Source organism: Providencia sp. PROV182 (genome assembly GCF_028480325.1).
Taxonomy (GTDB): Bacteria; Pseudomonadota; Gammaproteobacteria; order Enterobacterales; family Enterobacteriaceae; genus Providencia; species Providencia hangzhouensis.
In genome coordinates, this window is record NZ_JAMPOL010000029.1 from 1 (window position 1) to 57671 (window position 57671).

The 57671-nt window shown below is 39.2% G+C and carries 46 protein-coding genes and 1 tRNA gene (1 of these 47 running past the window's edge); 29 read left to right on the top strand and 18 right to left on the bottom strand.

The window, feature by feature from the left end:
* Nucleotides 1-1149 precede the first annotated feature (1149 nt).
* The gene (locus PR834_RS18850) at nt 1150-1443 is read left to right on the top strand and encodes a helix-turn-helix domain-containing protein (protein WP_036959042.1); all 294 of its coding nucleotides are present in this window, start codon (nt 1150-1152) and stop codon (nt 1441-1443) included.
* A gap of 247 nt (nt 1444-1690) precedes the next feature.
* Here the strand turns inward: PR834_RS18850 and PR834_RS18855 are convergent, their stop codons facing one another.
* From PR834_RS18855 to PR834_RS18875, 5 genes are all read right to left on the bottom strand, one after another.
* Nucleotides 1691-3457 (bottom strand): potassium/proton antiporter, encoded by a 1767-nt coding sequence (locus tag PR834_RS18855; RefSeq protein WP_272536859.1) that lies wholly within the window; start codon nt 3455-3457, stop codon nt 1691-1693.
* A gap of 361 nt (nt 3458-3818) precedes the next feature.
* Entirely contained in the window at nt 3819-4487 is a 669-nt protein-coding gene (locus tag PR834_RS18860; RefSeq protein ID WP_004264861.1) for a methionine ABC transporter permease, read from the bottom strand.
* Complete coding sequence (locus PR834_RS18865) at nt 4484-5497, bottom strand: methionine ABC transporter ATP-binding protein (RefSeq protein ID WP_004264860.1); 1014 nt, start codon at nt 5495-5497, stop codon at nt 4484-4486. Before PR834_RS18865 ends, PR834_RS18860 begins: the two co-directional genes overlap by 4 nt.
* 3 nt (nt 5498-5500) lie before the next feature.
* Complete coding sequence (locus PR834_RS18870; RefSeq protein WP_196732332.1) at nt 5501-6961, bottom strand: NAD(P)-binding domain-containing protein; 1461 nt, start codon at nt 6959-6961, stop codon at nt 5501-5503.
* A 4-nt stretch (nt 6962-6965) separates the two neighbouring features.
* Nucleotides 6966-8090, bottom strand: a complete 1125-nt coding sequence (locus PR834_RS18875) for a CMD domain-containing protein (protein ID WP_272525591.1) — start codon at nt 8088-8090, stop codon at nt 6966-6968.
* Between the two features lie 212 nt (nt 8091-8302).
* Here PR834_RS18875 and PR834_RS18880 point away from each other — a divergent pair, with 212 nt between their 5' ends.
* Together PR834_RS18880 and PR834_RS18885 are read left to right on the top strand one after the other, a co-directional pair.
* Nucleotides 8303-9145: a MetQ/NlpA family ABC transporter substrate-binding protein gene (locus tag PR834_RS18880; RefSeq protein ID WP_094963177.1), complete on the top strand. Its 843-nt coding sequence runs from the start codon at nt 8303-8305 to the stop codon at nt 9143-9145.
* Between the two features lie 228 nt (nt 9146-9373).
* A complete protein-coding gene (locus tag PR834_RS18885) occupies nt 9374-10111 on the top strand; it encodes a cyclase family protein (protein WP_110591943.1) in 738 nt (245 codons plus the stop codon).
* Nucleotides 10112-10163: 52 nt separating this feature from the next.
* Here PR834_RS18885 and PR834_RS18890 read toward each other — a convergent pair whose 3' ends face one another.
* Nucleotides 10164-11399, bottom strand: coding sequence for an SLC13 family permease (locus tag PR834_RS18890; RefSeq protein WP_110591942.1), 1236 nt, complete (start codon nt 11397-11399; stop codon nt 10164-10166).
* 546 nt (nt 11400-11945) lie between these two features.
* On the opposite strand from PR834_RS18890, the gene PR834_RS18895 reads away from it, so the two are divergent.
* From PR834_RS18895 to PR834_RS18920, 6 genes are all read left to right on the top strand, one after another.
* Nucleotides 11946-13895 (top strand): PTS mannitol transporter subunit IICBA, encoded by a 1950-nt coding sequence (locus tag PR834_RS18895; protein ID WP_110591941.1) that lies wholly within the window; start codon nt 11946-11948, stop codon nt 13893-13895.
* Between the two features lie 11 nt (nt 13896-13906).
* Complete coding sequence (locus tag PR834_RS18900; protein ID WP_036958981.1) at nt 13907-15067, top strand: mannitol-1-phosphate 5-dehydrogenase; 1161 nt, start codon at nt 13907-13909, stop codon at nt 15065-15067.
* Nucleotides 15068-15168: 101 nt separating this feature from the next.
* Nucleotides 15169-15699: an MltR family transcriptional regulator gene (locus PR834_RS18905; RefSeq protein WP_036958979.1), complete on the top strand. Its 531-nt coding sequence runs from the start codon at nt 15169-15171 to the stop codon at nt 15697-15699.
* 97 nt (nt 15700-15796) lie between these two features.
* Complete coding sequence (locus PR834_RS18910; protein ID WP_094963173.1) at nt 15797-16219, top strand: GNAT family N-acetyltransferase; 423 nt, start codon at nt 15797-15799, stop codon at nt 16217-16219.
* Nucleotides 16220-16314: 95 nt separating this feature from the next.
* On the top strand, nt 16315-16821 hold the full coding sequence (locus PR834_RS18915; protein ID WP_272536860.1) for an AAA family ATPase: 507 nt from the start codon (nt 16315-16317) through the stop codon (nt 16819-16821).
* A 229-nt stretch (nt 16822-17050) separates the two neighbouring features.
* Entirely contained in the window at nt 17051-17221 is a 171-nt protein-coding gene (locus PR834_RS18920) for a hypothetical protein (RefSeq protein ID WP_153673958.1), read from the top strand.
* Nucleotides 17222-17551: 330 nt separating this feature from the next.
* On the opposite strand, the gene PR834_RS18925 is transcribed toward PR834_RS18920, so the two are convergent.
* Nucleotides 17552-17626: transfer RNA gene (locus tag PR834_RS18925), tRNA-Arg, on the bottom strand.
* Nucleotides 17627-17981: 355 nt separating this feature from the next.
* Here PR834_RS18925 and mlaA point away from each other — a divergent pair.
* Complete coding sequence (mlaA, locus tag PR834_RS18930; protein WP_004912414.1) at nt 17982-18734, top strand: phospholipid-binding lipoprotein MlaA; 753 nt, start codon at nt 17982-17984, stop codon at nt 18732-18734.
* 570 nt (nt 18735-19304) lie between these two features.
* On the opposite strand, the gene fadL is transcribed toward mlaA, so the two are convergent.
* Nucleotides 19305-20609 (bottom strand): long-chain fatty acid transporter FadL, encoded by a 1305-nt coding sequence (gene fadL / locus PR834_RS18935; protein WP_004257170.1) that lies wholly within the window; start codon nt 20607-20609, stop codon nt 19305-19307.
* Between the two features lie 353 nt (nt 20610-20962).
* Here fadL and PR834_RS18940 point away from each other — a divergent pair, with 353 nt between their 5' ends.
* The 4 genes from PR834_RS18940 (at nt 20963) to sixA (ending at nt 25901) form a co-directional block, all read left to right on the top strand.
* Complete coding sequence (locus PR834_RS18940; RefSeq protein ID WP_112307553.1) at nt 20963-21259, top strand: YfcZ/YiiS family protein; 297 nt, start codon at nt 20963-20965, stop codon at nt 21257-21259.
* 272 nt (nt 21260-21531) lie between these two features.
* Nucleotides 21532-22851: an acetyl-CoA C-acyltransferase FadI gene (fadI, locus tag PR834_RS18945; RefSeq protein ID WP_272536861.1), complete on the top strand. Its 1320-nt coding sequence runs from the start codon at nt 21532-21534 to the stop codon at nt 22849-22851.
* A complete protein-coding gene (gene fadJ / locus PR834_RS18950) occupies nt 22851-25073 on the top strand; it encodes a fatty acid oxidation complex subunit alpha FadJ (protein WP_272536862.1) in 2223 nt (740 codons plus the stop codon). The genes fadI and fadJ overlap by 1 nt, the downstream gene beginning before the upstream one ends.
* A 345-nt stretch (nt 25074-25418) precedes the next feature.
* Nucleotides 25419-25901, top strand: a complete 483-nt coding sequence (sixA, locus tag PR834_RS18955; RefSeq protein WP_110591937.1) for a phosphohistidine phosphatase SixA — start codon at nt 25419-25421, stop codon at nt 25899-25901.
* A 19-nt stretch (nt 25902-25920) separates the two neighbouring features.
* Here the strand turns inward: sixA and smrB are convergent, their stop codons facing one another.
* Nucleotides 25921-26463 (bottom strand): endonuclease SmrB, encoded by a 543-nt coding sequence (gene smrB / locus PR834_RS18960; RefSeq protein ID WP_004257192.1) that lies wholly within the window; start codon nt 26461-26463, stop codon nt 25921-25923.
* A gap of 224 nt (nt 26464-26687) precedes the next feature.
* Between smrB and hutI the strand changes: the two genes are divergently transcribed.
* The 11 genes from hutI to PR834_RS19015 all read left to right on the top strand — a co-directional run bounded on the left by hutI (nt 26688) and on the right by PR834_RS19015 (nt 38746).
* The gene (gene hutI / locus PR834_RS18965) at nt 26688-27926 is read left to right on the top strand and encodes an imidazolonepropionase (protein WP_262961048.1); all 1239 of its coding nucleotides are present in this window, start codon (nt 26688-26690) and stop codon (nt 27924-27926) included.
* 270 nt (nt 27927-28196) lie between these two features.
* On the top strand, nt 28197-28934 hold the full coding sequence (gene hutC, locus PR834_RS18970; RefSeq protein ID WP_036957971.1) for a histidine utilization repressor: 738 nt from the start codon (nt 28197-28199) through the stop codon (nt 28932-28934).
* Between the two features lie 322 nt (nt 28935-29256).
* The gene (gene hutU / locus PR834_RS18975) at nt 29257-30936 is read left to right on the top strand and encodes a urocanate hydratase (protein ID WP_004257198.1); all 1680 of its coding nucleotides are present in this window, start codon (nt 29257-29259) and stop codon (nt 30934-30936) included.
* Between the two features lie 11 nt (nt 30937-30947).
* Nucleotides 30948-32480, top strand: coding sequence for a histidine ammonia-lyase (hutH, locus tag PR834_RS18980; protein ID WP_112307555.1), 1533 nt, complete (start codon nt 30948-30950; stop codon nt 32478-32480).
* Between the two features lie 89 nt (nt 32481-32569).
* A complete protein-coding gene (locus tag PR834_RS18985) occupies nt 32570-33961 on the top strand; it encodes an amino acid permease (protein ID WP_036957973.1) in 1392 nt (463 codons plus the stop codon).
* A gap of 212 nt (nt 33962-34173) precedes the next feature.
* Nucleotides 34174-35106 carry a 50S ribosomal protein L3 N(5)-glutamine methyltransferase gene (gene prmB, locus PR834_RS18990; protein ID WP_004257202.1) on the top strand — a complete coding sequence of 311 codons (933 nt, stop codon included), beginning with the start codon at nt 34174-34176 and terminating at the stop codon, nt 35104-35106.
* Nucleotides 35107-35221: 115 nt separating this feature from the next.
* Nucleotides 35222-36310 carry a chorismate synthase gene (aroC, locus tag PR834_RS18995; protein WP_004257206.1) on the top strand — a complete coding sequence of 363 codons (1089 nt, stop codon included), beginning with the start codon at nt 35222-35224 and terminating at the stop codon, nt 36308-36310.
* 177 nt (nt 36311-36487) lie between these two features.
* The gene (locus PR834_RS19000) at nt 36488-37291 is read left to right on the top strand and encodes a TSUP family transporter (RefSeq protein WP_004257209.1); all 804 of its coding nucleotides are present in this window, start codon (nt 36488-36490) and stop codon (nt 37289-37291) included.
* A gap of 17 nt (nt 37292-37308) precedes the next feature.
* Nucleotides 37309-37857, top strand: a complete 549-nt coding sequence (locus tag PR834_RS19005) for an elongation factor P hydroxylase (protein ID WP_004257212.1) — start codon at nt 37309-37311, stop codon at nt 37855-37857.
* Nucleotides 37858-37885: 28 nt separating this feature from the next.
* Entirely contained in the window at nt 37886-38158 is a 273-nt protein-coding gene (locus PR834_RS19010; RefSeq protein ID WP_004257217.1) for a YfcL family protein, read from the top strand.
* A gap of 72 nt (nt 38159-38230) precedes the next feature.
* Nucleotides 38231-38746 (top strand): GNAT family N-acetyltransferase, encoded by a 516-nt coding sequence (locus PR834_RS19015; RefSeq protein ID WP_144140981.1) that lies wholly within the window; start codon nt 38231-38233, stop codon nt 38744-38746.
* Between the two features lie 4 nt (nt 38747-38750).
* On the opposite strand, the gene mnmC is transcribed toward PR834_RS19015, so the two are convergent.
* A complete protein-coding gene (mnmC, locus tag PR834_RS19020; RefSeq protein WP_262961049.1) occupies nt 38751-40790 on the bottom strand; it encodes a bifunctional tRNA (5-methylaminomethyl-2-thiouridine)(34)-methyltransferase MnmD/FAD-dependent 5-carboxymethylaminomethyl-2-thiouridine(34) oxidoreductase MnmC in 2040 nt (679 codons plus the stop codon).
* 201 nt (nt 40791-40991) lie between these two features.
* Here mnmC and fabB point away from each other — a divergent pair, with 201 nt between their 5' ends.
* Entirely contained in the window at nt 40992-42206 is a 1215-nt protein-coding gene (gene fabB / locus PR834_RS19025) for a beta-ketoacyl-ACP synthase I (protein WP_112307558.1), read from the top strand.
* 52 nt (nt 42207-42258) lie between these two features.
* Here fabB and PR834_RS19030 read toward each other — a convergent pair whose 3' ends face one another.
* Nucleotides 42259-42720 (bottom strand): hypothetical protein, encoded by a 462-nt coding sequence (locus PR834_RS19030; protein ID WP_112307559.1) that lies wholly within the window; start codon nt 42718-42720, stop codon nt 42259-42261.
* Between the two features lie 183 nt (nt 42721-42903).
* Between PR834_RS19030 and PR834_RS19035 the strand changes: the two genes are divergently transcribed.
* Entirely contained in the window at nt 42904-43167 is a 264-nt protein-coding gene (locus tag PR834_RS19035; RefSeq protein WP_272536863.1) for a hypothetical protein, read from the top strand.
* 59 nt (nt 43168-43226) lie between these two features.
* On the opposite strand, the gene PR834_RS19040 is transcribed toward PR834_RS19035, so the two are convergent.
* From PR834_RS19040 to PR834_RS19050, 3 genes are read right to left on the bottom strand one after another with little or no spacing between them, the layout of a single operon-like run.
* Entirely contained in the window at nt 43227-44735 is a 1509-nt protein-coding gene (locus PR834_RS19040) for a tripartite tricarboxylate transporter permease (protein WP_272536864.1), read from the bottom strand.
* Between the two features lie 11 nt (nt 44736-44746).
* Nucleotides 44747-45178, bottom strand: coding sequence for a tripartite tricarboxylate transporter TctB family protein (locus tag PR834_RS19045; protein WP_094962691.1), 432 nt, complete (start codon nt 45176-45178; stop codon nt 44747-44749).
* An 11-nt stretch (nt 45179-45189) separates the two neighbouring features.
* Nucleotides 45190-46164, bottom strand: a complete 975-nt coding sequence (locus tag PR834_RS19050) for a Bug family tripartite tricarboxylate transporter substrate binding protein (protein ID WP_004257243.1) — start codon at nt 46162-46164, stop codon at nt 45190-45192.
* Between the two features lie 309 nt (nt 46165-46473).
* On the opposite strand from PR834_RS19050, the gene tctD reads away from it, so the two are divergent.
* Together tctD and PR834_RS19060 are read left to right on the top strand one after the other, a co-directional pair.
* The gene (gene tctD, locus PR834_RS19055) at nt 46474-47142 is read left to right on the top strand and encodes a transcriptional regulator TctD (RefSeq protein WP_004257247.1); all 669 of its coding nucleotides are present in this window, start codon (nt 46474-46476) and stop codon (nt 47140-47142) included.
* A complete protein-coding gene (locus PR834_RS19060; RefSeq protein ID WP_262961052.1) occupies nt 47139-48566 on the top strand; it encodes a sensor histidine kinase in 1428 nt (475 codons plus the stop codon). Before tctD ends, PR834_RS19060 begins: the two co-directional genes overlap by 4 nt.
* Nucleotides 48567-48638: 72 nt before the next feature.
* Here PR834_RS19060 and PR834_RS19065 read toward each other — a convergent pair whose 3' ends face one another.
* From PR834_RS19065 to PR834_RS19080, 4 genes are all read right to left on the bottom strand, one after another.
* On the bottom strand, nt 48639-49265 hold the full coding sequence (locus tag PR834_RS19065) for a hypothetical protein (protein ID WP_094962687.1): 627 nt from the start codon (nt 49263-49265) through the stop codon (nt 48639-48641).
* A gap of 303 nt (nt 49266-49568) precedes the next feature.
* Nucleotides 49569-51617, bottom strand: a complete 2049-nt coding sequence (locus PR834_RS19070) for a hypothetical protein (protein WP_262961053.1) — start codon at nt 51615-51617, stop codon at nt 49569-49571.
* Nucleotides 51618-51867: 250 nt separating this feature from the next.
* Nucleotides 51868-56532 carry a tetratricopeptide repeat protein gene (locus PR834_RS19075; protein WP_272536865.1) on the bottom strand — a complete coding sequence of 1555 codons (4665 nt, stop codon included), beginning with the start codon at nt 56530-56532 and terminating at the stop codon, nt 51868-51870.
* Nucleotides 56533-56887: 355 nt separating this feature from the next.
* Nucleotides 56888-57671, bottom strand: partial view of a DMT family transporter gene (locus tag PR834_RS19080; RefSeq protein WP_110591925.1) — the 3' portion only. 137 nt of this gene lie beyond the right edge of the window; the window shows 784 of its 921 coding nt (coding positions 138-921); its start codon lies beyond the right edge, outside the window; its stop codon occupies nt 56888-56890.

Here is a 57671-nt window from a genome sequence, read left to right on the forward strand (position 1 = left end):
AGCTCAAGCCATTATCAAGCAAATAATCCAAACTAATACTTAGCTCAGTAAACACTTACTCACTAAATAATACACCTATTTTGTAAGTTGCATTTTCTAAGTAATATGATAAGAACTTAGAGAATTATCGGCTACACAGCCCGCCTAATATGTAAAATAATTCAAGATGTACTTTGAAAGCCACTTAGTTTTTATGTCTATATTCCAATATGGCATTAGCAGGATATATTTTAAAATATAATGACGTCATTTAAGCATAAATGAATGGCTAATTACTCTTCCATAGAATGGACGAGTAATTATCATTTTTTATAAATAGCTTTCATTATATCGTAAATATAAAAATCTGTAATTTAGCTATAAATGCTTAAATTGTGTTTATTTTTAAAATTTTGTATTATCCTTCATCCTAAAAAAACAGAAACAAGTGGAATCAAAAACAGACTGTCGATGAAAGTTATTTTTCATAATTTTGTGATATTCATCTAGTAAAATGAATAATAAGCTTTCTTAACGTTATGGTTTTGTTATGTTTGGTACTTGTAGATAATAAATCCATTTCTTGCTACTTTAAAAATTTAGTAATTTACTAATTGTAACAGTTTAACTGGCTTTTTAACGTACTGATATTTTGTCGAATTAGAGAGTTTTAGAGATAAAATTGACTGTTTTTACCATTTTTTACATAAAAGTATCATTTATACTGGGTTTATCACTTTTCATCGAGTTTAATTGTATCAATAACATTAATATTGTTACAGTGTTAAATAATTCTATTTATTTCCTTTATTTTTAGGTTATACATCTGCTGTATGCGTCTTTTTTAGATGAATATTCCAAGGGTTTAGGCATATCCTCTGGAATATTACTATGCAGTGATACACACGTTGCGTGTAACTTTGTGATATTAAAGTATTATTTTGATTTTAATACGGAAATGTATAGCGTGAAATACTTTGTTACATAGTTGCAATGTCAATTTAGGACTAGTTGAAACTAATTATAAGGGTAGTATATCATTCTGTTAGATATATGCTGAATCGTCTGTAGCATTATCAATGTTATACACATAAATATAAAAAATAAAATATGTAGATAATTATCTGCTAATTTTTATTTCCTTAAATATAAATTGAAGCGAGAATGTTTATGAACACGAAATATCCTGTCGCTTGTGCAGTTGGACAAAAAATAAAAGCCCTTAGAAGAGCTCAAGGCTTTACTGTTTTTCAGTTAGCTAAAGAGATAGATATAAGTGAACAACAACTATTTCGTTACGAGCGTGGTGTGAATCGTATCGATATAGATTGTCTAGTTCGAGTATTAAAAGTTTTAGACGTTAACATGGGTGAGTTTTTTAGTGAAGTCCTGCAAGAGGATACTCAAGTAGATGAGAGCACGGGTAATAAGGGGTTTGAAAGCTCTGCATATACTCTGGTGTAACTAAATATCTATATTGTTTTAGAATGAAACGTAATTCGCTTTAATTCTTAATTGTTTCAATTAGGAACATAAATTAAATATACCTGCTATTTATAGCTTAAAATGACAATAGCTGTTTTTATCTTATGTTTCATTAAAGAACAAATAAAAGCCCGAAAGGGCTTTTATTTTTGTATCTTAAAATAATTATTACTTAAGATTTTACTCAATATCTAAGAAAAATATTGGGTAAGATATTTATGCTCCGTTAACCTTCCTGCTCTTTGATTGGCTCTAATATTACGGTTACGATACGTGTGCCTATCATCTCTCCAATTCTTAATTGCAGTTGATCTAATTTTATGATGGTATCTTGCAAAGGTTCCGATATAGAAGCGTGAATAAATTGGTTAAGAGTCCTTTCATCACTATTATCAATTTGGATACCATAAGATGAGTAGATCTCATTTAATCGAGTCGTTCCTTTTAGACTTAGCCCTGTATCGGGAAGTTCAATAGGAGTGTGTTCAGAGATGTTTTTTTCTGAAAAAAGGCGTTCAAGAAAAATACGATTTTCAGGTTTAAGAACAACGAATAAATGGTCTTCAGCATGAAAGGTAGTTGAACCCCTTGGAGGTAAAACACTTTTTTCACGCGTGATCATTGCAATGACAGTTTGGTCAGGTAATGCAAGTTGCGATAATCGGCGACCCACTGCAGAGCAATCCTCTCCTAATGTATATTCCACTAAATCTGCGTCTATTTGTTCTACTGCGGTAATATCTAAAGTGGCCGCAGGGATCAATGGAGGTGGCTGCATTAAATTTAATTTACGAGCAACGTAAGGCAAGGTTGAGCCTTGTAAGGTTGCTGAAATTAATACCACAAAGAAAACCACGTCAAAAATTAAATGGGCATTAGGTAGCCCGTAGATAAACGGGAAAATAGCAAGAATAATAGGAACAGAGCCACGTAACCCTACCCAAGAAATTAATGTTATTTCAGGTTTAGGGAAACCAAATAATTTTAGAACAGGTATTACAGCCAATGGCCTCGCGATAAACGTTAAGACCAGAGCAATAATTAAGCCTTCAAGCCAGACTTCAATAAGAGAACTTGGGTTGACAAGTAACCCTAGCATAACGAACATGATAATTTGGCTTAGCCATGCTAATCCATCATGGAACAAAAATGTATTGCGTTGAAAAACAAGCCGATGATTACCAATCACAACACCAGTGACAAAAATAGATAAAAACCCACTGCCTTCTAAATTACTGGCGAGACCGAAAGATAGTAGTCCACATGCAGCGACAAGCACAGGATACAAACCAGTAGCTAATAGCTTAATCTTATTGATAATTTTGACTGAAACCCAGCCAACGCTCAAGCCAACAACAGTACCTATTCCCATTTGGCTAAAAAACAGCAGAATTAATTCACTACCTGAAGCTTGTGGGTTCATTAAAAGTTGTAATAAACCAACAGTTAAAAATATGGCCGTAGGGTCATTTGTTGCACTTTCTATTTCTAAAGTGGATTGCAATCGTTCATTTAAATAGATCCCCGCGTTGCGTAGTAAGGAAAAAACGGCTGCGGCATCGGTAGAACCTACGATAGCGCCTAGTAATAGCCCTTCAAGCAGAGGAACGCCGAGAATATAGGCAGCAGCAAGACCTGTCACACCTGCGGTGATAAGAACGCCTAATGTTGCTAGTGTAAAAGATGGTTTCCAAACTAGACGAATTGATTTTACTGATGTTTGTAGACCCCCATCAAATAAAATTAAAGCAAGGGCGAGAGAACCAACGGCATAGGAAACATTCACGTTATCAAATGTAATCTTACCTATCCCGTCTTCGCCTGCTAACATGCCAATAAACAAAAACATGACTAGCATAGGTAAACCGAGCCTAGCAGACAATTTGCTAGAGAAAATTCCCAAAAGAATGAGTATAGAAATCAATAAAATGAGTTGTTCAATAGTTGGCATAATCAGTTTAATCTGTAAGTGAATAAAACGCTGACGATGCATCGTAAAGCGCGCGTAGAAAGCAAAAAATGAAAAAACAGCAAGACGACTAAATATACATAGAGAATAGATTATTTTAGCGAAAAGCTGATAATATCCATTAAAAAGTATATCTACATGATTATAATATAAATAAATTTAAATAATTTGATTATTTATCGCATTTTTTATTATTAAAGTGAGTTAAATCACGTAAAAAAACGATAAATTTGAATAAGTAGGCACCGTAGTCCACTTTATTTTTAATTTTTTAATTAAAGGTAATTTTGAAATGGGGGACATAAGCATTGAGGGGAAAAATAGGCACTTATAAAGTAAGGTAAAAGAGAGAAGGCCGAATATTCTTTCGACCTTCACCATCTAATTAATGGTAGCGCGCTTTTTTAGCTAAATAGTCACCAATAAATTGCATGCCTTGTACTATAATTACCAATGTAACAACGGTAATAGCCATTGCGACATTATCAAAACGTTGGTAGCCGTAGTTTAGAGCTAAGTCACCAACGCCACCACCACCAACGGCTCCTGCCATCGCGGTTGCACCGACTAAAGTAATACTTGCAGCGGTTAAACTTAAAATTAATGATGACTTTGCTTCTGGTAAAATAAAATGCCAAACAATTTGCCAATTAGTCGCTCCCATAGAATCAGCCGCTTCAATAATACCCGAATGTACACTGAGTAATGAATTTTCAACTAAGCGTGCGGTATAGGGCGCAATAAAAATGACTAATGGCACTATTGCTGCAGTTGTTCCTATTGAAGTTCCCACCATAAAGCGTGTGAGAGGGATCATCGCAACTAATAAGATGATAAAAGGCAGTGAGCGAATAATATTAATAATCGGGTTCACTATACGATAAATACATTTATTTTCCCAAATACCGTCTGGTCTCGTTACAACAAGTACGATACCTAATAAGATCCCAAATATAGAACCTAATACGAGCGCAACGCTAACCATCGTAAAAGTTTCTGACATCGCTAATAAAAACTGTTTAGTTGTTAAAGCGGTTTCGAATAATTGTGTCATAGTGCCCCCTTATTAACTGCAACTCCACGTTGGCGAAGAAAAGAAACTGCATCTTCAATTTTTTCTTTATCACCAATAAATTGGACAAACATGCTGCCTAGCACGACACCACTGATCTCTTTCATATTGGCAAACAAAATATTTATTTTGACAATTTCTTTCAGTATTAACTCATTAACAACAGGTTGTTGCGCAGAGGACCCTAAAAATTCAAGACGATAAACATCTTGTTGGTGTTCTAAGTTATGTAGAACGCGTTCTGGAATTTCTTCATTTAACACTGTCCCTACAAATTTTCTGGTTGTGTCTTGATGAGGATTTGCAAAAATATCAAGTACAGTTCCTTCTTCGACAATTTTTCCTGATTCCATAACGGCTACACGGTTACAGATTTCTTCAATGACTTCCATTTCATGAGTTACGAGCAAGATAGTAATATTTTGCTCTTGATTGATTTTTTTTAATAATTGCAAAATTGAGCGAGTTGTTTGCGGGTCAAGGGCTGAAGTGGCTTCATCACATAACAAAATTTGTGGGTTATTGATCAAAGCACGAGCAATACCAACACGCTGCTTTTGCCCACCGGATAGCTGCCCAGGGTATTGGTGTTTTTTATCGCTAAGTTCGACATATTCAAGAATGCTATCAACTCGCCGAGTGATTTCTTGTTTATCGACACCTGAAAGTAATAAGGGCATCGCAATATTTTGAGCAACAGTTTTAGTTTCTAGCAAATTGAAATGCTGGAAAATCATACCAATGCTTTTTTTATGTGAACGAGTTTCTGCAGGGGTATGTTCAGCAATATTCTGGCCATTAATAATAACTGCCCCACTGGTTGGTTTTTCTAATTGATTCACCAAGCGGATAAGTGAACTTTTACCCGCTCCGCTATAACCAATAAATCCAAAGATATCACCTTTATTGATATGCAAATTAATGTCTTGCAATGCAACTAAAGACTGCCCATCTTTTTCATAGACTTTTTGAATATTTTGAAAGGTAATCATGATTTACTCTACATTATCAGTTAATTGCACGCGTTCTGAAGGTGGTGCAGCGGGTTGCCACTCATCACCTAATAATTCAGCTTCTTGGCTATTCTTGACTTGCTCAAGGTGTTGTTCTTGATGACTCAAGTACAATTGAGCTGCAATATGGTCAGCCAATCGTTCTGCCCCAACATTAGTTCCGGGGATTAACCCTATAACAGGCCCCATACTGAGCGATGCACTTAAGTTAAAACAATATAACTGATTGATTTTTAGTGTGTCTTGCTTGTGTTTCGCTTGAAATTCAAAGTGATTACCTAAATAAGGATGTGAAGCTAACTCTGTATTTTCTTCATGAATGGATGGCGTGTATGCATCTCCCCACGTTTTAACTAGCGGTGATAACCGATGAAAGGCGCTGTGCTTGGCCCAATTAATCCGATAACCAGTTGCCAAGATCAAATAATCTAATATAAATTTACCTGTCGTTGTCGTGACATGTAACTTTTTGTTTTTTAATTCAATAAATTTAACTTGAGTATTGAAATTGAAATAAGCATTCTCATGACGAGATACTCTTAATGTGCTTCCGTGCGGCGCTGGTGTTTTGGCTTTGGCAACATAGTCCGTGTAATGCCATTTTTGAGCATCGGTAAAATAGGTATATGCATTGGTAAAACCTGCGCTTCCAGCAACTTTCCCTCGGTTTACACGAGGCATATCGCTAGCACGAATTAAAATTTCAACCGAATTAGCACCATTTTCTAATGCCGTTGCTGAACTATCCATAGCACCTGCACTATAGCCAACAACACCAATGTCTAAACCCTTAAAGCGACGATAGTCAGTACCTGCATATGAATGTTCCCAATAGGTCGTTGGGATGTCATTCATAAAGCTAGGGATATTAGCTTCACTAAAAGACTCCATTCCAGTCGCTAAAATTACATGTTGCGCTTGATAACTGACCGTTCCTTCTGGGGTATCAAAAATTAATTCACGGTAGTTATCGTTTAATTGCACATCCACTAACCGATATTGATTAAGCACATAGGGTTCTGTCATGGTTTTATACCATTGCAAGTATTCTCCCCACTGCACACGTGGGATTTTATCGAGTTCATCCCATTTTTGAATGCCAAACTGAGCTTTAAACCAAGCCTGAAAAGTTAAAGAGGGGGATGCAAGCGCAGGGCCAACCACATGTTTTGGGGAACGTAGTGTTTCCATTAGTGCAGGGGCTTGCCATGGGCCTTCTTTGCCAGCAGAGGCTTGATCGAAAACAATCGCGTTGATACCGCGTAATTTCAGGGCGAATGCTGCTGTAATACCTGACATACCCGCACCAATGATAGCGACATCAACAACTTGGTTTTCAGGGTTATTTTTTGATAATGACCAAGACGTTATTGGTAAATTTAGATACTGCAAATCTTGTTTTATTTGCGCTTCTAATGCCTCTAAACCCATAATCAGTTCCATTGAATTACTCCTTACCTTCTACTATTTCAAAGGGTTCACCCAGAGATAACATCAAGCGGTTTGCCCATGAGAAGAAGGCCGTCGATTGAACTAAATCGAGTAATTCAAGTTCAGATAAACCCAAAGCTTGTAGTGTTTTTATTTGTGGTGCTGTGGCTTGGATAGGGGTTGCAGACAAGGATGCGACTAAGTCTGTGATGGCTAACAATCTGTCATCAAAGCCTTCAGCAAGAATTGAACCGGTCGCAGTGGCTAATAGCTTATCGACATCAGTGCGTCGTTCTTTTGCATACTGACTGGCTTTTCTTGCATGAACAGAAGCGCAATAAATGCAGCCATTAACTTTACTCGTTACCGCCGCAGCGAATTCCCGCTCCCAACGAGGTAGCCCTTCAGTGGTGTAAAATACCCCACGGTCAACTAAGGTTCGTAATTCTAAAATTTTGCTTTGATGTGCGAGTAGTAAAAAATATTCAGAGTTTAATTGGCCAAATTTTTTCATAACCTGAGCTTCTTCAACAGACAATGTCTTCGCATCCCTTGCTGAAATCCAAGCTTCCCATCCTAAGTTATCTTGTGTAAAAGCGGTTGGAGAAGAGTTCCCTTTTCGGGTTAATAGTTGATGGTTCCATTTACCAGCCACAACTTTGGACGAATTACTTGTAAGGCTGCTATTATCTGTCAGTAAAAGGATCCCTTCGATTAGCCGAGCTTGATAGGTGACATAAGTTATTAATTGGGCAAGTAAAATGATGTCACTCTCTTGCCAACCTTGTTCAGTTAATGCAGCAATTAATTGGTAATGGGAGTTTTTAGGTGATTGCGTTAAAATTTGCAGATATTCTTTTGCTGTGGAAAGTGGTTGGGTAAGAGGTTCATCAGGAATTGAGTCTATTAATTGCAAATAAAATTCAGCGAGACGGGGACTTCCCGTTATTTTCGCGACTTCATGAGCAAAATAATATTTCACATCATTTGTGAGAAGTGTCGATGGCGTAGAAAAAATAGCTTCAAATACGGCTTGAGTATTTTCAGTCGCGACTGAGCGTTCATGGCGAATTTTAGCTAGATTGGAATCTGGTGTTAAATTAGTTAAATAATTAATTACATCATTATAGGAAATAGTCATAAAGCAACTCACTTTTTTTAAACGTTTTTATCTCCTTCATTACATATCAATCACATCACTAATCGAACGATCTATTTGTTATATATTTATAACCAAAAAGAATTACAAGTGACTCTTATATTACTTTTGTATTAAGTTATAACGATATAGTCTAAGTTGTGCTCTTTAATTATGATTATACTGCCCAAAATATCTTTACAGGGTTGTTACATATGTTAAAACAAAAAATAATAGGTTTATCTTTAATTACTACTGCTTTAGTTGTGTTGGCTGGGTGTGGCGATAATAGTGAAAAAGATAATCCTAATAAAAAACAAATTACAATAGGCTTTGGTGTTGGCAATTATATTGACCAAGTGGATAAAGGTATTGTACCGATTTTAGAAAAAAAAGGTTATACCGTTAATTTACGCCAATTTTCACAGAATAGGCAAATAAACCCTGCTTTTGAAGAAGGCTCTATTGATGCTTCTGTAAATCAAAGCCGTGCCTATATGGAGGCTTATAACAAAAAAAATAATATTAACATGGTGGCATTGACAGACTCACCGAGTGCGCCTCAAAGCCTGCGGTCAAATAAACATAAAACGCTGGATGATGTGAAAGATGGTATGATTGTTGCGTTATCTAATGACCCCGTTAATGCAGAGCGTGGCGCTAGGATCCTGGAAAAGTTAGGTTGGATTACAATTAAGCCTGATGTGAGTACATTAAGTTTTAGTGTTAATGATATCTCCCCAAATGAATATAACTTAGATATTCGAGAAACCGATGCGGCTCAAGGGTTGCGATTATTAGATGATGTTGATTTTGTTGTTGTGAATGGTAACTATGTGGCAAGTGCTGGCCAACGTATTGCTGATGGTTTAGTTGTAGAAAACTCACCGCTAGAGCATCGCGTTATTGTGACTGTCATGCAAAAAGACCTAGATGCTCAGTGGGCAAAAGATTTGAAAGAAGCTTTTGAATCTAAAGAGTATGCAGATTATATTCGTTCTCAGCGTATTTATGATGGTTTTATTGAACCTGACAGCTGGAACAAATACCCTAAATAAAATCCTAGTCTATTTTTTTATTATTAATATTATGTTAACCACTAATTTTTATTAATTAGTGGTTTTTTGCTATAAAAGATAAATATCTTACTGATTTAATATGAAAAAGATTCGTGTTGAATTTGTAGACAACAGGATGTTTTTTCGTTATTTAATAGGTTAGGAAAGGCATTATAAAAATAGTCTGTAGATAATTTTATTTAGAAAATAGAACTGACAGGGGAAAATATGAGCAATGAATTAATTGATGCATTTAATGTAATAAAATCTAAAAAATGGGTTGATTTGACACATAGCTTCGATAAAGACTCACCGCATTTTTTTATGTTTGACTCTGCTGAGTTTAAAACATTATTTGGCTATCCAGAAGGTTTCTTTGCACAGCAATTTACATTTCCAGGACAATATGGCACCCATATTGATGCTCCCTGTCATTTCGTTGAAGGGAAACGTTATTTACATGAGCTTGAATTAAAAGAACTTGTTCTGCCATTGATTGTTATTGACCAGTCTGAAAGGGCAAAAGAAGATCCTAATTTTGCATTTTCTCTTGATGATGTCCTTAATTTTGAAGCGAAATATGGCCGAATTGAATCAGGGAGTTTTGTTGCATTACGTACTGACTGGAGTAAACGTTGGCCATCACAAGAGCTGATGGATAATAAAGATGACGAGGGCAATAACCAAATACCGGGTTGGGGAATGGATGCACTTAAATTTTTATTTGAAGAACGCGGAATAAAAGCGATTGGCCATGAAACATTTGATACTGATGCAGCAAAAGATTTTCGAAAAAATAATGCGTTACTTGGTGAGTATTATGTATTAGAACAGGATACATACCAAGTTGAATTACTGGCTAATTTGGACCAAGTCCCCACTCGTGGTGCTGTAATTTTTAATATTGTTGCTAAACCAAACAATGCTAGTGGTTTTCCTGTTCGTTCTTTTGCAATACTGCCATAGAATTTATAATTATAACCAATCTGCTAATGTAATAGCAGATTGGCTAAAACGACTATAAAGCAAATAAAATCCATGCAGCAGCTAATAACATACACAAGAGTGCTACAACTCCCCCTGATTTAGAAAACTCACCAAAAGAAATTTTTACGCCATATGCCGCTGATTGTTCGACCACGATAATGCCAGCAAGACTACCGAAAACCAGTAAGTTGCTTGAAAAACCAGAACCCAAAACGAGAGCTGCGCCTAACGAATCGGCATTACCTTCAGGTGTTAAGAAGGGAACGAGTAACATGACTGAGGGGTTGTTTCCAACGATAGTACTTAGAACACCAGTAACTAAAAATAGAGCTAATGGATTGTTGAGATCCACACCATAGCTTCGCAAATCAGTTAATAATTGCTGAGGAAGACCTGTGGCGGCAAAAGCGGCATTGACGACAAATAATCCCATGATGAGTAATAAAAGATTGCCATCGACGAGTTTAAGCATATCACTCGAGGCAATGGATCTATTTAATAATAAAAATCCAGCAGCCGTTAATGCTATAAGTTCTTTAGGAATATCAGTCACAATAAAGGTAATGATAACTGCGAAAGTAATAACGCCAGCTTTTGCTGTTTCCCATACATTTAATGTTTCTTGGGTGGTTTGAGGGGGAGTTGATAGCGCATTTTCTTTAGTCAAATACCAACGATTACGATATAACCAAACAAGTACCAACCATGTTAATGGTAAGGAAAGCAGGGCTGGTATTGCAGACGCCTGTAATAAGCCAACAAACGAGATATCGAGTCCTTGCGCTGCGATCATATTCTGTGGGCTACCAATTAATGAGCCCGCCGCTCCGTTATTAGCCGCGAAACAAAAGCCAAGTAAAAAAGGAATTGGGTTTAAACCGCGAGATAAACTAATTGATACTAATAATGGTGTCATAGCGACAACAACAACATCATTCGTGAGCAATGCAGAAAGAAAGCCGCCGACAAGAATTAAAACAGCCAGTAATATTGGTGGTGAAACTTTTAGCATCGCCACCCGGTTTGCGGTCCAGCTATAAAAACCAGAAACAACAAAAGAAGCAGAAACGACCATAAGCCCAAATAACATACCAATAGTTCGGTAATCAATAGCATTCCATGCATGGGGAGGGGTAATACTATCGATAGCCATCATAGCTAAGGCACCAATAACCGCAGCGCCAGTTCTATCAACTTTGAAGCCAGGTAGCTTACCAAAGCCCATCGCAATATAAACCAAAAGAAAAACAATAACGGTTAACGTCATGATATTCACATTTTAATTAAGAAAATTAGAGGTAATTTATCGGTGAACACCTGATGAAGCAAGGCTAAATAATGTATTGATAATAATGCGTTGCTGTTGGTTCTATTTAAGACTATCTCAAAAAGACGGTGGCTATAATGAAATAGATAATACGTTTAGTAATTTTATTACAAAATTGAGAAATGATCTGTGCGGGTGAGAAAATGTTGGCAGTTCACTGGGTAGAAAAAGATAAATAGAAAATAAATTGTGATGATTGTCACCAATTGAAGATAAATTGTGATTTTTTCTTTGTGATTAAAATCACGAAAAATGTTTTTTTAGTGCAAAAAAAGAGCAATGTAATTTAGTAACACGATTTTTTTGTGATCTTTGTCAATATAAAGATGGGGTAAGTAGGGGGTGGATGGTGATGATGGTCACAAAAAGGCCCGCGTGGTGCGAATCTGATCAAGCTCATGCTAGAGTGAAAGTGTTGAAAAAATCACAGACGTTATTTGGCGATAACGTTACAACTTTATCATTTTCGTACCACGGGGTTCTGTCATGGTAACATCAAATATCAAATTAAAGGTACAGAATTTTGGGCGTTTCCTCAGTAATATGGTTATGCCTAATATCGGTGCCTTTATCGCTTGGGGATTAATAACGGCGTTATTCATCCCAACTGGCTGGTGGCCTAATGAGACATTAGCTCAACTTGTTGGCCCTATGATCACTTATTTATTACCACTATTAATCGGTTATACTGGTGGCCGTTTAGTTGGTGGAGAGCGGGGCGGAATAGTCGGCGCAATAACAACAATGGGGGTAATTGTTGGTGCTGACATGCCAATGTTTATGGGGGCAATGATTGCTGGCCCATTAGGCGGATATGCAATAAAACGTTTTGATTTGTGGATAGAAGGCAAAGTTAAAACAGGTTTTGAAATGTTGGTGAATAATTTTTCCTCCGGCATTATCGGCATGTTATTAGCCATTTTGGCTTATTTAGCTATTGGGCCTCTTGTTGCAGGGCTATCCAAAATATTGGCAGCAGGCGTGAATGTGATGGTGGAGAATAATTTACTTCCACTCACGTCTATTTTTGTTGAGCCCGCCAAGATATTATTTCTAAATAACGCGATTAACCACGGTATTTTCTCACCCTTAGGTATTCAACAAGCGACTGAAACTGGCGCATCTATTTTCTTTCTTATTGAAGCCAACCCTGGACCGGGTTTAGGTGTTTTACTTGCTTACATGTTTTTTGGTAAAGGAAATGCGAAGCAATCTGCACCAGGAGCCGCAATTATTCACTTTTTTGGTGGGATACATGAGATTTATTTCCCCTATGTCTTAATGAACCCTCGGTTAATTCTTGCAGTTATTCTGGGTGGGATGACAGGAGTGTTTGTTATGAACCTTTTTCATGCAGGGTTAGTCTCTCCTGCATCACCGGGTTCAATATTTGCAGTTCTGTTGATGACGCCTAAGTCATCATTGGTCGGTGTGATTTTATCAGTCACCAGTGCGACGTTAGTTTCCTTTATTGTTTCCGCGATTTTATTAAAGAAAACTCGCATAGGTGATGATGATGAGCTCGAAAATGCTACGAAAAAAATGCGTAATATGAAATCGCAATCAAAATCATCGGCAGCAGTAGAAATCAATCAAAATACCTCTGTTAATTTAGCAGAAGTACGCAACATTATTGTAGCTTGTGATGCAGGAATGGGTTCTAGTGCCATGGGAGCAGGGGTATTAGCTAAAAAGGTGCGTGATGCGGGCTTATTAGGAATTTCTGTTACGAACATGGCAATTAACGACCTGCCGGATAACGTTGATATTGTGATAACGCATAAAGATTTAACACAAAGAGCGAAAACATTTGCACCAAATGCAATGCATATATCGTTGACTAATTTCCTAGATAGCCAAACGTATAATGATCTTGTAACAAACTTAATAGCTAAAAAAAATCCTAAAGCAGCAAATGATGGACGACTGATTAAACAAACGATTATTGCAGCAAATGATGAATCCTATGAAATGGAAGATCATGATGATGCGATATTTACATTGAGTGCAAAGCATATTCATTTAAACCTATCTGCACAGAATAAAATGCAAGCCATTCAATTTGCGGGGCAAAAATTAGTTGAGGGTGGCTATGTTGAGCCTGACTATATTGAGGCGATGTTAGCTCGCGAAAAACTGACTTCAACCTATCTAGGTGAATCTATTGCTGTTCCTCATGGCACCATAGAAGCAAAAGATCGAGTATTAAAAACTGGCATTGTTATTTGCCAATACCCTGAAGGCGTACAATTTGGTGAAGAACCTGATGAAATTGCCCGCCTAGTTATTGGTATTGCAGCACAAAATAATGAGCACATTGAAGTTATCACACGAATTACTTCCGCTTTAGATGAAGATGGGGTTATTGAGCGTTTATGTGAAACCCAAGATGTTCAGGAAGTACTCGAAATTTTAGCGTCTCAAAGTGCAGCATGAGGAGAATAATAATGAAAGTCATTCATTTTGGTGCAGGAAATATAGGCCGCGGTTTTATTGGTAAATTATTAGCAGACGCAAATTCACAAGTAACTTTTACTGATGTCAATCAGCCATTAATTGACCAATTAGCACATCAACAATCTTATAATGTTCATGTTGTTGGTCAGGAAAATCGTATTGAGAAAGTCCAACACATTCACGCTGTTAATAGTAATGACCCTAAAACGATAGAGTTTATTGCAACAGCAGATATGCTTACAACAGCAGTCGGGCCACAGGTGCTGGAAAAAATTGCCTCAACGATAGCTAAAGGCATTATTCATAGAAAATCGTTGGGAAATAACCAGCCGCTCAATATTATTGCATGTGAAAATATGGTAAGAGGAACTAGCCAACTAAAGCAACATGTATTGGCTCAATTGCCTGAAGAGTTGCATCAATGGGTTGAGCAGCATATTGGCTTTGTAGACTCCGCAGTTGACCGTATTGTTCCTCCGATGGATGCAGCGAATGATGACCCGCTTGACGTTACTGTCGAATCCTTTAGTGAGTGGATTGTTGACCAGACACAATTTGTTGGTGATATTCCTATTATCAATGGAATGGAATTAACGGATAACCTAATGGCATTTGTTGAACGCAAACTATTTACGTTAAATACAGGCCATGCGATGACAGCGTATTTGGGACAATTATATGGATACCAAACAATTAGTGAGTCAATTGGGGATTTGAGGATCCATACTGTTGTTAAATCGGCTATGCAAGAAAGTGGACAAGTTTTAATTCAACGTTATGGCTTTGATTCACAAATACATAATCAATACATAGATAAAATACTAAGTCGCTTTGCAAACCCATATTTAAAAGATGATGTTAGTCGAGTAGGGCGACAGCCTATGAGAAAGTTAAGTTCTAATGATCGCTTAATTAAGCCGTTGTTAGGCACATTTGAATACCAATTACCAAATGAAAATCTGATCATAGGAATTGCTGCCGCATTGCATTTCAGATGTGAAGCTGATCCTCAAGCAAATGAAATGGCAAAGTTAATTGCTGACAAAGGTATATATCAAGCGGTTGTTGAGCTTTGTGGGTTAGAGCAATATCCCGAGGTTGTTGATAGAATCTGTTCCCAATACCAGTTATTGATATTGAGTAACAAGTGATATTACGGATAATAGATTGATTAATTGAGGTTCAGTCACTTTATGGCTATCTACAGTATGATAGTAAGTAGTATAGCTATAAAGTGATAAAAGAAGCTAATATGGAAAATAAACAAAACATTGAAAATCAGATTCTTGAGCGGTTAAATCAACGGCCGGAAGTAAATTTATTTGTTCAAGAGGTCGTTCTTTTAATTTCACAAGCTATTGATAAATTAATGTTAAAAGTTTTTAGAAAGGATGATTATGCGGTAAAATATGCAGTTGAACCACTTTTAACTGGAAATGGGCCATTAGGAGAGTTATCGGTTCGTTTGAAACTTCTATTTGCATTAGGGGCGATTTCTCGTGAAACCTATGAAGATATAGAATTATTTCTTGCTTTGAATGAATCGTTATCAGCAGAAAATTTAAATATAAATTTTACAGATGATGAAATTTTAGGCAGTATTAAAATGCTTCATTGTATGGAACCTTTACCAGAAATGATGAGATTCAATCAACCAGAGGATCTTGTCGATAACCAATTAATTGAATTGCAAAAACACCGTTTTCAACAAATGATAAAATCATCGTTAGTATTATCTGTAACTGCTTTAATTACCCAAATTATAGAAACCGATGTATTTTAAAATTGTAAACTCAATTCTCTGATATTTTATTGTTTACTTATCAAAGTAAATATGTATGAAATAATGCTTTATTATCCGACTATCAATAGAATATAGAATGAATATTATTGTTGCACATGAAATCACCACTGAAGATAAAGAAGAACTACTTGCAGGGTTACGTAGTTTTAATATCCAATATTTGAATGCAGAACGTTTTAGTGAGTTAGGCGTTTATTTTAAAAATGACTCTGGTGTTATGCTTGGTGGATTACTGGCTTCTGTAAAGGCAAATTGGCTTTGTATCGATTTTTTATGGGTAAGTGAGGACGCCAGAAAAACGGGATTAGGCAGTAAATTGATGTATACCGCTGAACGAGAAGCAATAAAATTAGGGTGTATTCATAGTTTAGTAGATACATTCAGTTTTCAAGCCTTACCCTTTTATGAAAAATTAGGATATGTAAAACAAATGTCCTTGCCTGATTTCCCAGAGACAGGCATGGAAAGGCATTATCTCACTAAAACTGAATTATCATAATCATATTTACTGCATTTAATCTGCTGTAAGTTGACATTGTTGTTATCATTTAAATTTATTTTGTGCGGCTAGCATTTGATACACGAAGAGAAGATATGAAAGTTTGTATTATAGGAACATCTGGAGCAGGGAAGACGACGTTATCTGCCAAGTTATCTGATGAATTTAACACGCCCGTGTATGGTTATGATGAGATTTATTGGGATAAAACTCAGCAGGAATATATCAAAAATCCTCAACCTATTATTAACGCCTTAGTTTCAGTGATAACGTCTAAAACGGAATGGATAGTTGAAGGTGCTTACGATAGGCGTTTAATACCATTTTTTAACGATTGTACGCTGATTATTCGCTTAATTATACCTTATCGTATTTGTGTCTTTAGAATTGTAAAACGATACCTTTCATCGAAATTTACAACAATGGGGCCTAAAGAAACGCTTTTTAATATGATTGAACTGCTACGCTTTGCAAAGCAATTTGATAAGAGACTTGATGATTTCTTTGCTAAAAATCCTTTATTTGCATCTAAAGTCATCATCATAGATAACTCCGAACAATGTATTGATACGATAAAAAAACATTTAGAGCAAATAAAATAAATAGAGTTGGTTTACTACCAAGCACCTGCCTTTATAACTAATCTTTGCGATAATTTTATTTAAGATGATTAAGTTTGGGTTACTACCAACCGAGGCTTATGCGAACACAGCGTTTGTGTCTATGGTACTTCTTATTTTCTTAATGTTTAGATATTGTTTGATTGCTGATCTGAACTTACAAACTTATATAGGTCTAAAACTTAATATAAGTGTAAATATGAGGTATGACATGAGGCTGTTTATAATAGTTTTTGCAGTAATGCTTTCCGCTTGTGCATCTTCTGGGCGTGAGTTAAGTAAAGAAAATCCTAAAGATGACCCTTACGTTGATAGCACATTAAACAGTATTAAAGCTGGTCAGAATATTCAAATAGAGCGGAAAATGCGACGAGGATATTAATCTAGCAATAGAATAATTAATAATAAACTAAGAAGTCTGCCTATGAAGTGCCTTCTACTAATCGTTGGGCAACTAATTACTGGGGGGCATTTCATCGTTATAAATTTTTCTTTTTGGCGATTTAGTATTTTAAAAGCCAAGACATAGGGCCGTTGTTGACATATGAAGATACAAACCTTAGGTATCGGTTAATTCGTATGCTTTTTTTGTGTCTTGCTGTTTCGATTTGGCTTGTATTTCGCTTTATAGGGGGGATTGAGTATGAGTAGTAGACATGACTAGCTTGATGAGGTTTTTGTTTAGGTGGGAATAGCTGGGTTTAGCTTGCTGTGGTGTCCCCTGCAGGAATCGAACCTGCAACTAGCCCTTAGGAGGGGCTCGTTATATCCATTTAACTAAGGGGACTTTTGGAGTCATAATTATGACAGCGAAGGCATTTTACTGTTCAGGTCTAATTGAATCAAGTTGTTACGGGCAAATAATCTAATTTATCTTCCATAAATGTTTTTTTGACTATTTTTTACTCTAAAATAGGGTGATTATCATTTCCATAATTAAGGGAAGCGAGCATTTCTGCTTTGTACTAATTGTTCAATTTTCTTATAATAAGAATATGATTAAATGGCGTATAATTAATCCTTAAGGTAATTAAATAACTCAAAAGGATTAACATAATTCTTTTTTTAGCCTTACTATAAGCAAAACAGTTATTACAGTGGAAAGTACCGTAGTGGAACGGTGCAGGGAATGGAGAAATGTTATGAAGTTTCGCATGACGGGCGTTTTTCTGGCAGGGGTGCTAATTGCAGGTTGTGCAAGTAGCATTGATCCAGAAACACATGAGCGTTCAGACCCCTTAGAAGGGTTCAACCGAGCAATGTTTAATTTCAACTATAACGTCCTCGACCCTTATGTGTTAAGGCCAGTCGCTGTTGCTTGGAATGATTATGTCCCGATGCCTGCCCGTAATGGATTAACCAATTTTTTTGTTAACCTTGAAGAACCTGCAAGTATGTTGAATAGCTTTTTGCGGGGTGAAGTCACTCAAGGTTTCAAACATTTTAACCGCTTTTTCCTTAATACCGTCTTTGGTATGGGGGGACTCATTGATGTTGCATCAATGGCTAATCCTCAGCTAGTTAAAGAAGAACCTAAACGCTTTGGTAATACATTGGGTTATTACGATGTGGGCTATGGCCCCTATGTGGTACTGCCAGGATATGGTAGCGCAACACCGAGGGAACAAGGGGGGGACTTAGTTGATGATTTATATCCAATGCTAAGCTATCTCACATTCTGGATGTCAGCGGGTAAATGGGCACTGGAAGGAATTGAAACTCGAGCAAGGTTATTAGATTCAGATGGATTACTGAAAAACTCTTCAGACCCGTACTTAATGATGCGAGAAGCCTATTTCCAACGTAATGACTTTTTATCAAGTGGTGGTGCGTTAAAAGCAACAGAAAACCCAAATGCAGCAGCGATTGAAGACCAACTTGATTCGATAGATTAGTATATTGAATTGTTTTGGAAGGTTTATCACTCTCTTGTATACGAATGATACTAGAGAGTGATAAATAAAAAGCTAATCATTGTCTCGCTTTCCTCGTTGAGAGACGGTGTCAATTAAGGCTATTACCCCTAATACACCAATAAAACCGACAGTAAACAGTGTTCCCATAAAGCCTCCTAAGTTTTAGTCATTGTAGCCTCTTTTACATGCCTTTCGGCTTTAGCCAATAATAGAATATAGCGTGATTAATACAGTTTGATGAAAAAGCCATACATATTAGTGGATATCATCAGTATAAAATATGCTATTAAGTTGTACTTGCAAATAAGAACATTCAGAGAATGAATGGTAATCTAATGAAATATAAAGCGATTTATCTTAAAAATGCGATAGTGTGTATTTTATAAAGAAATGATGAGGTGAACTCATGTGCTTAACATTTAATTTACATATGATGCGGATTAGGGTCAAGAAAATTTATGTTAAGTTTTGAAAATTAGTGAGATGAGATAGTTGAAGTTGAAAATAGTATCAGGGAGTGAACTCCCTGATACTTAAAAATTCAATTAATTAGAATGTATAGTTGAAGTTTACGCCGTATAACCAAGCAGAACCTTCAGATTTGAAACTCGTCATAGTTCTAGGGTCTTTTTCTACAAGCCTTTCATTTATATTGACTTTTTTGCCATGCATATAAGAAATACCCACATCAACAGAAGCGTTTTCATTAAATGCATAAGTGGTTCCTGCGCTTAACCAGTAACGGTCTTGGTCAGGAATAGAAATTGAACGATATTTAGCTGGTACAGGGCTTTCATCATAGGCAATACCTGTACGGAAAGTCCAATTATCATCATAGAAATAAGTGGTACCGATAGCGAGACGCCATGCATCATCAAAGTTTTCTGGTTTATGGAATAGTTCTTGGCCATCGCTCTTACGATAAGCGGTTAATTCTTTAAACTCACTCCAGCCCGTGTAAGCAACGCTATAATGCAGTGCCCACTTAGGTGCGACTTTATGGTAACCAGAGAATTCCCAGATATCAGGTAAGTTAAGGTCTAAAGTTCCCTTGATTTTTTCGCCACCAGTCCCTACAAGACCATTTGGAAGGGGCATATTTGGTAGGTCATTTGAGTATTTACCATTTTCAAATTTAACTTTAACTTTAGAACGGTAAGTTAAGCTTAAACGGTTGTCTTCATTGATCTCATACAACAGACCCGCATTCCAACCATAGCCCCAGTCATCACCTTTTAGCTTTGCCATGGTTGAGCTTGGGCCAATACCGGGTAGGCTTGAGACAGGTGGTTGTAGAGATAGCACTCCCGCATGACGAGTTATTTCAGCATCCGCATAAACTGCGTTAGCACCTACACCAAAACTAAAATGGTTATTTAAACGATAGGCACCACTTAAATTTAGGTTAACGGTTTTTAAGTCGGTTTTACCACCAACTGAACCTGCGGCATAATCTTTAGGGAAATCGGTAGCTAAACCAAAGTTGGTAGTCATTGATGTACCAACCGCCCATTTATCATTGACAGGAAAGATAAAGTGAGCGTTAGGAACAAGAGCATTTGGTGCGATATTGTTCGAAGTAAACATATCGTTATCACGCCCTTTAATATCAACACTTGGGTCAATATAAACAGCCCCAATAGAAAGAGAAGGGCGATCAAACAACATCATGGCAGCAGGGTTTCGGCTTCCCTCACTTGCGTTGTCGCCCATCGCACCAGCCCCTGAAAACGCGCGTCCCAGTGCGGATGTAGAATATTCATTAAGCAAAAAACCAGCCGCGCCTGCGTTGGATGATACAATTGCCACTGCTATTGCTAAAGCTGATCTAGAGAACAGGTTTTTCTGGTTCATGACCAAAACCCTCTTATGTTTTATTTTGAATAAAGCGACTTCTATCGCAAGAAGCGCAGAATTGTAGGGTCCCTTGCCGCTATGACAAATCAGACCAGTTACTAGAGTATAGGTCTGACCACCTGATATGTTGCAAGCTTGTTTTGCAGTTATTGTGACTTTGTTTTCAAAAATGCGACATATTTAACAAAATGGCAACATAAACTGACGGATTGGGAGCAATAAGTATACGAATACGGGGTAAGATCAAACTTATGTTTAATTATTAGCGATATATTTTGATACACACTAGTTTTTAGCACTTTTTCAGCGTTATGATAGCAGCTTAACAGTTTGTTTATTTGGAGAGTAAGATGACTGATGCGATTAACCGTTGTAGCGCGGATGAAACCGCAGCCTGCTGCTGTGTAGATGTGGGAACAGTATTGGATAATAAAGACTGTACTGCTTCGTATCAGCATGTTTTTGCTACACAAGGTGAAGCAGAAAACATGTTGAAAACACTCACAGAGAAAGCAAAATCTGTTGAGTCAGACCCTTGTGTAATAACCCATTCTATCAAGTCTGTAGAGGGTGGAGTTGAGCTGACGGCTGAGTTTAGTTTTAGCTGTGAAGCTGAAAGCCTGATTTTTCAATTAGGCCTTCGTTAATCAAACGATTGAATTTACTCTAATTTGCCTTTTATCACTAAAACGATGGTGTGATTAACGTTCAGTGGTAAAAGGCTTCCTTTATCTTTTCACTTTCTTCTATTGCAAATCGCTGTGTTTTTACTCTAAGTTGCGTACCTGCTCGCATTTTTTATTAATACCCATTGATAATTGTGAATTTTATGTTAACAATCATTACAGGTCAGACCTCTTTGTCCGCTTAGTGAGTTAGTTAACTATAATTTTCATTTTTGCTTTTAGCAGGAGCGACCATGAATCAATATCTCCACCATGGTGAAAATACAGATAAAACAAAAGAAAGGATCGCCATTGTCAGTGGTCTACGCTTGCCTTTTGCAAAACAATCTACGGCATATGCAGGAATTCCAGCCGTCGATTTAGGTAAAGCAGTCGTTGCTGAATTATTAGCCCGCAGTGATTTAGACAAAAACCTTATTGAGCAACTGGTATTTGGGCAAGTAGTACAAATGCCTGAAGCGCCGAATATTGCGCGGGAAATTGTTCTTGGAACAGGTATGAGTGTCTCAACAGATGCCTATAGTGTATCAAGAGCCTGTGCGACAAGTTTTCAAGCAATTGTTAACGTTGCTCAAAGTATGATGGTAGGTGATATTTCTATCGGTATTGCTGGCGGGGCCGATTCATCTTCTGTGCTTCCTATTGGCGTATCAAAAAAATTGGCCGAGACATTATTAGCATTAAGTAAAGCGAAGTCTGTTGGGCAAAAATTATCCCTGTTAACGAAATTACGCCTGAAGGATTTAGCGCCAGTCGCACCAGGCGTTGCGGAATATTCTACAGGGCTGCGTATGGGCGATACCGCAGAGCAAATGGCGAAAAGTTATCAAATTAGCCGAGCCCAGCAAGATGAACTCGCCCATCGTTCGCATATATTAGCGACAAAAGCGTGGGAAAATGGCGCTTTAAATGATGAAGTTATGACCGCATATATGCCGCCCTTTAAGCAAGCTTTTTCCCAAGATAACAATGTGCGTACAAACTCAGTATTATCATCCTATGCGAAATTAAAACCCGCCTTTGACCGTAAGCACGGTAGTGTTACCGCTGCGAACAGCACGCCGTTGACCGATGGTGCTGCTGCAGTATTGATGATGACCGAGTCCCGAGCAAAATCGCTGGGTTATACGCCGCTAGGCTATATTCGAAGTTATGCGTTTTCAGCGATAGACGTATGGGAAGATATGCTATTAGGGCCTTCTTATGCCACACCACTCGCATTAAAACGTGCAGGGTTATCGTTGCAAGACTTATCCTTGATTGATATGCATGAGGCCTTTGCTGCGCAAACGCTCGCTAATTTACACATGTTTGGTAGCCGTAAATTCGCTCAGGAGAAACTGGGAATGGATAACGCAATTGGCGAAGTGGATATGGCTAAATTTAACGTCTTAGGTGGTTCTATCGCGTATGGGCACCCGTTTGCGGCTACAGGCGCACGTATGGTGACTCAAACCCTAAATGAATTGCGCAGACGGGGTGGTGGTTTTTGTTTAACAACAGCTTGTGCTGCGGGTGGTTTAGGTGCAGCAATGATCTTAGAGGTGGAATAATGGCTCAAAATTCTGCTACAGAAGTTGCGAGAGAAACAACACAACAAGCTTTTAGCTTAGAAATTTATGGTGAAAACGTGGGGGTGATCTTCATTGATGTTCCCAATGAAAAAGTCAATACATTAAAAGCTGAGTTTGCGGAGCAATTCCTTGCGATTTTACAGCAAGCGCAGTCTACCTCTGGCCTGAAAGGGTTAGTTATTACCTCAGGGAAAAAAGATAATTTTATTGCTGGTGCGGACATTAGCATGATCGCTGGCTGTGAAAATAAAGCCCAAGCCAGTGAGTTGTCAAAAGCAGGCCATGTATTATTTGATAAAATCTATAATTACCCCTTGCCTATTATTGCTGCGATACATGGTGCGTGTTTAGGGGGCGGGCTAGAGCTTGCTTTAGCATGTCATGCACGAGTTTGTTCAAATGATAATAAAACGAAATTAGGCTTACCCGAAGTACAATTGGGGTTGTTACCCGGTTCCGGAGGAACGCAGCGTTTACCTAGGTTGATCGGCATTCCACATGCATTGGATTTAATGCTGACAGGTCGTCAGTTAAAAGCCAAACAGGCGCTGAAATTAGGGTTGGTTGATGATGTGGTTCCTGAGTCTATTTTACTCGACGTTGCAGTTAAAATGGTGAAAAAAGGGGGCGTTCAGCGTCCTGCTATTCATTGGCAACAGCGCTTATTAAGCAGCAAATTACTTCGCAATAAAGTGTTCGATAGCGCCAAACAAAAAGCACTCAGCAAAACCAAAGGCCATTACCCAGCCCCTGAAAAAATTATTCATGTTGTGAAAACAGGAATGAATAAAGGGTTGCAAGCCGGTTATGCAGAAGAAGCGAAAGCCTTTGGTGAGCTTGTGATGACACCAGAGTCTGCTGCATTACGTAATTTATTTTTTGCGGTTACTGCGTTAAAAAATGAAACGGGTGCACAAGCAACACCCTTGAAGATTAATCAAGTTGGTGTGCTTGGTGGCGGGTTGATGGGGGGCGGAATTGCTTATGTCACGGCTTTTCAAGGTAAATTACCCGTTCGTATTAAAGATATTTCAGACAAAGGTGTTACCCAAGCCTTGCGCTATAGCTGGGATCTGCTGACTCAGCGAGTTATCAAGCGGCGGTTATTAGCTCGAGAGCGTGCAGCCGTTATGGCTAGAGTATCAGGCACATTAAGTTATCAAGGTCTTGAAAACGCTAATGTTATTATTGAGGCGGTATTTGAAGATTTAGCACTAAAACAAAAAATGGTTGCTGAAGTTGAAAAGATGTCGAAACAACAAGCCATTTTTGCCTCTAATACATCATCTTTACCTATTCACCAAATTGCACAGAATGCGACCCATCCTGAAAAAGTTATAGGCTTACACTATTTTAGTCCAGTGGATAAAATGCCGTTGGTTGAAGTCATCCCTCATCAACACACCGATGAAACAACGATTGCAACTGTTGTTGCTTTGGCAAAACGCCAAGGCAAAACAGCGATTGTTGTAGGGGATGATGCAGGTTTCTATGTAAATCGTATTTTAGCGCCATTCTTATGTGAAGCCGCCCAATGCCTTGTTGAAGGTGAATCAATAGAGCATATTGACCGTGCTTTAGTTGAATTTGGCTTCCCTGTCGGGCCTTTTAATCTATTAGACGAAGTCGGTATTGATGTAGGGACTAAAATTTTACCGATTTTAGTTGAGCGTTTTGGTGAGCGTTTTAAAGCCCCTGATTTACTCGATAAAGTCGTTAAAGATGACCGAAAAGGGAAGAAAAACGGCAAAGGTTTTTATGAATATGGTCATCACACAAATAAGTTGTGGTTTTGGAAAAAAGCCAATAAACGTCAAGTTGATAAAACCATTTATTCACTGATTGGCGTAGTTCCCAACAATACACTAACTAAAGCGGATATTGCACAGCGGTGCGTTATGATGATGCTTAACGAAGCTGCCCGTTGTCTTGATGAAAATATCATTAAAAGTGCGCGTGATGGGGATGTGGGGGCGGTATTTGGTATCGGTTTCCCGCCTTTCTTTGGTGGCCCATTCAGGTATATGGATAGCTTGGGGATTGCAAAAACCGTGGAAACCCTGAATAACCTCGCTGTGAAATATGGTGATAAATTCGAGCCTTGTGAATTGCTATGTAACATGGCAGAAAATAATCAAACCTTTTTTTCTGCAAATGCAGAAGATGAGGTTAACGCAACAAAACTAAGTAACGAACAATAATGGCATAGCAGGGTAGACTATTAGCCGATGGTTGTTTGATTCAATAAAACTAGTCAAGGCCTGATGCCAAATATATTCTTGGTTATCAGGCTTTTTTAAGTAAAGTTCGCATGATTAGAATAAATAATTATATTATCTTTAACTGATTGATAATAAATAGCAAACTTTAGCCCACAACATAGCCAGCTAAAGAAACATACATAAAAATCTACCCAAATCATTTTCTTTGTTGGTCATTTCATGCAGAATCACATTTCACCCCAACTGATGGTTACTTTTACAACAATTATCTTAACAACAAAAGAATAACCACCTTAATAAGGTAGGTTACTCAGATGGTGGATTATGCAAGTTTACATTATGCGTCACGGTGATGCAGCGATACAAGCGCCTAGCGATGCTGAGCGCCCATTGACTCAAAAGGGAAAAGACGACTCAGTATTAATGGCTCAATGGTTACAGAACCAAGGTATTAAGATTGATTCGGTGTTAGTAAGCCCTTATTTAAGAGCCGAACAAACTAGGCAGATTGTGAGTCAATACCTTGATTTGCCAGCAAAGTCGGAAATTTTAGGGCAATTAACACCTGGAGGGAATGCTGAATTTGTGGCTGATCATATTCGAGACCTTGCTGTGCTAGGTGCAAATGCGATATTAGTTGTATCTCATTTACCGCTGGTTGGTTATTTAGTATCGGAGCTGTGCCCACATAAAGAACCACCTATGTTCACCACATCAACAGTTGCATGCGTAGATATTGATGTGGCTCATCAGAAAAGTCATTTCGAATGGATGTTGAGCCCATCACAATTGCTGTTTGCTAAATAATACAGAACAGTATGAGCGCTTAACGGCGAGCGCTCTCTGCAGTTTCAATAAGTAGTAATAAGGCAGCATTACCACCCCATTCTTTAGGTGCTTGGTGAAAAGCAATAATATCAGGATGTTGGGCAAGCCATAGTGGTGTTTGCTGCTTTAAAACATGCTTGCCATGGCCGTGCATAATGCAGGCACAATAGACATTTTCACGCTTACAGGCCGCAATAAGCGCGCCAATTTCTTGTTTTGCTTCCATTTGTGTTAAGCCATGTAAATCTAAAAATAGCTCGGGAACGTAGTCACCCCGACGAAGTTTCTTTAATTCATAAGGGTTGGCTTCTGGCCTTAAATAACGTGTAGGCCCTTCATTTTCAAGTTGAGGCTGGAATTCATCTGAAAAATAAAAAGAGGCGTCAACCTGTTCTTGCATGACTTTTTTATTTGATGCTTGTGTCACTTTGGCACGTACAGGTGCGTGCAGGACTTGGTCCTGACGGATTTTTTTTGCTCCATTAATGGCTTCTTTGAAAAGACGAATATCTTCATCTTCTAGACCAAATTTTTTTTTCATAATTTTAGTAATGTATTTTTGTGATTAATTTTTCTGGTTGCTAGTGTAACTCATTTTTAATGAATGGTGATAATCGTAGATTGTTCGCGTGAAGTAACATATTTATAACCTTTTTGCAGGTAAGCATTGACAAAAGGGGACTTGCTAGTCTAATTGTATATACATATCTATACTATTTATTAATACAATGATTAAAACTGAATTCAATAACAATAGGAAAAACGATGGTATTCAAAACACACTCACAAGATATCGTTTGGCGTAATGGCCGTATTGCCACTATGGACCCAGAACTATCGGTCCCTTATGGACTTGTTGAACACCATGATTTAGTTGTCCGTGATAATAAAATAGTTGCAATAGTTCCTACTCAGGAAGTCGAACTAAATGACTGCCAGGTTATTGATGTCAAAGGTAAATTAATAACGCCCGGATTAATCGATTGCCATACTCATTTAGTTTTTGGCGGTGACCGAGCGTCTGAATGGGAACAGAGAATGAATGGGGTTTCTTATGAAACCATTAGTTCTCAAGGTGGTGGAATTAATTCTACTGTGCGTGAAACTCGTAAGATGAGCGAGAACGAATTGTTTGAACGAGCTAAACCAAGGCTCGAAGCATTAATTCGAGAAGGCGTGACAAGTATTGAAATGAAATCAGGTTATGGGCTTGACTATGAAAATGAAGAAAAACAATTACAAGTCGCGAAACAGTTATCTGCACAATATCCTATTTCAGTCAGTTCAACCCTGCTTTCCGCTCACACTGTCCCCGTTGAATATAAAGATAGACCTGATGAATACATTGATTTGATTTGCCAAAAAATCATGCCTGAATTATGGGAAAAAGGCCTGTTTGAGGCGGTAGATGTTTTCTGTGAAAGTGTAGGGTTTTCCCTTTCTCAAAGTGAAAAATTATTTTCAGCGGCTCAGAAATTAGGGATCCCAGTGAAAGGGCATGTGGAGCAGTTATCAAACTTAGGTGGGAGCGAGTTGGTTGCTCGTTACAAAGGTTTGTCAGTTGACCATATTGAATATCTAGACCTAGAAGGGATTAAAGCACTTAAAGCGAGTGGAACGGTTGCAGTTTTATTACCGGGGGCATTTTATTTTTTACGGGAAACCAAGTTACCGCCAATTGAGCTGTTGCGGGAACACAATGTTCCTATGGCAGTTTCAACGGATTTTAACCCAGGCACCAGTCCTTTTGCCTCATTACGTATTATTATGAATATGGCGGCCGTCCTATTTAAGCTGACACCGGAGGAGATATGGGCAGGCGTGACACGTAACGCTGCAAAGGCGTTAGGCCGTGAAAATAGCCATGGGCAATTGAAAACGGGCTTTGTTGCTGATTTTGTTGTGTGGAATGCGCAAGAGCCTGTCGAAATGATTTATGAACAAGGGAGTAACCCATTGTTCATTAGAGTGCATGAAGGCAAAATTACCCATCGAAACGGGTGATATATGTGACCCGCAGTTCTAGCTACGAAAATAACAATAATTAATAGTGGTAAATGATGTTGTTTGCCGCAATTTACCCTAAATATTTTCTGTTTTTTGTTTGTTTTTATTAAAATTACATCGTTTAATTATGTGAATGCTTAATAATTAAGCATGATGTTTTTATTCGCGACTGTCAGGATAAAAAATGTCCGATAGCACTAAGGTCGTGTTGTATGCTATCCAATGAATAGCATATTAATACTTAAGATTTTAATCATTAAATTGGAAATGACTGTGACAGCCGATAAAAAGGATAAACAGGGGGCACCGCTCCCACTCTATTTGCAAGTAAAACAATCGATAATTGAAAAGATCCATACGGCAGAGTGGAAGGCAAATGACCGTATTCCATCTGAGTCTGAGCTCGTGACACAGTTTCAATGTAGCCGGATGACCGCTAACCGAGCACTACGTGAATTAACGGCTGAAGGGTTATTGGTTCGCTTGCAAGGTGTGGGAACGTTTGTGGCTGAGCCAAAGGGGCAATCCGCACTATTTGAAATACACAGTATTGAAGCCGAAATACTGGCAAGAAACCATAAATACAGTTGCAGGATCATTAAGCTCGAAGAAATACAAGCGTCTCCAGCGCTCGCAAATGAATTAAATATCAGCCCAGATAGCGCCGTGTTTCATTCTATTATTGTACATTTAGAAAATGATGTCCCTGTACAAATTGAAGACAGATATGTCAATGCCTTAGCAGCACCTGACTATTTAAAGCAAAATTTTTCATCGATTACACCGCATGATTATTTGTCTCAAGTCGCTCCTTTAACACAAGGGGAGCATATTGTTGAGGCCGTAGAGGCAGATGAGCGCTCAGCGAGGTTATTGCAAATTACCACAGGCGCATCTTGTTTGTTAATTACAAGGCGTACTTGGTCCCAGTCTTTCACGGTGACAAGTACCAAACTATTGTTTCCTGGTCACCGCTATAAGCTTAAAGGTAGTTTCACGTCATAAGTTATTTCTCCACGTAAAAGTATGGGCGGAATGATATACAATATATTTTCCGCTTATCGTATCGAGTGATTTCCTTTCATACCCATTTCGTGTGAATTTATTGTGAATTAAATGTGATCCAACAAGCATATTTAGAATAAAAAACACACACAAAAATATCAGGTTCATTTTATATCCAATTGTTTTATTTGAATAAAAATATTTTTATATCATATTTTTTTAATCTTTATGTTAAAAGATTGATTGATCGTACATGTATATACAACTATATCTATAAGAACAATAAAAGGTAGCTAATGGACAGATAAAAGAGGGTATATAAGTGACAGCACTGAATAATAAATATCGAAATATCGAAATTAGGGCGCCGCGGGGAAACACATTAAATGCCAAAAGTTGGCTGACAGAAGCCCCATTACGCATGTTAATGAATAACCTTGATCCTGATGTTGCAGAAAATCCTCATGAATTAGTGGTCTATGGCGGTATCGGGCGTGCAGCACGTAATTGGCAATGCTATGACCAAATTGTTGAGTCCTTAAAACAACTCGAGAGTGATGAAACACTGCTGGTTCAGTCAGGTAAGCCCGTCGGTGTTTTCAAAACCCATGCAAATGCTCCACGTGTTTTAATTGCTAACTCAAATATAGTGCCACATTGGGCAAACTGGGAGCATTTCAATGAGTTGGATGCGAAAGGCCTCGCCATGTACGGGCAAATGACGGCAGGTAGCTGGATTTATATCGGTAGCCAAGGCATTGTTCAAGGAACGTATGAAACCTTTGTGGAAGCCGCTCGTCAGCACTTTAATGGTGATTTAACCGGGCGTTGGGTATTGACTGCAGGTTTGGGTGGAATGGGGGGAGCGCAACCTCTTGCTGCAACATTGGCTGGTGCATGCTCATTGAATATTGAGTGCCAGCAAAGCCGTATTGATTTCCGTTTAAGAACTCACTATGTGGATGAACAAGCGGTCGACCTTGATGATGCATTAGCGCGTCTTAAAAAATATACATCGGAAGGAAAAGCCATTTCTATTGCACTGTGTGCCAATGCCGCTGAAATTCTTCCTGAGCTTGTCAAACGTGGTGTAAAACCGGATATGGTGACCGATCAGACAAGTGCTCATGACCCGCTAAATGGTTATTTGCCAATTGGGATGAGCTGGGAAGAGTACCGTGAGCGCAGTGTCCAAGAGCCCCAAGCCACCGCGTTGGCAGCGAAAAAATCCATGGCTGAACATGTTAAAGCCATGTTAGCGTTCAAACAACAAGGCATTCCTACGTTTGATTATGGGAACAATATTCGCCAAATGGCGTTGGAAATGGGCGTAGAGAATGCGTTTGATTTCCCAGGTTTTGTGCCTGCTTATATTCGCCCGCTATTTTGCCGCGGTGTTGGCCCATTCCGCTGGGTCGCGTTATCAGGGGATCCTGAAGATATCTATAAAACCGATGCGAAAGTGAAAGAGCTGCTACCGGATGATAAGCATTTACATCGCTGGTTGGATATGGCTCGTGAACGTATTAGCTTCCAAGGCTTGCCAGCACGTATTTGTTGGGTAGGGCTTGGGGATCGCGCTAAATTAGGTTTAGCATTCAATGAGATGGTAAGAAGCGGTGAGGTTTCGGCCCCGATTGTTATTGGTCGTGACCACCTAGATTCAGGTTCAGTGGCCAGCCCAAACCGTGAAACAGAATCCATGAAAGATGGCTCTGATGCCGTTTCAGACTGGCCATTACTCAATGCGTTATTAAATACAGCCAGCGGTGCGACGTGGGTGTCTTTACATCACGGTGGTGGCGTAGGCATGGGCTTTTCTCAGCACTCGGGGGTAGTGATCGTGTGTGATGGAACGGATGAAGCAGCAGAACGCATTGCCCGAGTGTTGCACAATGACCCGGCAACTGGTGTCATGCGCCATGCTGATGCTGGTTATGACATTGCTATCGCATGTGCGCAGGAAAAAAATCTTAATTTACCAATGATTAAAACACGTTAAGGAGTGCCATGATGACTAAGTTAACCATTCACCCAGGAAAAATGACACTCGAAGACCTCCGCATTGTTTTCCAACAAGCAGTAACAGTGGTACTGGATAAACGCGCTCACGCGGCTATTGAAAAAAGCGTTGCAACGGTCAATAAAATTATTGAAGAAGATAGAACCGCTTATGGTATCAATACAGGTTTTGGTTTGCTTGCCAATACCCGCATTGCGACTAAAGATTTGCAATCATTACAACGCTCTATCGTGATGTCTCACGCTGCGGGTGTTGGCGAGCCGTTAGATGACGACCTCGTACGTTTAATCATGGTGCTTAAAATTAATAGTTTAGCTCGTGGTTTCTCGGGTATTCGTCTTGAAGTCATTAATGCCTTGATTGCATTAGTGAATGCGCAAGTTTATCCATTTATTCCTGCGAAGGGCTCTGTGGGGGCTTCTGGCGACTTAGCGCCATTAGCACATATGAGTCTAATTCTGTTAGGGGAAGGGAAAGCACGCTATGAAGGCAAATGGATTTCAGCGAAAAAAGCGTTAGAAAAAGCAGGGTTAGCGCCACTAAAATTGGAAGCTAAAGAAGGTTTAGCCCTATTAAACGGCACGCAAACCTCCACGGCTTTTGCGTTGAAAGGGTTATTTGAAGCAGAAAAATTGCTGTTATCTGGCATTGTTTGTGGTGCGCTTAGTGTTGAAGCTACACTGGGCTCTCGTAAACCGTTCGATGCACGCGTGCAAGAGGTTCGAGGGCAAAAAGGGCAAATTGATGTTGCGGCGATGTTCCGTGATGTTTTATCACCGACCAGTGAGTTGGCGAAGTCCCATGAGAACTGCGTGAAAGTGCAAGACCCTTATTCACTACGTTGTCAGCCACAAGTGATGGGGGCTTGTTTAACCCAAATTCGCCAAGCCGCTGAAGTGATTTTAATTGAATCAAATGCCGTGTCGGATAACCCGCTAGTCTTTACCGATAATGGCGATATTATTTCAGGTGGTAACTTCCATGCAGAGCCTGTTGCTATGGCAGCCGATAATATTGCGCTTGCGTTAGCGGAAATCGGTGCGTTATCTGAACGCCGTATTGCATTATTGATGGATACCCACATGTCACAGTTGCCTCCTTTCTTAGTGAATAATGGGGGGGTTAACTCAGGTTTTATGATAGCTCAAGTCACCGCGGCTGCATTAGCCAGTGAAAACAAAGCATTAGCCCATCCTTCGAGTGTTGATAGCCTGCCGACATCAGCCAACCAAGAAGACCATGTCTCGATGGCGCCTGCCGCGGGTCGTCGTTTATGGGAAATGGCAAAGAATGTCACGGGTATTTTAGCCATTGAATGGCTTTCAGCGTGTCAGGGAATGGATTTCCGCGAAGGTTTGAAATCGAGTGAAACCTTGGAGAAAGCACGTAAAACATTACGTGACCAAGTGGCTTACTATGATAAAGACCGTTATTTTGCCCCTGATATTGAAGCGGCAATTAATTTAATTAACCAATATAAACTGTCCGCGCTTTTTAAGGACGGCACTGTTTTCCCTAACTAGTCTATCAAGCAAATAAAAGGTGGCCGGCAATGTACTGGCCGCCTGAAGTATTTATCTGCACGACAATAAAATAATACGAAGGATAAATCATGCAAAGCACATCACAACTTGCGCGAGGGCTTTCTGCGCGCCACATTCGATTTATGGCTTTAGGTTCTGCGATTGGTACAGGTTTGTTTTATGGTTCAGCGAAAGCAATAGAAACCGCTGGTCCCGCGGTATTACTCGCCTATATTATCGGCGGTGCCGCAGTGTTTATGGTTATGAGAGCGTTGGGTGAAATGGCGGTCCATCGGCCACTTGCGGGATCGTTCTCACAGTACGCCAGCCATTATTTAGGGCCGAGAGCCGGTTTTTTTGCGGGTTGGACCTATGTTTTTGAAATGCTTATTGTTTGCTTGGCGGACGTGACAGCATTTGGTGTTTATATGAAACTGTGGTTTCCGGAGGTTGCGCAGTGGATCTGGGTGTTGAGCATTATTTTCTTTATTGGTGCAATAAACCTATGCCACGTGAAAACTTTCGGCGAAATGGAGTTTTGGCTTTCAATCATTAAAGTTATTGCGATTATTGCAATGATTGTTGGTGGTGCAGCCATTATGATGTTTGGCTTTGGCCAAGCGGCAGACCATGCGGTTGGGGTATCAAACTTATTTATTCACGATGGGTTTATGCCAAATGGTATTGGTGGGGTGATTGCTTCCTTTGCCGTGGTGATGTTTGCGTTTGGGGGAATTGAAGTTATTGGTATTACCGCGAGTGAAGCGAAAAACCCGGAAACCACTATCCCAAGAGCGATTAATGCCGTGCCAATTCGCATCTTACTGTTTTATGTCCTGACCTTATTTGTCTTAATGTGCATTTACCCGTGGAACCAAATTGGGCAGCAAGGTAGCCCATTTGTGCAAATTTTCGATAGCTTAGGTATTCAATCTGCAGCGAATATCTTAAATATTGTGGTGATCACGGCGGCAATTTCGGCGATTAACAGTGATATATTTGGTGCTGGGCGTATGATGTATGGCATGGCACATGAAGGACAAGCGCCAAAAGCCTTTACCAAGCTGACAAAAAATGGTGTGCCTTGGATGACGGTATTAGTCATGGTTGCGGTGCTGTTAGTCGGAGTGGTATTGAATTATGTCATTCCTGATGATGTGTTTGTAGTGATTGCGTCAATTGCAACATTTGCCACCATTTGGGTATGGTTGATGATTTTATTGTCACAGTTTGCAATGCGTAAAAAAATGTCACCAGAAGAAATTAGCCAACTAAAATTCCCTGTGCCTATGTGGCCTGTCGCACCTATTCTAGCCATCGCATTTATGGTATTTGTTTTTGGTGTACTGGGGTATTTTGAATCAACACGAATTGCACTCTATGTCGGAATTGTTTGGTTAGTATTACTGGCTATCGCCTATGCACTTTGGGTCAAAAAACCTACGAAAGAGGCGGAAGTCGTGCTGCAAAACGAAAGCTAATATTGTTACTTTCTTACTGAGCTTGTTATTTTTCTCACGCCCTTTAGCTAAAATAAAGGGCGTTTTTACATCACCGCATTCATTAATAAGCGCGATAACCAGACTTTTTGGGCAAATTTTATTATATTAATCTGCTGATTTGTCTTTCACTTCGTGGCAAACTTTAACTATTCATATATTCCCTTTCAAAATACAGGCTGGAGAACCCCTTCTTGGAAAAGATTTTCGTTGATGAAGCCGTTGCAGAACTTCATACCATTCAAGATATTTTGCGTTGGACGATGAGCCGCTTTAATGCGGCTAATGTGTACTATGGCCACGGTACAGATAACCCATGGGATGAGGCGCTACAACTGGTGTTACCAACACTTTACTTGCCTCTAGACCTGCCCGATGAGCTGTTAACATCCCGCTTAACGCCAACAGAGCGTCACCGTATTATTGAGCGTGTTTTACGCCGTATCAATGAGCGTATTCCAGTTGCATACCTGACAAATCGTTCATGGTTCTGTGGTCATGAATTTTATGTTGATGAACGTGTGCTTATCCCTCGCTCGCCAATTGGTGAGTTAATCAATAACCACTTTGTTGGCTTAGTGGCAGATGAACCACAAACCATTCTTGATTTATGTACCGGAAGTGGTTGTATTGCGATTGCTTGTGCTTATGAGTTCCCTGATGCAGAAGTCGATGCGGTTGATATTTCAAGTGATGTGCTGGCGGTAGCTGAACAAAATATTGCCAATCATGGTTTAGAACACCGTGTGATACCGATTCGTTCTGACTTATTCCGTGATATGCCAGAGGTTAAATATGACCTGATCGTGACGAATCCACCGTATGTTGATGCGGAAGATATGGACGATTTACCAGAAGAGTTTCGTGTCGAGCCTGAATTAGCACTGGCTGCTGGAAGTGATGGTTTGAAACTGGTACGCCGTATTTTAGCGAATGCCCCGCGTTTTCTGACGGAAGAAGGGGTGTTAGTGTGCGAAGTGGGTAACAGTATGGTTCATTTAATTGAACAATACCCTGAAATTCCATTTATTTGGCTGGACTTCGAATACGGCGGTGATGGTGTGTTTATGTTAACACGTGAACAACTTGTTGAGCACCACGCACATTTTGAGCTTTATATCGATTAATCAACAGTTGCGTGATGTTCCAAGATCATGTAATCAATAATAACGACACAACGATATAATAACTAACAACCAAAATTCTTGGTAAAACAAGAATGGCTTAGAATAGGAAACTCCGATGGCAGGAAATTCAATTGGGCAGCTGTTTCGTGTGACCACATTTGGGGAATCACACGGGGTTGCATTAGGTTGCATCGTCGATGGGGTTCCCCCAGGCTTAGCACTAACAGAAGCAGATTTACAAAAAGATTTAGACCGTCGCCGTCCAGGAACATCACGTTATACGACTGCGCGTCGTGAACCCGACCAAGTAAAGATTTTATCGGGTGTATTTAATGGGGTAACAACCGGAACCAGCATCGGTTTATTGATTGAAAATACTGACCAGCGTTCGCAAGATTATGGTGCAATCAAAGACGTGTTTAGGCCAGGCCATGCGGATTACACTTACGAACAAAAATACGGCCAGCGTGATTACCGTGGTGGTGGCCGCTCATCAGCACGTGAAACGGCAATGCGTGTTGCGGCAGGCGCGATTGCGAAAAAATATTTACAAGAAAAGCTCGGTGTGCAAATCCATGGCTGCTTAACGCAAATGGGCTCCGTCGCTTGTGAAATTAAAGACTGGTCAATTGTCGAAGAAAACCCATTTTTCTGTCCAGATCCAAGCAAATTAGAGGCTCTTGACGAATTATTGCGCGGTTTAAAGAAAGAGGGTGATTCGATTGGCGCTAAAATTACTGTCATTGCAGAGCATGTGCCTGCAGGCTTAGGTGAGCCCGTATTTGACCGATTAGATGCCGATCTCGCTCATGCATTAATGAGTATTAATGCAGTGAAAGGGGTGGAAATTGGTGATGGCTTCGGTGTTATTGCGCTTAAAGGCAGCGAAAACCGTGATGAAATTACACGAAATGGTTTCACATCAAACCATGCAGGCGGTATTTTAGGCGGTATTAGCAGTAGTCAGCCTATCATTGCACATATTGCGTTAAAGCCGACATCCAGTATTACCGTTTCAGGTAAAACATTAAACCGTGATGGCGAGGAAGTGGAAATGATCACCAAAGGGCGTCATGACCCTTGTGTAGGCATTCGCGCGGTACCGATTGCGGAAGCAATGATGGCGATTGTTCTAATGGACCACTATTTACGTCATCGTGGCCAGTGTGCGGATGTAACGCCAGCAATGGAACCTTTTGAGTAATCGGTTTTACTGTGTTTTATGTAGTGACAACAGAGCGGCCTATAAGGTCGCTTTGTTGATGATGAAGGTTCGGATGAAGCCTCCTAAAAATACCTCATCTAGGTTGTGATATCACCAAACCTGACTGGCGATATATTCACATCAACATCATGATATTTCTTCTCTTTGGATAGTAAAATGGATTGGCTAACTGCCGTTGCACCTGAAGTTTATGCTTTACTCTTCTTTGTTGCGCTGTTTGCAGGGTTTATTGACTCCATCGCGGGTGGTGGTGGGTTATTAACGATCCCAGCCCTGTTATCAGTGGGGATAACACCTGTTGAAGCTTTAGCAACCAATAAGTTGCAAGCGGTTGGCGGTTCGTTTTCTTCAACGCTCTATTTTGTTAGGCGCAAAGCCATAGATTTACGAGCACAACTGTTTCCGTTCATTATGACCATGATTGGTGCCATGCTGGGTGCGATTGTCATTCAAATGATTGATACCGCGTTCTTAAAACAGCTATTACCCATCTTGGTGATTTGTGTCGGCTTATACTTTTTATTGACGCCATCAATTGGTGTACAAGACCGCCAACAGCGTATCAGTATGCCTTTCTTCGGGGTGGCAATTGGGATGACGCTGGGTTTTTATGATGGTGCCTTTGGTCCCGGAACCGGTTCATTTTTGGCATTGGGTTATGTTTTGTTGCTTGGTTATAATCTTGCCAAAGCCACCGCGCATGCGAAGTTACTTAATTTTGCCTCTAATTTTGGCTCTTTAGTGTTCTTTATTATCGGGGGTCATGTTCTTTGGGCCTTAGGTTTTGTTATGCTAATCGGCCAAATGGTTGGCGCTCGTTTAGGTGCGCGTTTGGTCTTAACCAAAGGACAAAAACTGATCAGGCCGATGATCGTGGTGATTTCGTTACTGATGAGTATTAAATTACTCCATGATAGCCATGGTGACGTGATTAAAGCTTGGTTTCTCTCATTATTTTAAGATGATTTAAATTATTCATGAGTACACATAATTATCAGGATCTAATCAATATCTTTGATGAATGTTTTGGTGTGACATATAACACCAAGCTGGTAAAAGGGGATGATGAACCCATTTATTTACCCGCAGATGAGGCAGTACCTTATCACCGGATCGTCTTTGCACACGGCTTTTTCACCAGTGCGCTGCATGAAATCTCACATTGGTGTATTGCTGGGGAAGCAAGACGTCAGCAAGTCGATTACGGCTATTGGTATTGCCCAGATGGGCGAGATGAAAAAACACAGTGTGAGTTTGAAGTGGTGGAAATCAAGCCCCAAGCGTTGGACTGGCTGTTTTGTGTTGCCGTTGGCATTCCATTTAATGTCAGTTGTGACAACTTAGAGGGGGATTTTGAGCCTGATCGTATTGCGTTTATGCGCAAAGTTCATGCACAAGTCATGCTTTATTTAGAAAATGGCATCCCTGAACGGCCATTACGCTTTATTAATGCGTTACAATTGTTTTACAATACGCCACCTCTTTGTGCAGAAGCTTTTCCTTATCCGGAAGATATTTTTGCCTAATGAACACACATTTAAGTAAGGATTAAGCATGCTTGCGGATTTAGAAACACGCATACTAACGAAAATTGATGATATGGTTGAACACGCGAGCGATGATGAACTCTTCGCTGGCGGCTATTTGCGTGGTCACTTAACCCTTGCTGTGGCTGAACTGGAAGAAGAAAACGAAACCAGTTCTGAAGCATTATATCAACGTGTCGAAGTCAGTATTCAAAATGCCATCAAAGCTGGCGAATTGACACCACCAGACCAAGTACTGGTTTTAGATATGTGGAAAAACTTATTAAATAACGCCATTTAATTTGTTGAGTTCTGCATGAAAAGCGGGGAAACCCGCTTTTTTGTTAGCTAAATTTTGTTGCGAGTAAAAATTATGGCGAATATTCGTTTAGCAACCCCCCTTGATGCCAAATATCTTCCTCCGGTGGAAGTCTCCGCAGGCCAGGCATTTACGAGTATCGAAAAATATAAATGGCTTGCTGAAGGTGATGGGCAAACGGAGCAAGACCACCTCGATTTTATTTCTGAGCAATTAGAGTGGGTAGCAGTGAATGATTGTGATGAACCAATTGGTTTTATCAATGCTGAAGATCATCATACTAGCCTGCATATTTGTGAGGTTTCTGTTTGCCAGCAATGGCAAGGACGCGGGCTGGGTAAAAAGCTGATTAAGCAGGTACTTGGTGCTGCTTTGGCACGGAATATCACGGTAGTGACATTGACCACTTGCCGCGATGTGCCTTGGAATGCACCTTATTACCAACGCTTGGGTTTTAAAATTCTTGAAGATAATGAGCTAACCACCGAACTACAGGCTATTTTACAGTCTGAGGTCGATGCAGGGTTTGCTGCTGAAGACCGTTGTGCAATGGCTATCTCATTAACTTAATGCATTAATAAGGGAGTTTAATAGGGCGACCTAATAATAATTTCCTTACCCAAAAACGGTTTGGGTTGAGTTCTGCAAGAGTTTCATCGTCTAGGGGGAGTACTTCCCCAAAAATTTGCGCCGCAAGCAATTCTGCGCAAAGTGGTGCGGTTGATAACCCTCTTGACCCTAATGCACCAAAAATAAATAAATTTGGGTGCACTGGAGCGAGTGCAATAGGCTGTTCTTTGGCAATTTGAGTGGGCAAATTGTGATAGAGTGCCACATGTTGTTCGAAATCAGGCACATTGCCTAATAACGGAAAATGGTCGCGAATAACACAACGAATACCTTGGCGTGAACGTTGTTGAGAAATATCGATATCCTTAGGCCAAGTTACATCGGGTAGGTTATCAACCAGCTTTTGGCGGTTCCCTTGCTGTTCCTCTTCACTATAATCGAAATCAAGTCGTTCACGTTGGTAGCTAGCACCTAAGCAATGTTGTGTACCCGTGGCATCGGCAGGGGTTAAATAGCCTTCAAAGCACAGAACATTTTTCAGTTGTTGTAGGGTGTGATTGGTTGGAATATGGCTGACTTGCCCTCGCACAGGCGAAATAGGTAAATTAACGGTTTGAGCAAATTGGCGCAGCTTGTGCCCATTAGCAATAATGACAGTTGAGTGAACACGTGTTAGCTGTTTGTGTTGTGCGGTTTCAATTAATAACTGCCAATCTTGTTCTGTTTGTTTTAATTCAACGACATTATGTTCAAAACAGAAGGTAATACCCTGCTGTTGTAAATATTGTTGTAAACTCTCACAAAGCTGGGCAGGGCACAGCCATCCTCCAGACGCATAATGAATGCCATCATGGTTGACATCAACGCCGCAAATACCACTCAGTTGCTGACGACTTTTACCAATAGCAAAATCAGCTGGCCATTCGGTTCCTAGCATTCCTGCTATCTTGCGAGCCACTTTGTCGTTATAGGCTAATTGGCTCACGCCACACCATTGCCCTTCAAACGAGAGTCCTTGCTTCGCTAATTGATGGTAAAAACGAGAAGCAAAAGGGAAAGCGCTGACAAAAAAGCGTTCGAGTGGGTCGCTATTGCCGGTGAGTAAGGGGTAAATAGCCCCTTGACGATTGCCCGAAGCATTCTGTGCAACTTGTGCATCTTGGCAGTATAAGGTGACTTTAGCACCGCGGTTATGAAGGGCGTAGGCCGCTGTTAAACTGGCAAGCCCACCACCAATGATAGCGACATCAGTTGGGTTATCTGCGCTTTTTCTGGCAAACCAAGGCGTTGGGATATCAATTTCTTTTTCAGCTAAGACCCCAGTTAACATTTCTCGTTTGTTACCAAAGCCTTTGGCTTTTTTAAGGGTAAAGCCAGCTTGTTGAAGGCCTCGTTTAACGGAACCTGCCACGGTAAATGTTGCAAAAGTTCCATTGAGGCGGGCGAATTTTGCCATATTAGTGAACAGTTGTTCACTCCACATTTCGGGATTTTTTGAGGGAGCGAAACCATCTAAAAACCAAGCATCTATCTTATTGTTTAAATTGTTTTTTAGTAAAGATATTTGCTCATTTACATCACCAAACCATAAATCTAATATCACGCTACCATTTTCTAACATGATCCGCTGGTTACCCGGTAAGGCTTGTGGCCAATTTTCACAAAGGGATTGTGAGAAGCTGCTCAGTTCAGGCCAACATTGGTGGGCTGTCATTAAGTCAGATTGTGTTAATGGGTATTTTTCAAAACTAATAAAATGTAATTGTTGCAATTTTGCGTTTGGATTTCTGGCTTTAAATTGTTTAAAAGATTGCCATAATGCTAAAAAATTCAACCCAGTACCAAAGCCAGTTTCGGCAATCACACAGGTTGTGAAAGGGTGCGTCGCGAAGCGATCAGGAAAATGATTTCCTTGCAAAAACACATGGCGAGCTTCTTCTAAGCCATCTTGGTTAGAAAAATAGATATCTGCAAACTGTTCAGACATGGGGGTGCCTTCGTCATTCCAGCTCAGGCGTGCGGTTTGTACAGCGTTCTTTTTCACGATAAGCCTACATTCTTTATTTAATTCCTAAATTTTACCGCTGATATGGGTGTAAGGCTACCGTCATAAAAAAGTCTTATTGGCGTCATAAAGAAAAAAATACAAATATTTACCCTGATCGGACTTGTTCAGCGTACAAGTGTAAGCTAAAGTGACAACCTGTAATCCCGCAATCATATAATTATAGACATGAGGTAACGAATGAAGCGTGCAGTCATCACTGGTCTAGGTATTGTTTCCAGCCTTGGTAATAACCAGGAAGAAGTACTGGCTTCTCTGAAGGAAGGTCGTTCCGGGATCACTTTCTCAGAAGAATTCAAAGAGGCAGGGCTGCGTAGCCATGTCTGGGGTAATGTTAAAAATTTAGACCCAAAAGATTTAATCGACCGTAAAATTTTCCGTTTTATGAGTGATTGCTCCGCCTATGCTTATTTATCGATGGAACAAGCGATTGCGGATTCAGGTTTAACAGAAGAACAAGTTTCAAATTTACGTACAGGTATCGTTGTTGGCTCTGGTGGTGGTTCTCCACGTAACCAAGTTGCTGGTTCTGACGGTATGCGTGCTAAAGGTTTACGTGGTGTGGGCCCATACATGGTGACTCGTGCAATGGCATCAGGTATTTCTGCTTGTTTAGCAACGCCATTTAAAATCAAAGGTGTGAACTACTCCATCAGTTCTGCTTGTTCAACATCAGCGCACTGTATTGGCCATGCGGTTGAGTTAATTCAATTAGGCAAGCAAGATGTTGTTTTTGCTGGTGGCGGTGAAGAACTGAGCTGGGAAATGACCTGTGAGTTTGACGCGATGGGCGCATTGTCGACTAAATATAATGAGACGCCAGACAAAGCATCAAGAACTTACGATAAAGACCGTGATGGTTTCGTTATCGCAGGTGGTGGTGGTATCGTTGTTGTCGAGGAATTAGAACATGCGTTAGCGCGTGGTGCACATATCTACGCTGAAATTGTCGGCTATGGTGCGACCTCTGACGGTGCAGACATGGTTGCTCCATCAGGTGAAGGTGCGGTTCGCTGTATGCAAATGGCGATGCAAGGTGTTGATAAAATTGATTACATCAATACACATGGTACCTCAACGCCAGTGGGTGACACGAAAGAGTTAGAAGCGATTCAAGAAGTGTTTGGTAGCAACTCTCCAGCAATTTCAGCAACGAAAGCAATGAGTGGTCACTCATTAGGTGCTGCGGGTGTTCACGAAGCAATTTATAGCTTACTGATGTTAGAACACGGCTTTATTGCGCCAAGTATTAACGTCGAAAACCTAGATGAGAAAGCTGCGGGCTTGAATATCGTGACTAAGCCAACCGAACAAGCGCTGGAAACAGTCATGTCTAACAGTTTCGGTTTCGGTGGAACTAACGCCACATTAGTGATGAGCAAATACAAAGCATAATTTGTATTAGGCTAACGTATTAAATAAGCGAGAACTTCGGTTCTCGTTTTTTTTAATCACTACTTCCGCCGTCCCCGCCTCCTGAATCGGACGATGAGCAATCTGAACTTGAATTATCATTAGAACAATAATGGTTGCTTGAGCGGTGATTATTATCACTGGATGAGCTGTCATAATAAGGGGGCGTGTAGCTTGAACTCGAATTATTTGAATTCACTCGATATGCAGTTTCTTTCACATTTTTACGCACTTCAAATATTTGGCTTTTATCTTTCGACCAGCCAATAGTCACCAGTGTGGTATTTTTCTTTACGCTGATAAGCAACATTTCCCCACAAAAAATATGCATTTTACCCAATGCTTTTATTTGGATATAACCACTGTCTTTTTCCGTGATAGTGACAGGTTTCTGACTATGGATTGTGTAACAGTCACTATGGACATCAATAGTGCGAGTATATGCTAACGGTTTTGGCTGGATATTAAAAAGGACAAAAAGTAATCTATCGAACATTGTGTTTTATGTTTTAATAAATGAGATGGCTAAGATAATTGATTGAGGTTATTCAATACATCGTCATTATCTGAATCCGTGGTTTATTAATGATTGAATGAGTATTAGTCATTTTATTAAATTTTTCTGCCCAAAATAGTGACATGCTATTGACTCAATGTTTAGCTGATTAGAGGAAATCATATGAGTGTAACAAGGTTTCATGCGGCTATTTGGAAACAGGACTTCAAAATTTTAGGTGCGGCATTATCTCGTTGTATCCGCAGTAAATTTAGTAAAATGATTAGTAAAATACATAATATTGAAAATCCATTTCCACTACATAGAAATGCCCCAAAGCGGCCAAGTACTACCACTAGTTCACCATCAAAGAATGTCTATTATGGCGAAGGAACTCATGATAACAGTGTGGTTTTACTTGGTTATTTCAAATTTTCTACTGACTAATAAAAAAATGCCCCAAATACACTGAGGCAAAGTTCTACAGAGATTGTATGAACACGTAATTACGATGAGACAGTGGATTGTTTACGTTTACGAATACGCTTTATAATCGGTGGCAAAATTAGCACTAATACCGCTAGAACTAATAAGCTTTGAGAAATCGTACTGCTCCAAAGAATATCGAAACTACCGTTACTGATAGATAATGAACGGCGTAAGTTTTGCTCTAACATTTCACCCAGTACAAACCCTAAAATTAATGGTGAAAGTGGGAAGTTCATTTTACGTAATATAAACCCAAATACGCCTAACCCCATCATGAGTAATAAATCAAATGTCGTACTATGAACGGCATATACCCCGACAGCAGAAATGCAAGCAATAGCAGGGACTAAAAACCATAACGGAACCGTTAACATGCGAGTGAATAAGCCAATTAATGGAATATTCATGATGAGCAAAACCACGTTAGCAATCAACAGAGCGGCAATTAATCCCCAAACAATATCCGGCTGCTCTGTAAACATACCTGGGCCTGGGGTGATATTATAGAGCGTTAGTGCGCCCATCATTACTGCTGTTGTCCCCGAACCTGGAACGCCAAGGGTTAACATAGGGATAAATGAGCCACACGCAGAGGCATTATTGGCCGCTTCTGGTGCGGCAACACCACGCACATCACCATTACCAAAGTCGCCTTTTTCACCACTGATTTTCTTTTCAGTCATGTAGGTGATAGCACTGGCGATGGTGGCTCCCGCTCCCGGCAAAACGCCAACAAAGAAACCGATGAATGAAGAGCGTAAAGCAGGGCCAGCACATGCTTTGGCTTCTTTGCGATTGAATAGCATTCTGCCCGTTTTACGGATCAGCCCTTGGCCTGTGGCAGTGCCTTCGAGCATCAATAAAATTTCACTAACAGAAAATAAACCAATAACCACGACGATAAACTGCACGCCATCCGATAAATGTACGCTATCAAACGTAAAACGATATTCCCCAGAGTTGGCATCCACTCCCACAGTGGCGAGTGATAAACCAATTAATGCAGCCAATAGTGATTTGATTGGGTTTTGGCTCATCATGCTACCTAAACAGGCGATAGCAAAAACCATTAAGGCGAAATATTCGGCAGGCCCAAAGGCGAGTGACCATTCAGCAAGCAAGGGAGCGAATAAAATTATCCCTACAATTGCAATCGTTGAACCAATAAATGAACTGACCGCGGAAATTGAGAGAGCAACCCCGCCTTTCCCTTGTTTTGCCATAGGGTAACCATCTAGGGTGGTCATGATGGCAGCGGCATCACCAGGGACATTGAGTAAGATTGATGATATGCGTCCGCCATATTCACAACCTAAATAAACCGTGGCGAGTAAGATTAATGCGGACTCGGCGGGTAATTTCAGGGCAAAGGCCAATGGTAGCAAAATAGCGACACCATTAATTGGACCAAGGCCGGGAAGCATACCCACGATTGTACCGATAAAACAGCCAATTAAGGCGATCAAGATATTTTGAGGAACCAGTGCGACCTCAAAACCTTGCGATAGATACATCCAAGTTTCCATGATTTCGCTCCTTAACTTAGCAGGCTGCCAATAGGCAAGGTTACATCTAGCCATTTATCAAAGGCATAGAACAAAAAGATACCTAAGACCGGGCCCGAAATAATCGCGGCGATAGGTGTCGCACCAAATAGCAGGGCGATACTGATGGTGAGTAAGCTGGTTGCAATCGGGAACCCTAACCATTCAAAAGCCCATGCATAAATAACAAGTGCAACAACTAATAAAACTAAACGACGTAATACATAGGGTTTTGGCCACTCAACGGCTTCTTGCTTGCCAAATAATAAGGCAAGGGCACAAAGCGCCATTAAGGAGAGTATGACAACCGGAAAAGGGCGGGGGCCCAGTGGTTCATAACTAAATTCACTTTGGATCCCCCAACCAATATAAATTCCGATAGCACACAGTATTAGCCAAACTATGGCAAATATGCGTTGGCTCATCGTTCACTCCGTTATTTAGCTAAACCGAAGGCACGGGCTTGTTCACGATATTGCTCGATTTCTTTTTTGACATAGCTATCGAGTTCTTGCCCGGTTAAGTTGTATTCAAATAAACCACGCAGTTCACGTTGTTTTTTGAATTCGTCGGTTTGTTGCAGTTTTTGGAAGGCTTCGACCCATTGGTTATAGTCAGCATCGGAGACTTTCGGCCCCATATAGAAACCACGAATGATTGGCCATACAATGTCATACCCTTGTTCTTTTGCTGTTGGAATATCTGATAAACCATCACCAAGGCGCTTGTCTGAGTAAACAGCAAGGATACGAATTTTACCTTCATTGATATATGGCGTCATTTCACTGATATCCCCTGAAAGGACTTGAATATGGTTGCCCAGTAATGCAGTTAAGGTTTCACCGCCGCCTTCAAAGGCCACATAACGCATTTTTCGTGGGTCGATATCAATGGCTTTGGCTAATAAGGCCGTTTTCATCCAATCTTGGCTGCCAATAGACCCTCCCGCACCAAATACGATGCTGTTAGGATCTTTTTTGAAGGTATCCATTAAATCTTTAAGTGTTTTATAAGGTGAGTCTGCACGTACGGCTATCATACCGTAGTCACTCCCCACACTGGCGAGCCAGCGCACGTCATTTTCGTTATAGCGGCCAAATTTACCTTGCGCGAGATTGAGTAAGGAACCTCCTGAGAAAGCAACAATGGTGCCGGGTTCCGCAGGGCGTTGTGCGACAATAGCGTTATAAGCAACGGCACCAATACCGCCTGGCATATAGGTCACTCGCATTGGTTTTTCAATTTCTTTAGTTTCAAGAAGAGACACTTGTACTAATTTACAGGTTAAATCAAAACCGCCTCCAGGTTTGGCGGGGGCAATACATTCTGTACGTTCGGGTAGGGCGTTTGCTTGATTGATGCCAACTAAAAATATTGCTGTTGCTAAGGCCGTCTGGGTGAATTTTTTCATTATTTTTCCTTACTAAGACAATAATTAGAGGTATATATTATTACTGCTTGTTGTGCTGGTATGGCATCATCGCCCGATGAAGCTTTCATTTACCTTTCATTAACAAATATTATTATTTTTATGTGATATATATCAGATTGTTTTGTATTTTTACTTTTTTGTTATGTTAATTTAATGTTAAATTAATCACGTTAATAGTGTTTGTTAGCAATAGTTGTGATGGACACAGTAAAAATGTGCACATTTGCTTTCCATTCATTCAATGGAATGCCAACGTATACTGATAAATAATTATAATGAGTATGCGGAATGAGAATTTTATTGGTTGAAGATCATGACGAGTTGTCATTATGGTTACAGAAGGCCTTATCGTCATCTGGGTTTGCGGTTGACCTTGCTAGTGATGGTGCGATAGCAGACCAGCTATTACAAACTGAACGCTATGAATTAGTCGTGTTAGATGTATCACTTCCGAGAATGAGTGGGCTTGAGGTATTGGCGCAAATGCGCAAACGGCATCAAGAAACCCCCGTCTTGTTACTAACGGCGAATTCAGATGTAGCCGACCGTGTACAAGGGCTAAATGCAGGGGCTGATGACTACCTGACGAAACCTTTCGATATTGCGGAATTAGAAGCGCGTCTTCGTGCTTTATTACGGCGTAGCCAAGGGCAAGTTAATGAGTCACAACAGTTTGGTTTACTTAGTTACCATGAGGACGGTTATTTTTTATTAGGCGAAGAGCCGTTAGGCTTAACACCAAGGGAATATGCGGTGTTAAACACCCTATTTCATCGACGAGGTCGACCTGTTTCTAAAATGCAATTATTTGAACAGGTATTTTCGCTGTCAGATGAAGCCAATTTACAAAGTATTGAGTTATATGTTCACCGTGTAAGAAAAAAACTTGCCGGTTCGGATGTTAACATCAATACCTTACGCGGATTGGGATACCGATTAGAGCAGTGTAGTGTATGAAATTAGTCGCTCATCCACGCTCTCTCTTTCATCAGTTACTGCTCTTTTTCGGTATCCCCCTCATTTTGTTGGGGAGTTTTTCGGTTTATACCCACTATTACAGTGCAAAAAATGCTGCAAATTTAGCCTATGATCGAACGTTACTAGCTTCAGCTCGAACAGTTGCAGAACGCTTACAAGTGGTAGATGGGCATCTCTCGGTGAATGTGCCTTATGTGGTGCTCGATAGTTTCGAACTAAATAATAATGACCGAATTTTTTATCAAGTTATCTCTCCTGACGGTGAAACTATCTCTGGTTATGACGACTTACCGCCAATTCCCCCTTATTGGATGCGTTCACAGCACTATACTGCGCTAGTTTATTTTTATGATGCACAGTATAAAGGTTTACCTATTCGTATTGCTGCGTTTTATCAACCGATTAATGAAGGTGGCATCACTGGGATGGTTGAAATTCGTGTTGCGGAAACGGTCTATTCGCGGCAAGATTTCGCTAATCAATTATTAATTTCTGCCTTGATGAGTCAAGGTACCGTGGTACTTTTAACCATGGTGCTTGCCTATATTCTACTTAGTAAGCTGCTGGCACCGTTGAAAAGATTATCTCACTTAATGTTAGGCCGTTCTGCCAATGATTTAACACCCTTGCCAGATTTACTGCCGTGGTCGGATTTATCGCCATTAATTGATGCATTAAACCGTTATATTTCTCGCCTAAAGCGGATGGTTAGACGACAAGAACGCTTTAGTGCAGATGCATCTCATCAATTAAAAACACCTCTAACCGTACTAAAAACCCAAGTTTCGGTTGCCATTAATAGTGCAGACGAAAGTCAACGGCAACAAAGTTTACAAGCTATTGATAAAACCCTCGATGATACGATCATTTTGACGGATAGGCTTTTGCAGCTATCGCGGTTAAAAGCCCATGAAAAAGAATCGATTACGCAGTATCGAGCCATAAATCTAGTGGAAATTGTTCACCAAGCGTGTTTTACTCGGCTATCTCAAGCTGAAAGCCAAAATATTGACTTAGGTTATGAAGGTGCGGAAACGGCATGGATTAAAGGCGAGCCTATCTTATTAGCTGAGATGTGTGCAAATTTAATTGATAATGCGATTAAATACACGCCTGCAAATGGGGTGGTCACCGTTCGAGTGGTCAGCAGTGATGACCATCTTCATTGGGTCTTAGAGGTTGAAGACTCTGGTCCTGGGATCCCAGATGCGAAAATTAACCGTTCTATGGAAGCCTTTACTCGTTTAAATAATGCGTTAGGTAAGGAAGGCGCTGGCCTTGGGCTGGCGCTTGTGAAAGATATTGCTAGCTATCATGGTTCTGAACCTCAATTATTAAAAAGTAAATTACTTAATGGATTATTGGTTAGAATCGCATTTAAAGCCAGCCAAGCGCCGTGGTAAGAAAAACGCCCTTACTAAGGCGTTTCTCTGGTAACAAAGTCTAAACGCAGTAAAAGCTAGATACGTTTAGTTTCACATTGATATTAATATCTGTGATAGCGTGTTATTTGAAGGTTCGTGTTTAAAATCACAGGTTATTGTGTTTTGTTCGAGGCTTGCTATTGAGGATGATAATAATGATTCTGAATCTAACTTATTGTCTTCATTAAGAAATATATTAGCTATAGCTAGCGCTGTGTCATTTTTTACTTCATTAATAAATGTCTCGATTGATTCTATTTTTAAATTTGTGTTGTATATTTCATCAAGCAAAGCCGATATGTCTTGGGAAATCAAATTTGAATCTTTATTTTCTGAGTGCTCTTGAATGTATGTCACTAGATCATTTTTTGCACTAGCAAGTTTTTCTTCTTGTAAATATGTAGTATCAACAGATTCTGATTTCAATTTTTGTATTTTGTTTAATTGTAAGCGTTGATTAGTGATATCTAGCAATGCATCTTTAATCGTTTGACAATAGGTTTCCTCGCTGACATTAGATGTGACAGATTTTAATGGGACATAATTATATACGTTAGAAATAAAGTCATCTCTTACTGCGGTTAGATATTCTTTCTCACGTAAAACCTCAGATATATTGATATTGTTTTCACTTTGTTGTAACTCTTGGTTCGTATTTAGGGTTAAATTTGAAATCATAGTAAACACTCCATGTTAATAATTTTTAAATGTTTCATTACTGTGGTCGTAGTTAATTAATATAACCTACTTAAAATGAGGTGACTAATTTTTATTTGGTATGGAAGTATTGTTGATATCATTTGAAATATTGCTAGCTATCATGGTTCTGAACCTCAATTATTAAAAAGTAAATTACTTAATGGATTATTGGTTAGAATCGCATTTAAAGCCAGCCAAGCGCCATGATAACAGAAACCACCTAATTCAGTAGGTGGTTTCAATAATAGTAAAATACAAATCTAGTGAAAATAAAAATACGTGTTAATCCCGTAATGGGATAAATACAGGCATTGATTTGTTATGCAATGGTTGGTCGTATACATCGCTAATTATTGTGTCTTGTGGAAATTCAGCCATGATAGATGATAATAAGGATTCAAAGTCTTTATTATTTCCATTACCATCAGTGAAATTGACTTCATCAGCTCCCTCGTTAATGCGAGTTTCAATTGACATTATTTTTGATTTTTTATTCATGATTTCAATAATTAATGGTGTTATTTCTGAAGAAATTGATTTTTTGTCTTTATTTTCTGAATGAGTATAAATATATTGAGAAATCTCTTTTTCTGTCTGGACAATTTGTTTTTCTAAAGAATGAATATCATTGATATATTCTAGTATCTCTGAGTGTTCTTTTGAACTGTACATTTTAGTTAAACTCCCTAACTGTTCAGTTAAGTCTAATAATGTATACATTTTTCCTTTAACTGTTTGATAATATGCATCTTCACCAACAGCAGACGAAGTTGATTTTAAAGGGATCTTTATATGAATGTTAGAAATTAAATTATTTAATTCATTTTTTAATAGTTTTTTTTCTACTGCTAGCATATATATGTTATTTTTTTTATCACCAAAGTTATTAGTATAAGAGACTATTTTACTTGGAGGATTAAATTGGTGAAGGTGATTGTTTAATTCTAAATTAACAAACTTTTGGAGTGTTTTTGCTCTAAGGAATTCATCATGAAACTGAGTTGTTAATTCTTCAATGTTATCATGAGTTTTTTTCTCTTGAGCTAATGTCCTATTTTCAATAATATAATTGGCTAAATCTTCTTTTACACTCAATATGTCTTTTTCTAACTGGGAACGATTAATTAAATATGTAGACTGGTCGTAATATAAACCCGCTTCTTTTTTTATTTCTACATTGATACGCGCTTCAAGTTTATTGAATAATTTTTCTAATTTATTATCAATGCCTTTTTGGTATTTATGTTGTCTATCAGGAGTAAGTTCTAATAATTTATCAATCGGGAGTATGTTATTATCCAATGTTTTTTGAGCATTAATTTTTATTTTTTGTAAGTTACTAATTGACTGGTTTAATTCAGTTAATAATTTAAATTCTTTATTGTTTTGGTAGTCGCTCTCCTGATAGTTAATTTGAGTGTCTTTATATTGTTTAAATAGGATATGAATGCCATCTAAGTATTCAGAACTTTTGATTTGGTCAAAAACGTTATGCAAATCTTTAATTTTTGTATATTGAGTATTTAACTCTGTCGTGTGTTTCATTAAGTCATCGACGGTATTATTGCTGTTGAAATGCATTAAGCTATTGCTGTTAAGTTCTCTTAGTAGCTGTTCTATATTATTTTGACTTTTCTTAGCATTTATGTATAAATTGGTTATATTTGAATCTAATCCTAATGTTCTTTGCATATGATTAACTCTAATCTCCATATTCTCGACTGTTTTATATAGGTATTCTTGGGATAAATCATAACTATTCTTAAGGCATTCGTTAATTTTATTAAGATCGACTCTTATCGTGTTTAGAATAATAGGGTTTTTTTGATATGAAATTACACTAGGTGAAACAAAATGGCCTTTCTTATTATGTCGTAAACCAAGCATAAAACTGAATAAATCAGCGTTATATTCATTAACTAAATTGGATTTATTGAAAAGAATAGATTCTGAATTTTCAGGGATCGTATAATAGCCTTGCTTATTTGTATGTTTACTATGTAATTCTTGTAATTTTTCGAAATTTTTTTCTTGATTTTTGTCTTGTTCGTGAAGCATAGATTCAATCTGATTTAAATCAGACAATTCATCAGATCCTTCTATCTTAAATTTATGTTTTAATTTATCAATTTTAGCAAGTAAATGACAAATGGCTGTACTATTTTTGTCTAGATTATCGCTAACACTTTGATATGTCTTTTCTAAGTAAATGGTATTTGTCGGTGGTTTTTTACTAACTGATAAGATTGTTGAATAGTCTATTTCCTTAAATATATTTTTACTATCTATATTTGCCAGCGATATCTGATTTTTATTAAATGTAGAACTCATAGTAAACACTCCGTGTTAATGGTTATTGAAATTTGCATATATACAGATGCCAATAAAATATAATCTAACAATAAGAAGTAGACTAATTTTTATTTTATATAAAAATGCGATTAGTATAATTTAAATTATTAGCAATGAAATTTTTAGCAATCTCATAAGTGGAGGGAATGATATTGTTTTATTTAGATATAAAAATGATAATTGTAGATAGGTTAAGGCGCTAAAGGAAGTTAGCGCCTTTATAATTCAATTATTGGTTAATTAGACTAAAATCCCACTCTTTTAGTGCGTTAATTGAGTCTTTGTCTTGGTATTTTGCGCCAAGTTCAAGGTAATCATGGGCTTTTTGGATATCGTCTTTACTTTTGGTACCGACCCAGCCGTTATAATACATATAAGCAAGTTTGTATTTTGCCATCGCATGGTGAGTACCTTGTTCGAGGTCTGTCATATCGTAATATTTTGCTGCGCGGACATAATCTTTTGGCACACCTTGGCCAAAATAGAGCATATCCCCGGCTAAATGAGCGGTGTTACTGTCATTTTGTTGTGCGCCTAAATTAAAATAATAAAGCGCTTTCGGGAAGTCTTTTTCTATGCCGCGCTCATTATCTTTACGATAAAGATTACCTAAAATATTATAAGCGCGAGGATAGCCATTTTTCCCTGCTAATTCATAATAATAGATCATCTTTTGGGTATCTTCAGGCACTCGTTCACCACGTGCATAAGCGATACCTAATGAGAAGGCTGACATTTTGTCGCCTGCCTCAGCTTCGATGCGCTGCTTTTCAATTTGCTCGGCGAAACGACCATATTTCTCATAGGCTTTTTCATCGGCAACTTGTTTTTCAATTGCTTGTTTATCTTGGGCTGAAAGTGTATCCATTAGCTCAATAGAACTTGGTTTTTTATCAAGTTGTAATGCATAGTAATAGGCTTGCTTGGCATCGCCTTTTTCTACATAAGCCTGATAAATTGCATCAAGTGCGTGAGTTGGGTGGTAATTTAACGAAATTTGATACCATTCGATGGCTTTGTTAATATTTTTATCAATATCACAATCGCCTTTTAAATAGAGGGTTCCCATCTCTTTGGAAAGACTTTCTGGATAATGAATATAGTGTTTGTCGGTATTTTTCTGGAAATTGCTTTTTTCAATCCATTCCTTCAAATACCGGCTTGCTTTATCCATATCCACATTATCGCTGTTTCCACAATATTGGCCAGGATAGTAGATTTGATAGAGTTTCTCCGTTGCGGCTAAATCACCTTTATCGTAAGCTTGTTGTAAATAAGTTAAGGCTTTAGCGTTATCACTATTTACGTAATAGTAATACAGATTAATTAAAGCTTTGGTACGAGTGTTTTCTTCACTTAGCAGCAGCGCTAAATATTTTTGTTCGTCTTTAGGGCGATTAAGCTCTCTTTTTTTATCTTTAATTCCATCTCGATACAAATCCACCAATGCATCGAAGGCATTATTAGAAACCTTATCATCAGCTGATTTCATACCCTCTTGTAGATATTGAATGGCTAAATCATATTCAGGAGAGCCAGAGAGAATTTTGTTATCATATAAATACGTTCTGGCTAGTTGAACTTTAGAGAACAAATCACCTTTTGCTGCACCTTCAACGTAATTCTGGCGTTTTTCTTGGTTATCCTTAGTAACCGAATCAAGCGGCTGATATGCGGCTAAGTTGCCCGCTTCAATACTTTTCTTATACCAATCTTGCGCCGCGAGATCTCTACCGCGTGAACTATACCAATCCCCGAGTTTAATATAAGCAGAGGTATCGCCTTTTTTGGCAGGAACAACGAGAGTTTCATAGACTTCAATATAATCATCAACCCGTTTTGGATTCGAATGTTTACGTAAATAAACGATGGCCTCATCCCAGTCAGGTTCCATTACCCAAGCGTTTTTTTCTTCATTTAGCACGCCCATATATCGCATCTCACTATAGAGAGCGATTGCGTGGTCATTACCTTCATCACTAGCTTGTTTCAGGTATTTAGCCGCTTCAAGGCGATCTTCTTTGACACCTTGGCCATAGAAATAAGCTCGACCCACTTTGTATTTTGCTGAAGGACTTTCATTGAGCATTTTCATGCCAATGTCATAATCATCCATATATTTGATGAATTCATTGCCCCAGCTTCCTGCTTTAAGGTAATACTCACGTGCTTTTTGTCGATTAGGCTCAACAAGCTGGCTGCCATTTAAATACTGATGTGCCAGTTTACGGGTATAGTCTTTACTGCCAATCGCTGCTAATTGGTCGTAATAACCTAGGATTTTTGCTTTATTTGCATTGAGATATTGATCCTGTTGGTAATAATCAATGAGTTCTTCAAGTGCACTTTCTTGATTGAATTTTGCACTTTTCTCTAAATATTCAAGCCACTTTTTCTGGTCGACTTTTTGCCCATAATTACCATATTTGTAAGCATTGGCGAGCGTACGTAACGCATCAGGGTCATTCTGTTTCGCTTTTAGTTGAATATTGGCAAATGAAGCTTTGGCTTTTTCAATTTCTCTTTTACGTGATTTTAAAAAGCTAAAATCAGGGTCAGAAATCTGATTGTAATAGAAAAGGGCGGTATCATAATTGGCATCTTCGCCGTAGTTACCTTCTTGATATATTTCCCCTAATTCATATAAGCAGCGGTTATTTTTGAGTGCCGCACATTTTTTATATTGAGGAACTAAATCTTTTGCGGTAAGCCCAGTAATTTGCTGGAAGCGAGATTTGTAATACGCCTTATCATTGTGATAAGTAACGCCATCAAGGTTTTGCGCAATATATAAATAAGCAGATGCACTACCCAATTCTGCAGCTTTTAAAATATAATCGTACAATGGTTTTATTTCAGCATCACTTAAGGTATCAACATTAGTTAATTGAGTGAGCTTGTTTATCCCATATAAATAGGTGATATCAGCATCTTTATTAATCAGTGGTTCAATTAATTTCTGAGCCTCAGTATGGTTTTCATATAAAGCCATTTTGACTAATAACGCTTTTGTGTCAGCGCGATTTAAACCTGTTTTTAATAAAATATCTTTAGCGATTTGTAACTGACTTGGAAGTAATTCGGCTTGTGCTTGAGGTGAATGGAGCACATTGACTATCAGGTTAGCTATTTTATTGGTTTCTGTTGGCCGGTATTTTAATAATGCAGCAGCATAATAAACCTGGCTATTATAATTTTGTTTGATTGATTTTTCATATAAATCAAAGGCCTGATCACTATTTTTCTCTGCATCTTCTTTTAGTAAATAGTCAGCATACAAATAAGCTAAGGCGTAATTTTCGCGTTTAATGACATCGTTTTTGAGGATATCGACAATCGTTTTTTCATCGATAAGTGCTTTAATATCATAGCGATAATATACTTGAACTAATAAGCGATCGGCTGTTGATGGGTAATCGTTTTCATTAAGGTTGTCGATGAGTAATTTAGCGGCTTTCTGCACATCCTGCTTAGTACCAAAAGCATTAATATAATAACGCGCTAATTGCATCTGAGCATCATAAGTGGGGTCTATGCGATTTGCTTTTTCTAAAGCAGCGAAGGCTTTTTCTGGCGAAAATAATGGGCTACCTTTAGCACTATAAACTTCACTTGCTACCACTAAAGCATCTGCGGAGTTCGGGTATTTTTCCATTAAAATAGGAGTGTATTTGGCGACAATACCACTCAGTTTTTTGTTTGGAAAATCGTAACTGGAGATTGCTCTCTCGTTGATGGTAACAAGTGCGTTTAAGTCGCCAAGATCTGCGGCAGCGGTGAGATATTTTTCAGCTAAAGCGTCATTTCGCTTAACATCGCTAAATGTACGGCCAGAATACACGTTATAGGCTTGATACATCGCGGGAGGGTATTGGCCATCAGCGGCATCAGTTAAATCCTGAATACGGTCGGTGTCAGCTTTGTAATTTAAATATAATGCCTTAGGGTGTTTAGCTTCCACAAGCGGTCGCAGGTAAACCATCGCACGGTTTTTATTTCTCCGCACGCCATCGCCAGTCATATATTTTTGGTACAAAGCATAGATGGCGTTCTCATCACCACGGCTCGCCCGTTCTTCTAAATCAGTGATGACTTTTTGTTTTTCTTCTTCTGTTTGTGAACCATACAATGATAAAGCCCCTGGCTCTAATTCACTTGCGTCAGAAATGTATTCTAATGCAGAGGAAAAAGAGAGGCGTTCATATTTTTTGGCTAACAGCGGATTTGGTGGTACGCCGTTACCACCTTCTTCATATATCGACGCGAGTAACATCGCGGGTAAGGGAAAGTCGTTGCTGACAAGCGGTGTTAATATTTCAACGGCTTTCTTACTGTCATTTTCAAAGTCATGAGCGATATAGCCCAAAGCAAATTTTGCCAGTTTTGAACCTTGTTCAGAAGCCAACGTAAAATATTGGCGAGAAAGTTCGATATTTTGTGGAACTTGTTCGTATTTATCAGCTAAATAAATACCCCCAACCATTTCTTGTGCTTCTTTAACACCGAGGTCAGCCGCTTTAGTTAAAGAAGTTAAACCGTTTTCATCAGTAGAAGTGTCTTCTATTAGGTGTTTATAACGGAAAAAGCCAAGGTTATATAACGCATTTTTATTGTTAGCTTCCGCCGCTTTAATTAGCCAGTTTTGGGCTGCCACATCATCGGTTTTTGTGCCAATACCCTCTTTATACATCATGGCTAAGGCAAAAGCGGATTGTGAGTCTTTATCTGCGTTTTTTTGGAATTGTTCAAATGCAGCTTGAGATTCACCTTGTTGATATAAGTCGTAGCCTAATTGTGAGGGAGAGGATGAGTTGGTGGTATTGACGAAATAAATGCCAATGGCTACAGCAATTATTATCAATATGAACAACCCAACTTTGAACGGCTTAGTCATTGTCATTCCTTATTATGGTGGTTACTTGCCACGATCCATTTAGGTTTATCGCATTATCACGGCTTATTGAGTGGAGTTAATACTCCTAAAGGGGTATTTGATTTTGCTTAAGTCTAATTGGAATTCCAGAAGATTCAATCGGATTATCCTCTATCTGAAAAACGGTAATTCGATAAATCATATCAATGGTGGGCGAATTAAAGGTGATTTGAGAGGGATTTAAAATGTCACAAAGTATTAATGGTAAGGAATATGAAGGGAAATAAACGAAGGGACGGCGAGGATTTCAAACATAGCCCCACAAAGTGGGGCATATGAGTGACGACATTGCATTTATTGCTTTTGTAATTCTATTCTACTGGCAAGAATCTTCTTGAACCACCTTTTTTTCACGGCGGAATAATTCTGTCAGTGGTGTACGTAATTGTTGCGCTAACATTACCCCGAGTAATACCACACCACCACCGATTAAATGGTAGCTTTTAAGTTCTTCACCCAAGGCGAAAATAGCGATAATGGCAGTGAAAACGGGAGCTAGGTTCATAAAAATAGAGGTTGTATTCGCACCAAGGCGCATAACACCTTGGATCCACAATGCCGGAGCAACAATGGAGGCGGCAATCCCCGCAAATACCACTAAACCGATATTTTGGCTGTTCAGAGAGACATCTTCAGCTAGCAAGAAATTAGGGAGTAGCATGATAACGCCAAAGAAAACCTGAACGTATAGCGAGTCCCAGCTAGATAATTGGATTGACCAACGCTTAGTCAGTACACCGTACAGGGCGTATGCAGCGGACGCAACCAACATCATGGCTTCCCCTTGGCCTAAGCCTTGAGAAAATAACGCACTTGGGCTTCCTTGGCTCACTAACCAGACTAATCCACATAATGAAAGAATTGAGCCTAATACAATCCCCACAGTAGGAATAACGCGCAGCACAAAGATACTAATAATTACTGTTAGTAATGGGATCATTGAATTCATGATTCCCATAAAGGTCGCACTTACACTGTGAGCCGCATAATAAGCTAAACTTTGGTATAGCATCATCCCTAACGCGCCTAAAATGGCGAGTTGCCACCAATGTTTCATAACCGTTTTAAAGTTTCGGAGCACCGAACGTAATACGAAAGGG

What these genes read in the sequence shown, in the direction of transcription:
- PR834_RS18850 (WP_036959042.1), top strand. Translation starts at nt 1,150, where the DNA reads ATGAACACGAAATATCCTGTCGCTTGTGCAGTTGGACAAAAAATAAAA.
- PR834_RS18855 (WP_272536859.1), bottom strand. Translation starts at nt 3,457, where the DNA reads ATGCATCGTCAGCGTTTTATTCACTTACAGATTAAACTGATTATGCCA.
- PR834_RS18860 (WP_004264861.1), bottom strand. Translation starts at nt 4,487, where the DNA reads ATGACACAATTATTCGAAACCGCTTTAACAACTAAACAGTTTTTATTA.
- PR834_RS18865 (WP_004264860.1), bottom strand. Translation starts at nt 5,497, where the DNA reads ATGATTACCTTTCAAAATATTCAAAAAGTCTATGAAAAAGATGGGCAG.
- PR834_RS18870 (WP_196732332.1), bottom strand. Translation starts at nt 6,961, where the DNA reads ATGGAACTGATTATGGGTTTAGAGGCATTAGAAGCGCAAATAAAACAA.
- PR834_RS18875 (WP_272525591.1), bottom strand. Translation starts at nt 8,090, where the DNA reads ATGACTATTTCCTATAATGATGTAATTAATTATTTAACTAATTTAACA.
- PR834_RS18880 (WP_094963177.1), top strand. Translation starts at nt 8,303, where the DNA reads ATGTTAAAACAAAAAATAATAGGTTTATCTTTAATTACTACTGCTTTA.
- PR834_RS18885 (WP_110591943.1), top strand. Translation starts at nt 9,374, where the DNA reads ATGAGCAATGAATTAATTGATGCATTTAATGTAATAAAATCTAAAAAA.
- PR834_RS18890 (WP_110591942.1), bottom strand. Translation starts at nt 11,399, where the DNA reads ATGACGTTAACCGTTATTGTTTTTCTTTTGGTTTATATTGCGATGGGC.
- PR834_RS18895 (WP_110591941.1), top strand. Translation starts at nt 11,946, where the DNA reads ATGGTAACATCAAATATCAAATTAAAGGTACAGAATTTTGGGCGTTTC.
- PR834_RS18900 (WP_036958981.1), top strand. Translation starts at nt 13,907, where the DNA reads ATGAAAGTCATTCATTTTGGTGCAGGAAATATAGGCCGCGGTTTTATT.
- PR834_RS18905 (WP_036958979.1), top strand. Translation starts at nt 15,169, where the DNA reads ATGGAAAATAAACAAAACATTGAAAATCAGATTCTTGAGCGGTTAAAT.
- PR834_RS18910 (WP_094963173.1), top strand. Translation starts at nt 15,797, where the DNA reads ATGAATATTATTGTTGCACATGAAATCACCACTGAAGATAAAGAAGAA.
- PR834_RS18915 (WP_272536860.1), top strand. Translation starts at nt 16,315, where the DNA reads ATGAAAGTTTGTATTATAGGAACATCTGGAGCAGGGAAGACGACGTTA.
- PR834_RS18920 (WP_153673958.1), top strand. Translation starts at nt 17,051, where the DNA reads ATGAGGCTGTTTATAATAGTTTTTGCAGTAATGCTTTCCGCTTGTGCA.
- mlaA (WP_004912414.1), top strand. Translation starts at nt 17,982, where the DNA reads ATGAAGTTTCGCATGACGGGCGTTTTTCTGGCAGGGGTGCTAATTGCA.
- fadL (WP_004257170.1), bottom strand. Translation starts at nt 20,609, where the DNA reads ATGAACCAGAAAAACCTGTTCTCTAGATCAGCTTTAGCAATAGCAGTG.
- PR834_RS18940 (WP_112307553.1), top strand. Translation starts at nt 20,963, where the DNA reads ATGACTGATGCGATTAACCGTTGTAGCGCGGATGAAACCGCAGCCTGC.
- fadI (WP_272536861.1), top strand. Translation starts at nt 21,532, where the DNA reads ATGAATCAATATCTCCACCATGGTGAAAATACAGATAAAACAAAAGAA.
- fadJ (WP_272536862.1), top strand. Translation starts at nt 22,851, where the DNA reads ATGGCTCAAAATTCTGCTACAGAAGTTGCGAGAGAAACAACACAACAA.
- sixA (WP_110591937.1), top strand. Translation starts at nt 25,419, where the DNA reads ATGCAAGTTTACATTATGCGTCACGGTGATGCAGCGATACAAGCGCCT.
- smrB (WP_004257192.1), bottom strand. Translation starts at nt 26,463, where the DNA reads ATGAAAAAAAAATTTGGTCTAGAAGATGAAGATATTCGTCTTTTCAAA.
- hutI (WP_262961048.1), top strand. Translation starts at nt 26,688, where the DNA reads ATGGTATTCAAAACACACTCACAAGATATCGTTTGGCGTAATGGCCGT.
- hutC (WP_036957971.1), top strand. Translation starts at nt 28,197, where the DNA reads ATGACTGTGACAGCCGATAAAAAGGATAAACAGGGGGCACCGCTCCCA.
- hutH (WP_112307555.1), top strand. Translation starts at nt 30,948, where the DNA reads ATGACTAAGTTAACCATTCACCCAGGAAAAATGACACTCGAAGACCTC.
- PR834_RS18985 (WP_036957973.1), top strand. Translation starts at nt 32,570, where the DNA reads ATGCAAAGCACATCACAACTTGCGCGAGGGCTTTCTGCGCGCCACATT.
- aroC (WP_004257206.1), top strand. Translation starts at nt 35,222, where the DNA reads ATGGCAGGAAATTCAATTGGGCAGCTGTTTCGTGTGACCACATTTGGG.
- PR834_RS19000 (WP_004257209.1), top strand. Translation starts at nt 36,488, where the DNA reads ATGGATTGGCTAACTGCCGTTGCACCTGAAGTTTATGCTTTACTCTTC.
- PR834_RS19005 (WP_004257212.1), top strand. Translation starts at nt 37,309, where the DNA reads ATGAGTACACATAATTATCAGGATCTAATCAATATCTTTGATGAATGT.
- PR834_RS19010 (WP_004257217.1), top strand. Translation starts at nt 37,886, where the DNA reads ATGCTTGCGGATTTAGAAACACGCATACTAACGAAAATTGATGATATG.
- PR834_RS19015 (WP_144140981.1), top strand. Translation starts at nt 38,231, where the DNA reads ATGGCGAATATTCGTTTAGCAACCCCCCTTGATGCCAAATATCTTCCT.
- fabB (WP_112307558.1), top strand. Translation starts at nt 40,992, where the DNA reads ATGAAGCGTGCAGTCATCACTGGTCTAGGTATTGTTTCCAGCCTTGGT.
- PR834_RS19030 (WP_112307559.1), bottom strand. Translation starts at nt 42,720, where the DNA reads ATGTTCGATAGATTACTTTTTGTCCTTTTTAATATCCAGCCAAAACCG.
- PR834_RS19035 (WP_272536863.1), top strand. Translation starts at nt 42,904, where the DNA reads ATGAGTGTAACAAGGTTTCATGCGGCTATTTGGAAACAGGACTTCAAA.
- PR834_RS19040 (WP_272536864.1), bottom strand. Translation starts at nt 44,735, where the DNA reads ATGGAAACTTGGATGTATCTATCGCAAGGTTTTGAGGTCGCACTGGTT.
- PR834_RS19045 (WP_094962691.1), bottom strand. Translation starts at nt 45,178, where the DNA reads ATGAGCCAACGCATATTTGCCATAGTTTGGCTAATACTGTGTGCTATC.
- PR834_RS19050 (WP_004257243.1), bottom strand. Translation starts at nt 46,164, where the DNA reads ATGAAAAAATTCACCCAGACGGCCTTAGCAACAGCAATATTTTTAGTT.
- tctD (WP_004257247.1), top strand. Translation starts at nt 46,474, where the DNA reads ATGAGAATTTTATTGGTTGAAGATCATGACGAGTTGTCATTATGGTTA.
- PR834_RS19060 (WP_262961052.1), top strand. Translation starts at nt 47,139, where the DNA reads ATGAAATTAGTCGCTCATCCACGCTCTCTCTTTCATCAGTTACTGCTC.
- PR834_RS19065 (WP_094962687.1), bottom strand. Translation starts at nt 49,265, where the DNA reads ATGATTTCAAATTTAACCCTAAATACGAACCAAGAGTTACAACAAAGT.
- PR834_RS19070 (WP_262961053.1), bottom strand. Translation starts at nt 51,617, where the DNA reads ATGAGTTCTACATTTAATAAAAATCAGATATCGCTGGCAAATATAGAT.
- PR834_RS19075 (WP_272536865.1), bottom strand. Translation starts at nt 56,532, where the DNA reads ATGACTAAGCCGTTCAAAGTTGGGTTGTTCATATTGATAATAATTGCT.